The 57,412-nt window shown below is 64.1% G+C and carries 53 protein-coding genes, 1 tRNA gene and 1 pseudogene (1 of these 55 running past the window's edge); 45 read left to right on the top strand and 10 right to left on the bottom strand.

Translation table 11 applies throughout. From position 1 onward, the window contains the following. The 11 genes from HMPREF3113_RS12615 to HMPREF3113_RS18635 all read left to right on the top strand — a co-directional run. A protein-coding gene (locus HMPREF3113_RS12615) for an undecaprenyl-phosphate glucose phosphotransferase (protein WP_083298800.1) crosses the window boundary here: on the top strand, positions 1–384 show its 3' end. The gene continues 969 nt to the left of window position 1, outside the view; the window shows 384 of its 1,353 coding nt (coding positions 970–1,353); its start codon lies beyond the left edge, outside the window; the stop codon is at positions 382–384. Positions 385–539: 155 nt separating this feature from the next. Next, a complete protein-coding gene (locus HMPREF3113_RS12610; protein ID WP_070473052.1) occupies positions 540–974 on the top strand; it encodes a low molecular weight protein-tyrosine-phosphatase in 435 nt (144 codons plus the stop codon). Between the two features lie 58 nt (positions 975–1,032). Next, positions 1,033–3,246, top strand: a complete 2,214-nt coding sequence (locus tag HMPREF3113_RS12605; protein WP_070473049.1) for a polysaccharide biosynthesis tyrosine autokinase — start codon at positions 1,033–1,035, stop codon at positions 3,244–3,246. A gap of 189 nt (positions 3,247–3,435) precedes the next feature. After that, on the top strand, positions 3,436–4,884 hold the full coding sequence (locus tag HMPREF3113_RS12600) for a flippase (RefSeq protein WP_175440356.1): 1,449 nt from the start codon (positions 3,436–3,438) through the stop codon (positions 4,882–4,884). Between the two features lie 12 nt (positions 4,885–4,896). After that, a complete protein-coding gene (locus HMPREF3113_RS18415) occupies positions 4,897–5,949 on the top strand; it encodes a glycosyltransferase (protein WP_083298798.1) in 1,053 nt (350 codons plus the stop codon). Positions 5,950–5,983: 34 nt separating this feature from the next. Next, entirely contained in the window at positions 5,984–7,108 is a 1,125-nt protein-coding gene (locus HMPREF3113_RS12595) for a polysaccharide pyruvyl transferase family protein (protein ID WP_070473043.1), read from the top strand. Further along, positions 7,105–8,328 (top strand): glycosyltransferase family 4 protein, encoded by a 1,224-nt coding sequence (locus tag HMPREF3113_RS12590; RefSeq protein ID WP_070473040.1) that lies wholly within the window; start codon positions 7,105–7,107, stop codon positions 8,326–8,328. Before HMPREF3113_RS12595 ends, HMPREF3113_RS12590 begins: the two co-directional genes overlap by 4 nt. Before the next feature lie 34 nt (positions 8,329–8,362). Then, positions 8,363–9,619, top strand: a complete 1,257-nt coding sequence (locus HMPREF3113_RS12585) for a hypothetical protein (RefSeq protein WP_139146368.1) — start codon at positions 8,363–8,365, stop codon at positions 9,617–9,619. Then, positions 9,619–10,683 carry a glycosyltransferase family 4 protein gene (locus tag HMPREF3113_RS12580; protein ID WP_343124056.1) on the top strand — a complete coding sequence of 355 codons (1,065 nt, stop codon included), beginning with the start codon at positions 9,619–9,621 and terminating at the stop codon, positions 10,681–10,683. The genes HMPREF3113_RS12585 and HMPREF3113_RS12580 overlap by 1 nt, the downstream gene beginning before the upstream one ends. Beyond that, positions 10,680–11,804 (top strand): glycosyltransferase, encoded by a 1,125-nt coding sequence (locus HMPREF3113_RS18410; protein WP_175440355.1) that lies wholly within the window; start codon positions 10,680–10,682, stop codon positions 11,802–11,804. Before HMPREF3113_RS12580 ends, HMPREF3113_RS18410 begins: the two co-directional genes overlap by 4 nt. Before the next feature lie 71 nt (positions 11,805–11,875). Further along, positions 11,876–13,747: a right-handed parallel beta-helix repeat-containing protein gene (locus HMPREF3113_RS18635; RefSeq protein ID WP_139146367.1), complete on the top strand. Its 1,872-nt coding sequence runs from the start codon at positions 11,876–11,878 to the stop codon at positions 13,745–13,747. 308 nt (positions 13,748–14,055) lie between these two features. Here the strand turns inward: HMPREF3113_RS18635 and HMPREF3113_RS12570 are convergent, their stop codons facing one another. The 6 genes from HMPREF3113_RS12570 to HMPREF3113_RS12545 form a co-directional block, all read right to left on the bottom strand. Continuing rightward, complete coding sequence (locus HMPREF3113_RS12570) at positions 14,056–16,206, bottom strand: YjbH domain-containing protein (protein WP_070473031.1); 2,151 nt, start codon at positions 16,204–16,206, stop codon at positions 14,056–14,058. Then, on the bottom strand, positions 16,203–16,982 hold the full coding sequence (locus HMPREF3113_RS12565) for a capsule biosynthesis GfcC family protein (protein ID WP_019183035.1): 780 nt from the start codon (positions 16,980–16,982) through the stop codon (positions 16,203–16,205). The genes HMPREF3113_RS12570 and HMPREF3113_RS12565 overlap by 4 nt, the downstream gene beginning before the upstream one ends. Beyond that, a complete protein-coding gene (locus HMPREF3113_RS12560) occupies positions 16,979–17,626 on the bottom strand; it encodes a YjbF family lipoprotein (protein WP_254665290.1) in 648 nt (215 codons plus the stop codon). Before HMPREF3113_RS12560 ends, HMPREF3113_RS12565 begins: the two co-directional genes overlap by 4 nt. 55 nt (positions 17,627–17,681) lie before the next feature. Further along, positions 17,682–18,788 carry a polysaccharide biosynthesis/export family protein gene (locus tag HMPREF3113_RS12555; RefSeq protein ID WP_070473028.1) on the bottom strand — a complete coding sequence of 369 codons (1,107 nt, stop codon included), beginning with the start codon at positions 18,786–18,788 and terminating at the stop codon, positions 17,682–17,684. 92 nt (positions 18,789–18,880) lie between these two features. Continuing rightward, positions 18,881–19,216: a hypothetical protein gene (locus HMPREF3113_RS12550; RefSeq protein ID WP_070473026.1), complete on the bottom strand. Its 336-nt coding sequence runs from the start codon at positions 19,214–19,216 to the stop codon at positions 18,881–18,883. A 117-nt stretch (positions 19,217–19,333) separates the two neighbouring features. Next, the gene (locus HMPREF3113_RS12545) at positions 19,334–19,936 is read right to left on the bottom strand and encodes a phosphatase PAP2 family protein (protein ID WP_070473023.1); all 603 of its coding nucleotides are present in this window, start codon (positions 19,934–19,936) and stop codon (positions 19,334–19,336) included. Positions 19,937–20,060: 124 nt separating this feature from the next. On the opposite strand from HMPREF3113_RS12545, the gene HMPREF3113_RS12540 reads away from it, so the two are divergent. Then, positions 20,061–20,137, top strand: a tRNA-Arg gene (locus HMPREF3113_RS12540). Positions 20,138–20,403: 266 nt separating this feature from the next. Here HMPREF3113_RS12540 and HMPREF3113_RS12535 read toward each other — a convergent pair. Continuing rightward, the gene (locus tag HMPREF3113_RS12535; protein WP_070473020.1) at positions 20,404–20,775 is read right to left on the bottom strand and encodes a hypothetical protein; all 372 of its coding nucleotides are present in this window, start codon (positions 20,773–20,775) and stop codon (positions 20,404–20,406) included. Between the two features lie 156 nt (positions 20,776–20,931). On the opposite strand from HMPREF3113_RS12535, the gene HMPREF3113_RS12530 reads away from it, so the two are divergent. The 10 genes from HMPREF3113_RS12530 to HMPREF3113_RS12485 all read left to right on the top strand — a co-directional run bounded on the left by HMPREF3113_RS12530 (position 20,932) and on the right by HMPREF3113_RS12485 (position 27,519). Continuing rightward, the gene (locus tag HMPREF3113_RS12530) at positions 20,932–21,420 is read left to right on the top strand and encodes a DUF421 domain-containing protein (protein WP_070473017.1); all 489 of its coding nucleotides are present in this window, start codon (positions 20,932–20,934) and stop codon (positions 21,418–21,420) included. Positions 21,421–21,512: 92 nt separating this feature from the next. Beyond that, on the top strand, positions 21,513–21,752 hold the full coding sequence (locus HMPREF3113_RS12525) for a hypothetical protein (protein WP_019183027.1): 240 nt from the start codon (positions 21,513–21,515) through the stop codon (positions 21,750–21,752). 190 nt (positions 21,753–21,942) lie between these two features. After that, a complete protein-coding gene (locus HMPREF3113_RS12520) occupies positions 21,943–23,106 on the top strand; it encodes a zinc-dependent alcohol dehydrogenase (protein ID WP_019183026.1) in 1,164 nt (387 codons plus the stop codon). 1 nt (position 23,107) lies between these two features. Further along, entirely contained in the window at positions 23,108–24,100 is a 993-nt protein-coding gene (locus HMPREF3113_RS12515; RefSeq protein ID WP_083298795.1) for an acyl-CoA dehydrogenase middle domain-containing protein, read from the top strand. After that, positions 24,097–24,846, top strand: coding sequence for a PIG-L deacetylase family protein (locus tag HMPREF3113_RS12510; protein WP_083298794.1), 750 nt, complete (start codon positions 24,097–24,099; stop codon positions 24,844–24,846). The genes HMPREF3113_RS12515 and HMPREF3113_RS12510 overlap by 4 nt, the downstream gene beginning before the upstream one ends. Next, positions 24,843–25,430, top strand: a complete 588-nt coding sequence (locus HMPREF3113_RS12505) for a class I SAM-dependent DNA methyltransferase (protein ID WP_070473012.1) — start codon at positions 24,843–24,845, stop codon at positions 25,428–25,430. Before HMPREF3113_RS12510 ends, HMPREF3113_RS12505 begins: the two co-directional genes overlap by 4 nt. After that, positions 25,427–26,143 carry a glycosyltransferase family 2 protein gene (locus HMPREF3113_RS12500; protein WP_019183022.1) on the top strand — a complete coding sequence of 239 codons (717 nt, stop codon included), beginning with the start codon at positions 25,427–25,429 and terminating at the stop codon, positions 26,141–26,143. The genes HMPREF3113_RS12505 and HMPREF3113_RS12500 overlap by 4 nt, the downstream gene beginning before the upstream one ends. After that, entirely contained in the window at positions 26,143–26,412 is a 270-nt protein-coding gene (locus tag HMPREF3113_RS12495; protein ID WP_019183021.1) for a PQ-loop domain-containing transporter, read from the top strand. Before HMPREF3113_RS12500 ends, HMPREF3113_RS12495 begins: the two co-directional genes overlap by 1 nt. Before the next feature lie 169 nt (positions 26,413–26,581). Beyond that, complete coding sequence (locus HMPREF3113_RS12490) at positions 26,582–27,031, top strand: PA2169 family four-helix-bundle protein (RefSeq protein ID WP_070473009.1); 450 nt, start codon at positions 26,582–26,584, stop codon at positions 27,029–27,031. Between the two features lie 200 nt (positions 27,032–27,231). Next, positions 27,232–27,519 (top strand): hypothetical protein, encoded by a 288-nt coding sequence (locus HMPREF3113_RS12485; protein ID WP_046272599.1) that lies wholly within the window; start codon positions 27,232–27,234, stop codon positions 27,517–27,519. Positions 27,520–27,576: 57 nt separating this feature from the next. Here HMPREF3113_RS12485 and HMPREF3113_RS12480 read toward each other — a convergent pair whose 3' ends face one another. Then, positions 27,577–28,065, bottom strand: coding sequence for a GNAT family N-acetyltransferase (locus tag HMPREF3113_RS12480; RefSeq protein WP_070473006.1), 489 nt, complete (start codon positions 28,063–28,065; stop codon positions 27,577–27,579). A 90-nt stretch (positions 28,066–28,155) separates the two neighbouring features. On the opposite strand from HMPREF3113_RS12480, the gene HMPREF3113_RS12475 reads away from it, so the two are divergent. The 5 genes from HMPREF3113_RS12475 to thrC all read left to right on the top strand — a co-directional run bounded on the left by HMPREF3113_RS12475 (position 28,156) and on the right by thrC (position 34,982). Then, on the top strand, positions 28,156–28,845 hold the full coding sequence (locus HMPREF3113_RS12475) for a helix-turn-helix domain-containing protein (protein WP_019183017.1): 690 nt from the start codon (positions 28,156–28,158) through the stop codon (positions 28,843–28,845). Between the two features lie 66 nt (positions 28,846–28,911). Continuing rightward, the gene (locus tag HMPREF3113_RS12470; protein ID WP_070473003.1) at positions 28,912–29,859 is read left to right on the top strand and encodes a DMT family transporter; all 948 of its coding nucleotides are present in this window, start codon (positions 28,912–28,914) and stop codon (positions 29,857–29,859) included. A 347-nt stretch (positions 29,860–30,206) separates the two neighbouring features. Next, positions 30,207–32,729, top strand: coding sequence for a bifunctional aspartate kinase/homoserine dehydrogenase I (gene thrA / locus HMPREF3113_RS12465; RefSeq protein ID WP_070473000.1), 2,523 nt, complete (start codon positions 30,207–30,209; stop codon positions 32,727–32,729). After that, a complete protein-coding gene (locus tag HMPREF3113_RS12460) occupies positions 32,726–33,658 on the top strand; it encodes a homoserine kinase (protein WP_070472997.1) in 933 nt (310 codons plus the stop codon). The genes thrA and HMPREF3113_RS12460 overlap by 4 nt, the downstream gene beginning before the upstream one ends. 31 nt (positions 33,659–33,689) lie before the next feature. Continuing rightward, positions 33,690–34,982, top strand: coding sequence for a threonine synthase (gene thrC, locus HMPREF3113_RS12455; RefSeq protein WP_070472994.1), 1,293 nt, complete (start codon positions 33,690–33,692; stop codon positions 34,980–34,982). Between the two features lie 7 nt (positions 34,983–34,989). Here thrC and HMPREF3113_RS12450 read toward each other — a convergent pair whose 3' ends face one another. Continuing rightward, on the bottom strand, positions 34,990–35,751 hold the full coding sequence (locus tag HMPREF3113_RS12450; protein ID WP_070472989.1) for a Crp/Fnr family transcriptional regulator: 762 nt from the start codon (positions 35,749–35,751) through the stop codon (positions 34,990–34,992). 141 nt (positions 35,752–35,892) lie between these two features. Here HMPREF3113_RS12450 and hisS point away from each other — a divergent pair, with 141 nt between their 5' ends. The 15 genes from hisS to HMPREF3113_RS12375 all read left to right on the top strand — a co-directional run bounded on the left by hisS (position 35,893) and on the right by HMPREF3113_RS12375 (position 49,769). Further along, complete coding sequence (hisS, locus tag HMPREF3113_RS12445; RefSeq protein ID WP_070472985.1) at positions 35,893–37,290, top strand: histidine--tRNA ligase; 1,398 nt, start codon at positions 35,893–35,895, stop codon at positions 37,288–37,290. An 11-nt stretch (positions 37,291–37,301) separates the two neighbouring features. After that, positions 37,302–37,580, top strand: a complete 279-nt coding sequence (locus HMPREF3113_RS12440; protein ID WP_254427787.1) for a hypothetical protein — start codon at positions 37,302–37,304, stop codon at positions 37,578–37,580. A gap of 170 nt (positions 37,581–37,750) precedes the next feature. Next, positions 37,751–38,071: a YerC/YecD family TrpR-related protein gene (locus HMPREF3113_RS12435; RefSeq protein ID WP_070472979.1), complete on the top strand. Its 321-nt coding sequence runs from the start codon at positions 37,751–37,753 to the stop codon at positions 38,069–38,071. Between the two features lie 12 nt (positions 38,072–38,083). Beyond that, complete coding sequence (gene hisG / locus HMPREF3113_RS12430) at positions 38,084–38,995, top strand: ATP phosphoribosyltransferase (protein ID WP_070472973.1); 912 nt, start codon at positions 38,084–38,086, stop codon at positions 38,993–38,995. Beyond that, complete coding sequence (gene hisD, locus HMPREF3113_RS12425) at positions 38,992–40,287, top strand: histidinol dehydrogenase (RefSeq protein WP_070472970.1); 1,296 nt, start codon at positions 38,992–38,994, stop codon at positions 40,285–40,287. Before hisG ends, hisD begins: the two co-directional genes overlap by 4 nt. After that, positions 40,284–41,372: a histidinol-phosphate transaminase gene (hisC, locus tag HMPREF3113_RS12420; protein WP_070472967.1), complete on the top strand. Its 1,089-nt coding sequence runs from the start codon at positions 40,284–40,286 to the stop codon at positions 41,370–41,372. Before hisD ends, hisC begins: the two co-directional genes overlap by 4 nt. Continuing rightward, complete coding sequence (gene hisB / locus HMPREF3113_RS12415) at positions 41,369–42,442, top strand: bifunctional histidinol-phosphatase/imidazoleglycerol-phosphate dehydratase HisB (protein WP_070472965.1); 1,074 nt, start codon at positions 41,369–41,371, stop codon at positions 42,440–42,442. Before hisC ends, hisB begins: the two co-directional genes overlap by 4 nt. Continuing rightward, positions 42,439–43,041, top strand: coding sequence for an imidazole glycerol phosphate synthase subunit HisH (hisH, locus tag HMPREF3113_RS12410; protein ID WP_070472962.1), 603 nt, complete (start codon positions 42,439–42,441; stop codon positions 43,039–43,041). Before hisB ends, hisH begins: the two co-directional genes overlap by 4 nt. Further along, positions 43,038–43,772, top strand: coding sequence for a 1-(5-phosphoribosyl)-5-[(5-phosphoribosylamino)methylideneamino]imidazole-4-carboxamide isomerase (gene hisA, locus HMPREF3113_RS12405; protein ID WP_070472959.1), 735 nt, complete (start codon positions 43,038–43,040; stop codon positions 43,770–43,772). The genes hisH and hisA overlap by 4 nt, the downstream gene beginning before the upstream one ends. Then, on the top strand, positions 43,766–44,542 hold the full coding sequence (hisF, locus tag HMPREF3113_RS12400) for an imidazole glycerol phosphate synthase subunit HisF (RefSeq protein WP_070472955.1): 777 nt from the start codon (positions 43,766–43,768) through the stop codon (positions 44,540–44,542). Before hisA ends, hisF begins: the two co-directional genes overlap by 7 nt. 1 nt (position 44,543) lies before the next feature. Next, positions 44,544–45,170, top strand: coding sequence for a bifunctional phosphoribosyl-AMP cyclohydrolase/phosphoribosyl-ATP diphosphatase HisIE (gene hisIE, locus HMPREF3113_RS12395; RefSeq protein ID WP_172838084.1), 627 nt, complete (start codon positions 44,544–44,546; stop codon positions 45,168–45,170). A 93-nt stretch (positions 45,171–45,263) separates the two neighbouring features. Continuing rightward, entirely contained in the window at positions 45,264–46,862 is a 1,599-nt protein-coding gene (locus HMPREF3113_RS12390) for a calcineurin-like phosphoesterase C-terminal domain-containing protein (protein ID WP_070472953.1), read from the top strand. Between the two features lie 145 nt (positions 46,863–47,007). After that, positions 47,008–48,009, top strand: coding sequence for a glucokinase (locus tag HMPREF3113_RS12385; protein WP_070472950.1), 1,002 nt, complete (start codon positions 47,008–47,010; stop codon positions 48,007–48,009). Between the two features lie 33 nt (positions 48,010–48,042). Next, on the top strand, positions 48,043–49,041 hold the full coding sequence (locus tag HMPREF3113_RS12380) for a glycosylasparaginase (RefSeq protein WP_070472947.1): 999 nt from the start codon (positions 48,043–48,045) through the stop codon (positions 49,039–49,041). After that, entirely contained in the window at positions 49,038–49,769 is a 732-nt protein-coding gene (locus tag HMPREF3113_RS12375; RefSeq protein WP_070472944.1) for a copper homeostasis protein CutC, read from the top strand. Before HMPREF3113_RS12380 ends, HMPREF3113_RS12375 begins: the two co-directional genes overlap by 4 nt. Positions 49,770–49,847: 78 nt before the next feature. On the opposite strand, the gene HMPREF3113_RS12370 is transcribed toward HMPREF3113_RS12375, so the two are convergent. Beyond that, complete coding sequence (locus tag HMPREF3113_RS12370; protein WP_019182994.1) at positions 49,848–52,931, bottom strand: TonB-dependent receptor; 3,084 nt, start codon at positions 52,929–52,931, stop codon at positions 49,848–49,850. 683 nt (positions 52,932–53,614) lie between these two features. Here HMPREF3113_RS12370 and HMPREF3113_RS12365 point away from each other — a divergent pair. The 3 genes and pseudogenes from HMPREF3113_RS12365 to HMPREF3113_RS18995 all read left to right on the top strand — a co-directional run. Continuing rightward, on the top strand, positions 53,615–55,996 hold the full coding sequence (locus HMPREF3113_RS12365) for a GH92 family glycosyl hydrolase (protein ID WP_254665293.1): 2,382 nt from the start codon (positions 53,615–53,617) through the stop codon (positions 55,994–55,996). A gap of 119 nt (positions 55,997–56,115) precedes the next feature. Beyond that, positions 56,116–57,159, top strand: coding sequence for a LacI family DNA-binding transcriptional regulator (locus tag HMPREF3113_RS12360; RefSeq protein ID WP_019182992.1), 1,044 nt, complete (start codon positions 56,116–56,118; stop codon positions 57,157–57,159). Between the two features lie 44 nt (positions 57,160–57,203). Then, positions 57,204–57,412 (top strand): annotated as a pseudogene (locus HMPREF3113_RS18995) (glucose/galactose MFS transporter); the annotation flags it as partial.

The following is a 57,412-nucleotide window of genomic DNA, read 5'->3' as shown; positions in this document are numbered from 1 at the left end:
AGGATCACCCAGGCAAGCCGCAACGATCCTCGCGTTACGTGGTTTGGCGCATTCCTGCGCCGCAGCAGCCTGGATGAGCTTCCGCAGTTCTTCAATGTGCTGGGTGGCAGCATGTCGGTGGTTGGACCGCGCCCGCACGCGATTCAGCACAACAACCAGTACGAGAAGCTCATTGATCGCTACATGCATCGGCATTACGTGAAGCCAGGTATCACGGGCTGGGCACAGGTGCACGGCCTTCGCGGTGAGACCGCGGAGCTTCGCTCCATGAAGAAGCGTGTGCAGTACGATATCGACTACATCCGCCGCTGGAGCCCCATGCTGGACGTCCGCATCATCGGGCTCACGGCGTTCAAGGTGTTGGGGCAGAAGTCGGCGTACTGAGGAGCCTGCAATTAGCGACTTGGATCTCAGTTTTTCCGATAGTCGGCATCGAAAGCACTCGCGGGATCAATCGGTTATCCTGTTCGACTGGGTGCTTGGCTGCGGATGTCATCCGGTTGAGCTGGCAAAGTCGAAGGCAACGGGGTTGAATCGTAGTGTTCAAGAGTATTTTATTCGTCTGCATCGGAAACATCTGTCGCAGCCCGTCTGCCGAAGTCATGATGCGTGACGCCGTCGAAGGCAGGGGGATTCAAGTAGCTTCCGCTGGCCTGGGGGCGCTGGTTGATCATGGAATCGATGCCACAGCGCAGGAGCTGTTGTTGGAGCGAGGTCTAAGCGGTGAGGGTCATAGGGCAAGGCAAGTCAACAGCTCTATTCTTTCAGCTGCCGATCTGGTGCTGACCATGGAACTCAAGCACGTCCGCCGCATCGCTGAGATTGCGCCGCATGTCTCCGGCAAGACGTTTCTGCTAGGTAAGTGGCAGCAAGAGCGTGAGATTCCCGATCCGTATCGCCAGCAAAGACCTGCTTTTGAACACGTATACAAACTTATGGCTGAAGGCATCGAAAGTTGGTCGCGTCATCTGTGATGCGTCAATTGACAGATTCAGCACACACTTCTTTATATTGATTTGACGCTCCTTACTAATGACGACTGAATCGCGTGACCCCGTACGGGATGATAACGAAGAAATTGATCTGCGACAGTTGCTGGGTACCTTGTTTGACCACAAATGGTGGATCATGGGGATCACCGGTGCGTTCTTTGTCGCCTCTGTTTTCTATGCACTACTTGCGACGCCAATCTATCGCGCCGATGCAATTGTGCAGGTAGAGCCCAAGACGCCCTCGTTACCCGGATTGTCCGATTTGAGTCAGTCATTGGGCGTCAGCACGGGTTCGGCCGAGGCATCGACCGAGATCGCGCTTATCACATCCCGCTCAGTTGTTGGGAGCGCTGTAGACAGCCTCGGGCTTGACATTGAAATCGAACCAAATCGTTTGCCGTTGTTTGGTGATTTTTTGGCTCGTCGCGCGGAAGCTGCCAATCAGGACGCAGTTGCGTCGCCATGGCTCGGCATTTCCCGAATGGGTTGGGGCGGGGAGCGTGTTCAGGTGTTTCAGCTGGAGCTCCCCCCGTCTTTGATGGCCAAGCCACTGACGTTGATCGCCGGAAACGAAGGGGGAAGCTTCTCACTGTTTGATGAAGATGATAATGAGCTCGTTTCAGGCCGGGTGGGCCAGTCGCTGTCTGGCAATGGCGTAAAAATACAGGTCGAAGCGCTTCGGGCGAATCCAGGTACACGATTCACCATTACCCAGAAACGCCGTCTTTCCGTAGTCAGTGAACTTCAACGAGATATCTCCGTGGCGGAGATGGGTAAAGACTCCGGCATTCTGAAGCTGTCGTATGATAGTCAGGACCCCATCCTTGCTCGGCTGCTGTTGCAGCAGGTAGCACAAGCATATGTGCGACAGAACGTTGAAAGGAATTCGGCGGAGGCATCCGCCCAGTTGCTTTTCGTGAAAGAGGCGTTGCCTGGTATCCGGAATCAGGTCGACGCTGCTCAGAAGGCGCTCAGTGCGTATCAGACCAAAGCGAATTCTGTTGATCTGACCTTGCAGACCAAGGGTTTGTTGGACCAGGAAGTTGCGGTAGAAACCAGCATTCAGCAGCTGCGGCTGCAACAGGCGGAGATGGACAGGAAATTTACCCGCGACCATCCGGCCTATCAGGCGCTGATGCGCCAGATTGGCGATCTGTCCGCGAGAAAGTCTTCATTCCAGAGTGAGGTTCGCCGGTTGCCTGATGCGCAGCAAGAGCTGCTTGGATTGACGCGGGACCTGCAGGTTAGTAACGAAATGTACACGGCGATGCTTAATCAAGCTCAGCAGTTGGATGTTGCCCGCGCCGGCACGGTAGGCAATGTTCGCATTGTTGATCCTGCTGCAGTTGATGTTACTACGCCTGTAAAGCCGCGAAAATCCATGATTGTGCTCCTTGGCTTGTTGCTGGGTGGAACACTTTCGGTAGGCGCCGTGCTATTGCGTCATCTTCTCAATCGCGGCGTTGAGGATCCCTCACAAATCGAAGAGCTTGGCCTGCCTGTCTATGCTTCGATACCCGTAAGCGCTACGCAAGCCTCGGATTCGGTCCGTGGCAGTTTCAAGTCGGATGGTCAAATGCATCTGCTGGCCCTGAAGGATCCGGCAGACCTCGCAGTCGAAGCGGTGAGAAGCCTCAGAACCAGTCTTCATTTCGCCCGCTTGGAAGCGAAGAACAATATCGTGCTGATTTCCGGATCAAGCCCCAATGCCGGTAAGACGTTCGTCTCGTCCAATCTTGCCGCAGTCATCGCGCAGGCAGGGCAGCGCGTACTGATCATTGATGCCGATATGCGGAAGGGAACCTTGCACAGGGCTTTCGGCGCCTCTCAGATGCCTGGCCTGTCTGACGTACTGATTGGTAAGACCAGTCTTGATGATGCCATCCAGACACTTCCCGGCTTGGATTCATTGAGCTTTATCAGCAGAGGAGAGATTCCTCCGAATCCTTCGGAACTGTTGATGCATGAGAATTTTACACGCCTGCTGAATGAGGTGATGGTTCAGTACGATCTGGTAATCATCGACACGCCGCCGATCCTTGCAGTTACGGATGCTGCGGTCATTGCCCATCGAGCTGGAACATGCCTGCTCGTTGCTCGCTTTGGGCTTAACCAGCCCAAAGAGCTCGCGCTGGCCAAGAAGCGGTTTGAGCAGAATAACGTCCAGCTCAAGGGTGCAATTTTTAACGCGGTCGAGCGCAGAGCTACCGGCTACTATAGTTACGGCTATTACGAGTACAAATCGATGCGCTGAGCAGATATTGCGTTCAAGCCAGCCCCGTCGTGCAGCGCTGCATGCCTAGGAAAGCCAACGGTGTGGTGGGTTCGGAGGGCGCATTCGACAGTTCTCTGTCACAAGTGAAGTCGAGCCCATAGTCATGGGGAGCGACGCTGATGTGCATCAACTGGCATTGAGGGCGGCGCACCAGAAGGAAAGCAGCACGTGGCATCGAAACGCCGATCTTTTGCACATAGCATGGCCTGGAATCTGGCTGGTGCTGGTATTCCACTCATCTTGGCAATCTACGCTATCCCGCGCCTTCTGGCGGGATACGGGGATGCTCGCTTTGGATTCCTGACCATTGTCTGGACCTTGATCGGGTACTTCAGCATCTTCGATCTGGGGCTCGGCAGGGCATTGACCCGGCATGTTGCCGATAAAATCGGTCGGGACCTGCACGACGAGATACCCGCGGTCGCCGCGACTGCGCTGGTCTGCATTGGTGGCTTGGGGCTGGTCACCGCGCTGCTGCTCTTTGGTTTGGCGCCTTGGATTGTCGAGACCTTTCTGTCGCTCGACGCCAGATTGAAGCCTGAGAGCGTGCTCGCCATGCGGGTAATGGCGATCAGCATTCCCATGGTTGTGCTGTCCTCCGCCTTGATCGGTCTTCTCGAAGCATTTGGTCGCTTCAAGGAAATCAATATAGTCAGGCTGGTGATGGGCATCATGAACTTCGCCGCCCCCCTCGCCGTTCTGCACTGGTCGAACAGTTTGGTTCCGGCAACGCTGTCGTTGGTCGTGACCAGGATGGTTACAAGCTTCATATACTGGCGTCTGGCTTCTCGCTCGGCGGGTGGTTCGCTTTTGCTAATGCCGCTACGGGATCATGCCCGTTCTTTGTTGGGCTACGGCGGCTGGATTACAATCAGCAACCTGGTTAGCCCGATAATGGCCCAACTCGACAAGGTGCTCATCGGAGCTATTCTTGCGGTTGCCGTGCTGCCAATCTATTCCGTCCCTGGCGATATGATCAATCGGCTCAGCTTCTTGCCGGTTGCGATGGTGAGTGTCCTCTTTCCGGCATTTGCCAAGATATGGGCAGTCGATCCAAAAGCGGGAGGAGCCCTGTATTCGAGCGCCAGCCACGCGCTCCTTGGGGCCCTGTTGCCGATCACGCTCATGCTATCGGCCTTCGCCCCGGAAGGGATGAATGCTTGGATGGGTGCGGCATTCGGTGAGCAAAGTTCGCCGCTGCTTCGGTGGCTTGCGGTTGGCTTCCTTCTCAATGCGATTGCTAGAGTGCCCCACGCGCTCCTGCAGAGCATAGGTCGGCCGGATATTACAGCCAAACTTCACCTGATTGAGTTGCCAGTATTCCTTGCTGCTTTATGGGCTTGTCTGCAGCATTTTGGAATTCTCGGCGCTGCGATCGCTTGGACGCTTCGCATGGGTCTTGATATGTTGCTTCTGCAAACGGCGGTATGCCTTGTCGATCACGCCATGCGCGCGCGTGTTCTCCGTGTGCTGTGGCTTGTCGCGGGTGCTACCAGTATCACTGCCATCGCCACGTTCATCGGCCCGCTCTGGATTCGGATTCTGCTTTCACTTGTCGTTGCGGCGGTATGCCTGCCGGTTGCGCTGCGTACCATCCTTTCATTGAAGCATGCTTAGCCGGGTTCCCGAATGAAAAAGAATAGAGGTGGCCGCTTGCCCTTGGAGAGCCAAGGCGTCGGCGTCAGGACGTTTGTAGTGACGGTAACGTATGGTAGCCGGCGCGAACTGCTGCTGAAGGTTCTGGATAGCGCGCGCAGCCAAGGGATCCAAAGGGCCGTGGTGGTGGACAACGCGTCAGACTGGAACGTAGCAGGCGATCTTCGCGAGATTTTTGGCGACTGGGTCGACGTGACGACATCTCCTAGAAATCGCGGCTCGGCTGGCGGGTTTTCGTGCGGAATGAAGCGTGCCTTGGAGCTAGGTGCGGATTATCTCCTGCTCTTGGATGACGATAATGTGCTGCGCCCTTGCGCTCTGCAGAAGCTGCACTCCGCACTTGCGCGTACGGCTGGCGACGCGAGGGCAGATACGTCAGTGGTGCAGGCGTTTCGGCCAGGTCATCAGAGTGATCTCGTCAAGGGCGCTCCTGTGGGCCGTGCATATCCTCGTTCAGGTAGCTTCCGCGGCTTTCATTATCTTGACTTGCCGTATAAGGCCTTTCGGCGGATCAAGCGGATGATCGTGAGGCAGCAGCACGTTAAACCACTGTCGGAGGAGTTTGGAGTTCCTTCCGCTCCTTACAGTGGCCTATTGTTTCAACGTGCGGTCATCGAGCGTTTCGGCTTGCCTCGAGAAGATTTTCTTCTCTACACGGATGATACGGAGTTTACGGTCCGCATCACGCAGGGGGGAGGGAGTATTGTTCTGGTCCCGAGTGCTGTAGTAGAGGATATGGAGTCTTCTTGGAATATAGCCGCAGGCCCGTCAAAATCATCATTTGATGTGCTGCTTGATCAGGGTAGCGATTTTCGTGCTTATTACAGTACGCGGAATGGCGTATATTTTCAGAAGAATAGAGCTGCCGCATCGCGCGCACTTCTTCTCAATATCTGGATTTATATGTTCCTGCTGAGATGCAAAGTGCGTAGCTCTCAGCAAAGATCACGTTACGAGCTTGTGTGGCGGGCCGTACAAGATGGGCTGGCGGGGCGTCTGGGCGAGCATCCGCAGTTCCCCCTCTAATCAGACCAGCTCGAATCAATACAAGGCTAACAGTGTGAATATTTTTCTCGTCGGTTCCCCTGGCTATAACCTTGGCGACGATGCGATCTCGGCGATCGTGGCAGAGCGCTTGATGCTCGCCTTCCCCGAGGCGCACTTGGTGATAGCAACCAATGTTCTTGGGCGCGTGGCCGCACCTGGAGCCCGGGAGTTCCTGGTCGAGCGTCGGAAGGTTGGTGGATGGCTCCGCCTGCTACGGGAGATTCAAAGGGCGGATGTGGTCCTCATTGGCGGGGGTACGTTGATACAGGATGCACTGGGATGTGGCGTCATTCGTGGCATGATTCCCTTCATTTGGCAAGTGACACTGCTTGCGCGTGTCATGGGGAAGATGGTTGCAACGGTCCCAATCGGTGTTGATCGTTTGACGTCCTCACGGGGCGTGCGCTGGGGGGGGCAGATTCTTCGTAGATGCAATCCGGTACTTCTGCGCGATCCCCAAGCGATGCAATTGGCCAAGATGCTCGCGCCTGACCACGCCGCAAGCTACGTAGTATCAGCGGATCCCGTATTCAGTCTGGCAAGCGTTGAGGGCGCTGGGAGCAGTGGTCATTCTTATCTCGTCCTCTCCTACGTACGCGAGGCCCGCGATGCCAAGGTGGTAGAGAATGAGGTTTTTCAGCTTGTGATTATGCTGCGAGCCAAGTGGCCTGACCTCAACTTGGTATTGCTTGCGATGGAAGACAGAGAGGAGGATGAGCTGGGTGTATTCCGTAACGTCATGGAAAGAGTTGCGGACGAGCGAGTTAGGGTCGAGGTGCCCAGCGATTTTCGTCAAGCTGCAAACATCCTCCGCCATGCTCGCGCCGTTGTTGCAATGCGTCTGCATGCAATGATCATCACGCTTGGATATGCCCCATTGGTTGGGATCAGCCGAGCTACGAAGACAGAGACGCTGATGAGCCAAGCTTCCATTGTCGGATTGCGAATCGATCAGATTGATCCGCAGTTGGTGGAGGACAGCCTTGTGTCGGTCATTGATGATTCCGAGAGATTGCTCTGCCAGCGAAAGTTCGTCAGGGCGGCGGCTGATCGTTTTGATGATTCGCTAGTCCCACTGATCGCCGCAATCGCCGGGAATGCGGGCCAACAATCATCCTCACAGGAGCGCGGCGAGTGAAGATCTTAATGGTTGCTACCAATTTCGAGGCGCCGGTTGGCGGAGGTGGTCAAAAGTCGCTCCGCATCCTCGTGGATGCTCTTCGCAAGGAAGGGCATTCTGTAATCGTCGCTGCACTTTCCCATGGAGAAGTAGGTGAGGTCGATGTCGATGGGATTCCGGTGCGATATCTTCCAGTCCGGAACCTTTACCGTCCCATCGATACTGTCCGTGCCAGCGCCGCGTCTCGAATGGCGTGGCATGCCGCTGATATCTATAACCTCCCGTCCATGCATGACTTCCGTCGCCTCTGCGGGGAGGTTCAGCCGGATATCGTCCACTCTCACGTGATAAGTGGCCTATCGGTCTCGATATGGTCGGCGGCCCGCGCCGCACGACTGCCAATTGTACATACACTCCGTGACCAATACCTGTTTTGCCCCAAGACGACAATGTTCAAGAATGGGAGCGTGTGCGCAAGGCAATGCGCGGATTGTGCTCTCCTGCGCTTGCCCCATCGTAAAGTGTCAAGGCATGTCACCGGCGTCATTGGCTGTAGTCAGTATATCCTCGACAAACACCTGGCTGGCGGATTCTTTGCGGGCGTGGCGGTTAAGGACGTGATATACAACGCGCGAACACCTGCTGCCATCGGCCTGCCGTTGTCTCCGCAATGTTCTGCGTCCACCAGAAACAAGGTCCGAATCGGATACATTGGCACACTTGCCCCCAGCAAGGGCGTCGAGATTCTGTTGGAGGCGTTTCGCGACATCGATCCGGAGCAAGCGGAGCTTTGGCTTGCCGGTACCGGAGAGGGCGCGTATGTGCATGGCCTTAAGGAAGCGTTCTGCAAAGAGAACATTGTCTTCCTGGGCAGGGTCAAGCCTCGCGATTTCTACCCCGAGGTAGATGTGGTCGCTGTGCCTTCCATCTGGAACGATACTTTTCCGGGTGTGGTTTTTGAGTCATTGGCATATGGGAGGCCGGTAATCGGCTCCCGGCGTGGCGGCATTCCGGAAATGGTACAGCATGGAGTGAACGGCTTGCTGTTTGATCCAGCTTCTGCGGATGAGCTCCGGCAAAGTATTGAGAGACTGATCTTCGATGGCGCCCTTCGGACGCAGATGGCAGCGGCGGCAGTCTCGTCATCGGAGACCTTCCTGGACACCGAAAGGTTCGCGCGTGAGCATGTCAATTTCTACGAGCGCGCAATCGCTGCCCGCCTGGACGGTATAGGATGATCGGCCTGCCGTGGGAAAGCGCGGAGCGGAATCCATGAAGTCTCTGCGAATTATGTCGCCGGGCTCGCTGGTACTGATTGCCGGCGTGCTTATGGTGGCGTTCACATTTATGCCTCCCGCTACTTACGAGTATTATATGAGGGAGCCAAGTCTTATGCTTGGAAATCCTCTACTTTATCTTTTTATCATTGGATGCATGCTCGTCATCTGGATGGGTGCTCTAATTGCTCTCCGAATGCCGCATCCCAGGGTGCGTCTGCGTTCTGGGTGGGAAAGGGTTCCTTTGGTTCCAGTGATGTATTTTGCCATTCCCGTGCTTTTTTCGTGTGGACTACTTGTACTTACCGTTAAGACCGTCTTGGCTAATGATCCTTATATTTTGGTGTTAGCTCTTTCCGGCATGGGATCTGAAGTGAAACGCGCTGCCGGCGAGGCCAGTCAGGGTGCCTTCAGTGGCTCGCTCCCCTTGGCAATGGGCGTGGCCTGGTGGACCTTTGCACAGTATTTAAAAAACAGATATGTGCTTTCGAGGCGGCAGTCGTTTGTTGTCGCATCTATGCTCGCAGTGCTGACGGTCAGCCTGCTTTTGGCTGCGACACTTTTAATGGCGCGCTTTGTAATTATGCCGGCGCTTTTTGGCCTTGCGCTTATATATATTCGTCATAAGGTGGTGGACCAACGACAGAATATTGCGTCCATCGTTCCCAAGGCATTGATGGCTGTTGGTATTATTCTCGCGGTCTTTGGATTGTTCTCATATTTTCGCACCGGTGGGGATGGTTTTTACGTCGTCAGGAGTTACATCGGCTATGGTCCCGCTTCTGTGAATCATCTGGCAGCACTGCTTGAAGGGCGCTTTAACTTGGAGGCTCTCTATGGATATTTGAGCCAAGAGAATTTTGGTTTCGTTCTTCAATTCCCTCTTATCTCCCGATTCACTGAAGGATCTGCCGATTTTTCCGACAATTTCTATGCAAGCTTCAGTCAAACATGGGCGGCGGGATTGAATGGTGGCTTCAACTGGTTCACCGCCATTGGAGCAATATATGGCCAGCTGGGTGTTCTCGCAATTCCCTATCTCTTGATGGTGGGTTATCTGCTTGGTCGTCTTTGGAAGTCGTTTTGCGCTGGAGGCGCCATGGGTATTACGGTGTACCCCTGGTTTGCCTTCGCTCTGATTTTCTGCTTTGGTTCTCAGATGTTTGGGAAGAACTTCACATCCATGCTGCTGTTGCTCGGGATTATTATGGCTGGCTATTCTGCAGTAGCTTCGTTAAGGGTTACTCGCTAATGATGCGTGCAAGTGGGGTGTCTGTCGTTGTCAATGCCCGCTTCGTCACTCAGGCTACGACCGGTGTCCAGCGGTTTGCTGAGCGCGTCAGCTTGGAGTTGAAGGCGATGTTTCCCAACGCGGTGTTTGTCAGCCCTAAGGGTGTTATCAATCAGGAGGCCGCGGATGCTCTAGGTGTACTTCAGGTTGGCACGCGGGGCGGGCACGCTTGGGAGCAGCTTGATCTACCACGGTACCTGCGATCAAACGGGTCTCCGCTTCTCTTGAATCTGGGAAACACAGGTCCGATTACGTACTCCAACCAGATAGTGACACTGCACGACATCGCCTTCATACGGTACCCGGGGAGTTTCTCCTGGAGGTTCCGTGCGGCGTATAAGGTCATGTCTCGCATCCTACTGGCGAAGAGTCGTGCGCTTTTGACCGTGAGTGAGTTTTCTAAGGGGGAGATATCGTCATACTTCGGTACAGATAACTCCAAGATATTTGTCGTCCCCAATGCGGTGGATTCCAGATTCGCTCGGAGGATTCCTGTCGCGGCAGCGAAGCCCTACCTGTTGGCGGTGTCGTCTCCCAACGTGCATAAGAATTTTTCGCGCGTTATCGAGGCGTACTCACGATCGCTGGTTTGCGGTACGGTTGACCTGTTGATTGTAGGCGGGCAGGCGAGCAGTTTCGCCAAGCAGCAGTTTGATGAATTACCGAGTGGCGTTCGTTTTCTCGGCAGAGTATCCGACGATCAGCTCATTGACCTTTACTCAGGTGCCGTCGCATTCGTGTTTCCGTCGTTATATGAAGGATTTGGCATCCCTCCGCTGGAGGCGCAGGCGTGCGGTTGCGCTGTGATGGCCTCAAATGCGGCTTCTATTCCGGAGGTGCTTGGCGAATCTGCGTTCTATTTCGACCCACTTGACAGCAATGCAATAGCTCAGGCCATGGATACTGTTGTGGGTGATGCAGCGTTGCGAGGTGAGTTGATCAGGATGGGCCGGGTGAATGTGGAGCGTTTCTCATGGAGTGGCTCCGCCCAGGTTGTCGCTCGAGTGCTGCGGAGCTTGAAATGAGTTGCCAGGCGGTTGGTTTTGCACAAGTCAGTGTGGTCCATGCTGCTGAAACCATTCGTGGTGGTGTTGCGACTATCCTGAGGCAGCTTCTCGAGCATCAGCGATCTTCGGGTAGATATCGCGTGCATTGTGTTGTGCCACAGGATCAACGAGATGATCTGGAGAACCTGAGTGCTGACGTGTCGACGTTTAGGCGAACTGGCCGTAATGCCGTCTCACTTCTTTGCTTCGGTATCGCGTTTGTCGTAGCGGTGTGGCGCACGAATCCAGATATTGTTCACTTGCACAGCACCTTCGCGGGTTTTATTGGCAGGCTGATGCTGGTGCCGCTTTGGCCCTGGCGCCGTCCGTCGGTTGTGTATTGTCCTCACGCGTTCGCTTTCCTCATGCCATCAGGCATGTGGAAGACGCGCGCATACGCGCTCGCGGAAAGAGCGCTTCAGCTTCTGACCGACGCCGTTGTTTGCATCAGTCGCTACGAGCATGACACTGCTGTAGAGAAAGGGCTTGATCCCGCAACCTTGCACGTCATCCTCAACGGCGTGCAGGCGATGCAGGCCCCACCAGGTGGCACCACAGATCCATTCCCCCCAGATGCATTGAAGGTGCTATTCGTCGGTCGCTTCGACCGGCAGAAAGGGTTTGACGTTCTCATCGACGCCATGTCTCAGCTTGAGGGGTGTGGGGTACATTTGATCGCAGTCGGCGGCGGTGTGCTCGAGGCTGATGCAGTTCATCGGCCAGCCGCGGCAAACGTCGAGTTTGCTGGCTGGCATGATCGACAAGGTATCTCTCGATACCTTGCATACGCCGACGTACTAGTGGTTCCTAGTCGCTGGGAGGGATTTGGACTGGTTGTCGTCGAGGCGGCAAGCGTTGGCGTGCCTACGCTGGGAAGCCGAACGTGCTCGTTACCTGAGATCGTTCAGGATGGGATAGGGGGCCTCCTGTTTGAAGAAGGTAGCTCGTCGGAATTGGCGCGTCTGTTGCGGTCGACTCCACGTGAGCGCTGGGCACGAATGGGGCACAATGCGAGGGTGAACTATCAATCGGCATTCACCAGTCTTCGCATGAATACTGAGGTTGAGGTGATCTATGCGAAAATTATCCGATCGGCCTAGGTTATTTGAAGATGCGATTGCTCTTGGGCACGACGTAAACATATCGCGTAAGCTTTGCCTGGAAGGATTGTATGGACTTAGATAGGCGCAATTTTCTCCGGGTTTTGACGACTGCGGGAGTTGGAGTGCCGCTAACCGGCTTCGCGGCGGCAGTTGCCACTAAGGATGCAGAGAGCTTCGGTATTCGCCCTCAAGATCCGGGTTCTCTTCAGCGGGGCTTGACCGCAGCAGTAGAGGCTGGTGCACCTCGTGTGGTGGTTCCTCCAGGGGTCTATCTTCTGCCAGACCCAGGTAAATCCCCCTCGCATCTGAGGATAAGCGATGCCCGGGATCTGGTGATCGAGGCGCAGGGTGCCACCTTCATATGTTCTTCAAGAACTTCACGTGCTCTGATTTTTGAATATTGCTCGCGGGTGTCGCTTCGCGGTGCCAAGTTTACCCGGTCGATTCCGCCATTCTCACAGGGCCGGGTTGTTGCGATAGCTCCACAGGGAGATCAGGTTGATGTGGTAATCGATGAAGGTTACCCGACAGACATAGATGATCGAAAGTTTTTCCCTCATGTTCCTGTGCTTAGCGCCTTCGTGAATGGCACGCGTCAATTGAAGCCGCATGTCCCTGATATTTATATCGGACAGATCGAGCGACTTTCCCCACGTCGAATTCGGTTTCATTTGAGGACCCTGATTGATTCCAGAATTCCGTTGCGCGCTGGGGATCCTGTGGCGTGGCGGGGTGGCCTACAGAGCGCCGAAATTACGCTGTCGGTTTGTGCGGGGATGACGCTTGACGGTGTAACGGTGACCAACAGTGTTGGGATGGCCTTTTTCGAGTTTCACGGGGAAGGTGGAAACACATACCGGAACTGTTCAGTGACCTGGGCAGAAATGCCCGAAGGTGCCTCATCCAAGACGCTGTTGTCCTCTGCGGCGGATGGGCTGCACAGCAGCTGCATGAGAACTGGGCCGAGAATAGAAGGGTGCGTGTTTGAAGGAATGAACGACGATGGTGTCAACATTCATGGAACATGGGCGATGTTGGCCGCGTCTACTACCACGTCGTCAGTTGTACTGGATGCGCGACGTTCGCATTTAGGCTCCCGTAGCCCCATCCCGTTCGCTAAAGTCGGCGACCGGTTGCGCTTCTATAGTATCGAAGGCCAGCTGCTCGGCGAGCGGCGAGTCCTCGGCTTCGCACCGAAGGAGGAATTCAGGCCATCCCGGCTTTTGCGTCCAACGTCCAGCAGATTCAGTGATCGATCTGAAGGGCTCTATTGGGATGTCATCCTGGAAAAGCCGATAGAAGCGCCTGCAGGCGGCTTGGTTTCCAATACAGACATGTGCGGGCGCGAGTTCCTCATTCGCAAGAGTATTTTCCGACATCTTCGTTCACGTGGAATTCTCATCCGGTCAAGTGTCGGGGTGGTCAGCAACAATTTGATCGAGGGGACGTCAAATGCCGGGATCCTGGTGTGGCCAGAGGTGACGCGGTTTGCTGAGCCTGACTACAGCCATAATGTGAAGATTGTTGGCAACACATTACGGCGCGTGGGGATAGCTTCTCGTTCATGGAACAGCGGTCTGACGATCGCCGGCTACTTCAATGGTCGCTATGTGCCGCCCCCGGGCGGCCACCGAGATATCATCATCAGCGGCAATACCTTTGAAGACGTCCCGGGGGCCAATCTCGTTGTGACGTCTGCCAAACGGGTGACGATCTCTGGAAATAAATTCATTTCACCCATGAGGGTTTCTGCCTATCGGGCCGCTGATGCCAAAGGGGGTATTGACAATCCGGGTGCTCTGATATGGATCCGATTTTCTACACTCGTTTCTATTAACCACAACATCGTCTCCAATCCAGGTAAATACGTAAGTGGCTTGGTAGACGGAGATGATGAAAGCATGCTTGCGCAGTGGCGAGCCGGAATCAATAGTCTGTAAGACGTTTCATAGGTCACATGCCATTAATTGCAGGGGTTGTTCGGTCTGGAAGATGGTCGATCAATTTGATTGCAGATATCTGAGGTGTACGCTGGGCGGCAACGTGACGCGGCGCGTCTGCTGCCATCGCTTCGAGAGCCAAACCTACGCACTGCGGCGGATTAATGACTGGCTTGGCATATGCAACCCAAGGTGCGCTCACCAGACGCTGAAAAGGATGACTACCGGACGCGGCCTGTGTCGCGATACAAACCGCGTGACCTGAGCGGGAGCTGGTGGGTCATTACATTCGTGCCATAGCTGGGAATTTATTTCGTCAGCGGCGCCAGATTGTCAAAGAAGAACTCGGGGTCTCGTTCGGAGGTGGTCTGGTAAAGACCGTACGCGCGACCCAAGCGGGCACCGCCATCGCGATAGAGAGGATTCCATAGGAAATTGGCTCGGGCACGCGTGGAGCGGGGCAGCAGGAAATCGAAAGGTACCGAGAGATATATTCCTTTATCGAAACTGCCTTCACCAAATTGGTAGGACGAGACGTCAGTCTTCGTCGCGTAGGCACCCATGGTCACACCGTTATCAAACGCGCGTGAGATTGCCATCGTGGCGCCCCAGTCCTTTGCAAGATAGCGCCCAGCGCTCACTGCCGTGACTATGCGTCGCTCATCCCCCCACATGTAGTAGAAGCTGACATGGCCGGTGGCGACGCTATAATCACGAAAGCTGAAGCGCTGGTCGAAATCGCGTTGCTTGACCCAGTTGGCCTCCACGCCTACCGCCCACCGCTCGTTCAACGGGCGGTACAACACTTCGCCGCCCGCACCTGCGTACATGGACTCCAGCAGGCCAGCGTAAACCATGCCATACCAGTCCCGGCTGAGCCGACGCGTTCCCGTCAGCTGAAGGTTGGGCATGGTCAGATCTTCAGTAGTCATGTATCGCCGGACGTTGGTCCGAACGCGCGGCAGGCGACTGGGCGCGTCGTAGCGGAACTTGTCGTAGTTGTTGTACGCGTTGTAGCTGGCAGTGCCGCTTAGCCAGAGATTGCGGGTGAAATACACATTTGCGCTGTAGGTGCCCGCAACCTGAAACAGCACGAATCCGTCCGGTCCGCCAAGTGATTGTTGGTAGCTGATATTGAAGCCGCCATCGAAGCGACGAAGCGGAGCCTTATAAAGGGTTTGGCTGCGCTGAATGGCCGGAGGGGCCATCTCGATATGCCCGGCGAGTGCAGGCAGGTCGATGTTGTGCTCGACGTAATCCACGAAGGGCTTGCGCTCGATACTGGTCTCCACAATCGGAACGCCAAGGCGTGTGTTCTGCACAGTGAACCACTTAACGTCGTCTGGAAGCTCCACGTCGAGGATGCGCGCCATGCGGCCAACACCCTGCGCTGGATAATAGAAGCGCCGTTGCTCCCCGGTGACGATGACCTCCGCCCCGCGTTGGCTGATGCGCTGCACGCGCAATCCTGCATTCTGCTCCAGTTGGCTGGCCAGTCCGGACCAGTCGAACGGCTCGTCCACACGGCTTGGGCTGTCTGCTACGTTCAGTTCGGATGCGGCGGAGTGCTGCCTTAGTGGCACCGGCATCGGGTCCAATACCTTCGCCATGGAGCTGGCCTGGGCGAGATTCGTTCGCAGCGTTATGCCGAACATGGCGAGATCGCCCCGTTCCCAGCCCAAGTGCAGGTGCACATTCTTGCTGACTACGTACGACGCGCCCACATTGAAAGGGCTGCGCTGACGCTGGTTGTTCCCCTGCGGCTCGTGCTTGTAGTCGTTACCGTCATACTCAAGCTTCAACTGCAGCGGCTGCCAAGGCGTCTGGTAAGCGACCCCACCAAAGATTCCGACTGGGCCGCGGAACATCCCGTCGCTGTTGAGGGTGCCAGTACCCTGTGCGCGAGGACGGGTCTCGAAGCGATCATCGATGGCCGCAAGCGGGTTTCTGAAATCACCACGATTACCGATGTAGCCGGTTGCCAGGCCTGCGCTTGCATCAAAGGGGCCCATGCGCTTGCTGGCGACCAGGTACTCACTGGAAAAAAGCCCGGTACCACCCAGATCGCGGAATCCTACTGCCAGCTCGGGAATCCAGTGGCTCTCCTCAAGCAAGCGGACTTTCACGTCGATGGACTTGTCCTTGTAGTTCTGCGTTCCGCTTAGCCATTCCGGACCATAGCGCCGATTGGCCACCGAAACGTAGCGAAACGCGCCCTCCAGCCAGGGCAGCGGCTGCAGCACCATGTTGTAGCGGCTGTAAGGCGAGGTATGACTGGCCGTGAAGGCGAGTTCGCCCTCATCGGCCATGCGCGCGGTGGGGGTCTGTAACAGGCCAATGCCGCCCCAATCGCTTGCAGTGGGAGCGGGGGCACTCTGGGCATGGAGGGCGGTGCTGATGCTCAAGGTGAGCAGCGCAAGGCTCAGGCGAGCGGCCTGTGATCTGGCAAAACGAGTCACTTCGGTGCTCCGGGCGCATCCAGCACCTGGGTGGCGAGGAAGCGTGCGGCGTCCTCGTTGAAATCGGGGTTTACGTCGCGCGTTGTTCGTGCGTTGAGAGGAACAAAAATGAGGGCGCCGGGAGCGAGGGTGGACTCACCGCTGCGGTTCCAGAGTGCAACGCCAATTTTCTGTATCTCGCCGTCAGGCTGAATGACAAACACATCATCCTTGCTGGCGGCGAGCAGGGCAGGGCACTGCCGCACATAGTCCAACGGACGCTGCAAGGCGTGGTGCGGTATCGAGCAGGGCTGCTCCACCGTCCCAAGGACGGTCACTGTGCTTGGACGTGTCGGGTAGTACAGCCTGTCACCATCGGCCAATGGCCGATTGGCGCTGAGGTCCATCTCCAGTACACGCGGGGCGAGTCTTTGGCGAATGCGGCCGGTCACCGGCATCGCAGACACTTCCCGGGCGATGCGTGTTGCGGCCGCGGCACCTTCCGGGTCGCTGCTCTGCCGGCTTTCAATGGCCGCAAGGTCGAACAGGAGGCCTGTTTTCAGGCGAGTCTGCGCAACGAGCTCGCTGCGCTTGAGCAGGGCCGCTCCCAGCATGTAGCTGCGATCATCCGGCACGCCAGCGAGCGCTGCATCAGACAAGCGACTGGTTGCAGGGAGCGTGAGCATGCCCGGATTTCGGACGCTGCCGATGACCTCGACGGTGATGGCTGGTGCGGCGTGCAGGGAGATAGAGGCGGCCACGCCCAGGGCAAGGGCGGCCAGACGCAAAGTGATCAACGGTTCAGATCCGGCAAATAGGGTTTGAGCTGGATGATTTCCAGACTGGCATCGGGTGCGATGGCCTGCACGCTCTTCCAGATGAACCCGTTGGCCGGGTCTACCCAATAATGGTTGTCGCGCTTCCAGTCCTGGCCTTCCAACCGTTCGCGCACATGCAGCAATGAACGGGTTCTATTGAGTATCTCGACATTCTCGGTGCCAAGGCGTTCGAGGGTGCCGCTCACCGTCATGCCGAAGCGATAGCCAGGCATGACGTCATACTGGCGCTGGATGGTAATGGGCCCTTCGATCTGGTGCAGGGCCTGGAAAGGATTTTGACCCTCGATCCGCATGCCCTGGAGCTCAGGGATGCCACCATGCGTGCCTACCACCAGCCCATCTTCAAGGAAGACGACGCTGCGATCGTTGCTGTACCAGGCTTGGCGATCACCATCGAGGTTGCCCAGAACCAGAACTGCCCCGCCACGCGGGCCGGTAACCTTGATCTGGGGGTAGCGGTTCGCTGCCACGTCAGCGGCTGTGGGCTGAACGTCTGGTTTGCCCTGCATTGCCAGTTGTACGGTCTTGACGCTGGTACGGCCCACCACGCCGCAGCCCGACAGCGCAAAGCCCATCAATAAGAGCGCGGCCAGGCCTCGCAATCCATGGTTCCGTTGCGGCGCAACGAGAGCGGTCCTGCTCATCATTGGCCGGCCGTCAATTGTCGAGATCGTTACGCGCGCTTGCCGCGTTGCTGATGATCGAGGTGAACGGCAGCAGTTGGTTCACGAAGCGGCTCCAGCGCGTCACACCTGCTGCGCCAACGAAAACCACGTCACCGGGCAGAAGTTCGAACTGGCTGGCAACGGCGAAGGCGGCTGGGGATTTTGCTTCCAGCTGGAATACGCTGGAGGGTGCGCTCTGCAGATCACTCGAGCCCCGGATCACATAGACGGCGTTTCCGTTGGACGTGGACTGCTGCAGGCCGCGTGCACGGCCAAGCGCCTGACTTAACGAAATGTCGCTGGTCTTGAAGCTCATTGCACCCGGCTGGTTCACTTCACCGACGACAAAAATCTCCTTCCGGTCCAGATACGGGACGTAGAGATGATCATTTGCTTTGAGGAAGACGTTGGTAGCGCCGCCGCCCTGACGGCCGAGCCGGTCGAGGTCGATGGTGTACGTCACGCCCTCGCGGGTAAGACGCACGCCCGACAGATCCGCCTGCGCCGGATCAAGCCCGGACTGGCTGATGGCATCGCCCAAGGTCAGTGGCGTCACGGTCAGTGGTACGGTGGCAGCTTGGCGGGATGCACCAGTTACCCAGACCCGCTGGCTGGCGTATGTGAGCATCGACACATCGACCTGCGGTGCTTCGATGACCCGTGCCAACTTGGAGGTGATCTCGTCCCGAAGCTCGCCCGGTGTTTTGCCAGCGGCGGGGATCTTGCCAATATAGGGGTAGAACAGCGTGCCATCCGATTGAACCAGGCGGCCGGCTGCGTTGAGTTGCTGCTGCGGGCCGGCAGGAACCGTCAGTTCTGGATGATCCCAGACTGTGATGTACAGAATGTCGCCCACGCCGATTTGGTACTGGCCGGGGTGGTAGCTGGTGAGCGCGCGCGGCAGCGCCGGCACGTCGCGCGAGGCTCGGTCCATGGCAATCAGCTTCGGTGTGATCTGGATCAGCTCGATCTGGTCGTTGCCGACCGGCTGATCATCACGGGCCAGGGCGCTGGAGCGCAGGTGCTGACCGGGCGCCCAGACACAGCCGGACAGGGTAAGGGCGAACGCCAGAGTGGCGCCGAGACGCTTGCAGTCCATCGATGATTCTTCCTGGCCCTGTCGGGCAAAACAAAAACCCCCGCCGGACCTGCGCCCGGCGAGGGCGTAATGACCTGACTCCGACTAGCGGATCAGTTGGTGCCGGTGGTGCCGGTGGTACCCGTCGTGCCGGTGGTGCCGGTCGGCGGCGGGGTGGTGCCACCACCATTGTTGTTGCCAGCGTCGTCGCTACTGCTGTCGGACGCAACGCTGTATGCGACTGCAGCGACAGCGATGCCGGCGCCGATCACGGCCGCAGTGGTGAGGGCGCCGGTGGCGGCACCGGTGGCGGCGCCGGTGCCGGCGACTTCTGCGCTGGTGGCAGCGGTGGTGCCTTCAGCACCAGCAGCCTGCTCAACCTGGGCTTCCTGAGCCAGAGCCATCGGGGAGAAAGCCACGAGGGCGAGAGCGGCAAAGATCTTCTTCATAACGGGGTTTCCTACTCCGTGAGGTAAATTTTCGCTGTCATCTTCGCGCTGAAGGCTATTCAGTGTCAAGTCGGTTTGAGCACCCGGGCTGGCTTCGTTGCGTCCAATATTTGACGCCTATCGCACAAAATGGTGTCGATTGAAGACTTGGTCGCGGCCTGACAGCTCGGTCGCAAGGCGTATGACCACATCGTGGGTGCGGACCGTGGGCATCAGCATTGGGACCGCCAGTCCCACTATGACTGAGGCGGCAAGAGTGGGTAGGGGTGTTGTCCAGCCTGTGGCGCGCGCCGACAGGGCGAAAACCGTCGCCGCCGTGCCCAGCAGCCACCCACTCACCACCTCAGATGGGGAATGGGCGTTAAGGGGTAAGCGCGAATAGGCGACCATGGCGGCAAGCAGCGACCCGAGCAGTGCCCAAAGGAGAGGTTTCGGGAGCCGACCAGACGTGGCGAGATACACGGCGACCGGATATACCGCCGCCGTCATGGTCGCGTGGCCACTGAAGCCAGTGAAGTCCAGCCGGGCCCAACCAATACCCCAGCCCAGGAAGGCCAGCTTGGAGGCCAGGGTTAGGCCACCGGCGATAGCCAGGCCGGCCGCCCAGCGAATGCGAAGGGCGCGGCTCTCTTTGGGGCCGAAGAGGATCAGCACCAGGCTCAGGGGCAAAAGCCAGCGGCTGTCGCCGAGTTGGGAAAGGGTGGCCCAAAGAGGATGCATCCATGTCACTCATCACAGGGGACGGAGGAGCATAGGGCAGTTGCCGCTGTCGGGGATGAGTGGCGGGCAACCGGCCGGGCGTGGATGAGGCCCCTGGTTTGCCTGTATCCTTTACGCCCTCCGTGGCCCCGTAGCTCAGCTGGATAGAGCGTCCCCCTCCTAAGGGGAAGGTCGCCCGTTCGAATCGGGCCGGGGTCACCATCCACCTCCGTTGAGACACGCGATGCCGGCGGCGGATTGCTCCACAGCCGTGCGAATCCGGTGGAGCCGATAGGCCACTGGCGCTCAGCCCTTCCCCGGCCGCTCATAATCCTCAGGCGTCGCCCCATGCTCGGCCTCCGGCATGTCCTTGTCCTTCCACCGGGCGTCATCGTTCCTCAGCTTGTCCGGCGTGTGGCTCTTCTGCTGGTCGTCTTCTTTCGTAGCGGGCGCTCGCGGTGCAGTAGTCATGACAGGTCCTCGTTCGGTCAGCGATCCAACGTCTGCTTGCCAGACGTACCACCCTGACCAAAGTTCGGCTGGGTGATGCCGTCATCCTCGCGGACGCCATCCGGTTCCCCTTCACCGGCCTTGCCACCCTTGCCGTGGCCGCGCTGGTTGTAGCCCTCGTTCTCCGTCTTCAGCCGCGCTGCATCCGGATCTTTCTCGTCCTTGTCATCCTTCGGCGGCTTGGCCGCAACGAACGGAGAAATCGGGTCACTGGCCGGGAACGTCTCTTCCAGCGCCTCATCATGGTTCTCCGAGGTGCGCTGCTTGTCGACCGTGCCTTCCGCCGGCGGGCAGTTGTGCGCGGCATGGGCGTCTTCGGTGGAGGCGGGCGGCATTTTTTCGTGCTGCATGGCATATCTCCTGCGCAATCGGGTAGGGCGGTGATGCCCCGACGCTAGCCCTGCCGCTGTTACGAAGCGGCAGGTGTCCTGTGAAGGGCGGGTGCTCCCATGGGCTTCACCCGGGAGTTCCTATCGTCCAGACCTCGCCACACGGAGGCTGCAGCCATGCATGCGATGTTCGAGCTGGGAATGGAATGGTGGGAGTTCGTCGTCCGCGCGGTTGCGGTGTACGTGGTGGTGCTGTTGCTGACCCGCATGAGCGGAAAGCGCTCAATGGGGCAATCCACCCCGTTCGACATCCTGGTGATCGTGCTGCTGGGCACGGCCGTGCAGAACTCGTTGATCGGTGAGGACACCTCGCTGCCCGGCGGGCTCATCCTGGCTGCCACCCTGATCGGGCTGAACTGGTTCGTCGGCTTTCTGGGCGCGCGCAGCAAGCGTCTCAACGAGATTGTGGAAGGGGTCCCGGTGGTGCTGGCGCGGCACGGCACGATCTATTGGGACCAGGTGAAACGCTGCAATGTCAGCCCGGCCGATCTGGAGGTGGCGATGCGCGCGAACGGCTGCGAGGGCTTCGGGCAGGTGGACCTGGCGGTGCTGGAAACCTCCGGCGAGATCACGGTGAACAAGCGCCGTTCCGAAGGCGATGACTGAGCCGAGGCGTTCGCCCGGCAGCGGCGCCGTCGCTGGATGTTGACGGCACGCCGCGTAGCGTCGAGCTCAGCCCTTCAGAAGGAACATGCGCGATGGACACGACAGCACGCAGTGGATCCACCTCTTCACTCGAGAGCGTGATCGCCCAGGTGCCCGACCCCACGCCGGACCCGATGCCACCCACGCCGCCGGTGGAAGCGCCCGGCCGTGGCGATCCGCCCGCCCAGGAACCGCCGCAGGAAATTCCACCGGAGGGTGATCCAGCGCCTGCCGCGCCGCCGCAGGAGTTGCCGCCGGATCCGGAAACACCGTCCGCGCCGCCGGCGGAATAACGACCAGCGCGAGCGGCGCCCGCCGCCGCAGCAGAATGAATGATTCAGTCCTCGCGCACTGGCGAGCGCTATGCGTGCCGGACCAGCAGCGCGGCGCCTCTGCCGGGGTAGACACGCCGCACACGGGGCGGTCACGACGCTGCCACGCCGTACCACGTACCACATAGGTACTTGGACAACGGAGTTTGCTATGCGCGCACTGACTTACCACGGCAGCAAGGATGTACGGGTCGATACCGTCCCGGATCCGGCGCTGGCCGCCCCCGACGACATCATCCTGCGCGTGACCGCCACGGCGATCTGCGGCTCGGACCTGCATCTGTACCGCGGCAAGATCCCGGATCTGCACACCGGCGACGTGCTGGGCCATGAGTTCATGGGCGTGGTGGAGGAGGTGGGCGCCGGGGTGATGGACCTGCGCCCGGGCGATCGCGTGGTGATCCCGTTCGTGATCGCCTGTGGTGAATGCTTCCATTGCCGTCTCGCCGAGTTCGCAGCCTGCGAGACGACCAACACCGGCAAGGGCGCGGCGGTGAACCAGAAGGGCATCCGCCCCCCGGCGGCGCTGTTCGGCTACAGCCATCTGTATGGCGGCGTGTCGGGCGGGCAGGCGGAGTTCGTGCGTGTGCCCAAGGCCAATGTCGGTCCGCTGCGCATTCCGGATGCGCTCGCCGATGAGCAGGTGCTGTTCCTCTCCGACATCCTGCCGACGGGCTACCAGGCCGCCATCAACGCCGGGGTGAAGCCCGGTTCCACGGTGGCGATCTTCGGTGCGGGCCCCGTCGGGCTGATGAGTGCGGCGTGCTGCCGCCTGCTGGGGGCGGAAACGATTTTCATGGTCGACCATCTGCCGTATCGCCTGGCCTTCGCGCAGCAGACGTACGGCGTGACCCCGATCGACTTCACCCAGGTTGAGGACCCGGCGGAGTACATCATCACCCAGACCAATGGCCGCGGCGTGGATGCCACGATCGAGGCGGTCGGCTTTGAAGCCGAGGGCAGTGCGCTGGAATCGGCATTGACCACCCTCAAGGTGGAAGGCAGCAGCGGCGTGGCGATCCGTCAGTGCATTGCGGCGACGCGTCGCGGTGGCACGGTGAGCATCCCGGGTGTGTATGCCGGCTTCATTCACGGCTTCCTGCTTGGCGATGCGTTCGACAAGGGCCTCACCTTCAAGATGGGCCAGACCCATGTGCAGAAGTTGATGCCCGAGCTGCTCGACCATATCGGCGAAGGCCGCCTGGACCCGGGCGTGATCGTGACCCACCGCCTGTCGCTCGAAGACGCCGTGCGTGGCTACGAGATCTTCGACCGCAAAGAGGAGGATTGCCGCAAGGTGATCCTGACGCCCTGATATGAATGCTGTGGCTTCTCTTGTGCCGCTGGAGCATCCGCAACCGGTGACCGATGGCGATGACCTGCAGGCCCAGGCCCGCGCGTGGATCGAGCACCAGCCGTCGCTGCCGCGTCCCGGCAGCGGCGATACGTTGGTGCGCTGGCAGGCGCTGGCGCATATCGCCGCCCGCGATATTTGTCTGGCCAAAGTGCTTGAAGCGCACTATGACGCGCAGGCGATCCTGGAAGAACTGGGCGCCGCGATGCCGGACCACGATCGGCTGGGCGCGGTATGGGCGGCCGAAGGGCCGGCCGCGACCCTGCGCTTTGATCGCGCCAGCGGCACGCTGTCCGGTGACAAGCCGTGGTGCTCCGGCGCCGGCTGGGTCGACCATGCCCTTGTGACGGTGCGCGATGACGGTCGCTCGCGTCTGTTCCTGGTGCCCGTGCGCCGCGCCAATGTGAGCTTCCTGCCACAGACGTGGCAGGCCACGGGCATGGGGCGCGTTCCCAGTGGCACGGCGCGCTTTGACCACGTGCCAGCCGTGGAGGTCGGGGCGGCGGATGCCTATCTGCAGCGACCAGGTTTCTGGCACGGCGGCGCAGGCATCGCGGCGTGCTGGTTCGGTGGCGCCAGTGCGTTGGCCGAGCCATTGCTGCGCAGCGCACGGGCCGATGAGCCGGGTACGGCATCCGGCCTGCTCGGCGAAATCGATCTGGCGCTCTCGCCCTGTGCTTCATTGCTGCGCGAGCTGGCCGCGTTGATCGATGCACAACCCGGGCTGCCGCATCAGCGCGAGATCGTGCGGGCACGCAGCGCGGTGGAGCGGGCTGCCTCGCTGACTCTGGACCGTGTAGGCAGGGCGCTGGGGCCAGGGCCGATGTGCATGGACCCGGCACACGCCCGGCGCTGGGCCGACCTGACGGTCTTCATCCGCCAGAGCCACGCCGACCGCGATTGGCAGCACCTCGGCAACCTGATGCATCGCGAGGGACGCACGTGGACGCTGTGAATCGACAGATTGAAGGCGGCGGCGTCACCGAAGCCCAATGGGCGGCATCGTCCTGGCTGCAGACGCTGCCGCGTGCATCCGCTACCGCGCTGTTCGGCGATGCGCAGCGCCTGGTGGTGGTGTCCCCGCACCCGGACGATGAAGTGCTCGCCTGCGGCGGCCTGATGGCGCTGGCACACCAGTCCGGGCTGCGGGTCATGGTGGTCTCGGTGACCGATGGCGAGGCCTGCTATCCCGACCAACCGGCATGGTCGCCCGAGCGGTTGCGAACCGCCCGTGCGGCAGAGCTGGATGACGCGCTCCATTGCCTGGGCTTGTCCGGCGCAGAGCGTATCTCCTGGCACATCGGCGATGGCGAGGTGACGGCCAATGAGGCGTGGATCGCCGCGCAGTTGGCGGCCGTGCTGCAGCGGGACGATCTGGTGCTGGCGCCGTGGCGTTTCGATGGCCATCCGGACCACGAAGCCGTGGCGCGTGCGTGCCTCCAGGCATGCAGTGAGCGCGGTGCCGACCTGAAGGAATATCCCGTGTGGGGCTGGCACTGGCTGGACCCGCAGGCGGCGCCGACGGCCTGGGCGTCGGCCGCGCGTGTTGCGCTGGATGACGCCCTGCTGGACCGCAAGCGCGATGCCATCCAGCAATTCGTGACCCAGACCGGTGCGGTGGCGGGGCTGGACTGCGACCCCATCCTGCCGGCCGCCGTGCTGCAGCGCTTCGAACGGAACTACGAGGTACTGATCGGATGAGTGATATCGCCTACTTCAATGCGCTGTACGAGAAGGACGATCCCTTCCAGTACCGCACTCGCTGGTATGAGCAGCGCAAGCGCGCGCTCACCCTGGCCAGCCTGCCGCGGGAGCGCTTCGCCCGTGGCTGGGAGCTGGGCTGTTCCAACGGAGTGCTTACCGCCGCCCTGGCCGAGCGCTGCGATCAACTGCTCGCGACCGACCTGAGCGACGGCGCGGTCCTGGCCGCGCGCGCGATGACGCGGCGCCATGCGCATGTCAGCATCGAGCAGGCGCGTCATCCGCAGGACTGGCCGGCGGGGTGCTTCGATCTGATAGTGCTTGGTGAGATGGGCTACTACCTGTCGCCTGAGGACATGCAGCGAACGGCCGCGCAGGTGGTGCGGTCACTCACGCCGCAGGGCGTGGTGATCGCCTGTCATTGGCGTGTGCCGTTCGAGCAGGCACGCTGCAGCGCCAGCTTCGTGCATGCCCAGCTGGATGACGGCCTGCCACGGCTGTTTTCCTATCGTGACGAGGACATGCTGCTGGAAGGCTGGTCGGCCGATACCACCTCGGTGGCGGAGCGGGAGGGCCTGCGATGATCGCGGTGACCCTTCCTGCGCACAACGAAGAACAATTGATCGCAGCCTGCCTGCAGTCGCTCAAGGTGGCTGCGCTGCATCCCGCCCTGCGCGACGAGCAGGTGGTGATCGTGGTGGCGCTGGATCGTTGCAGCGACGCCACCGGGTGGATCTGCGAGCGCTTTGGAGTAGAGGTGATCACGGTGGATGCCGGCTGTGTCGGCGTCGCGCGCGCGGCGGCGAGCGAGCGCGCCCTGGCCTTGGGCGCCCGCTGGATCGGCTGCACCGATGCCGACAGCGTGGTCCCGCCGGACTGGCTTGCACGCCAGCTGCAATGCGGTGCGAGCGCGTTCTGTGGCGTGGTGGCCGTGGGTGACTGGCTGGACTATCCGCAGGCCGTGCGCGAGCAGTTCCTGCAGGGCGAGCATGCGGTGGACGGGCATCCGCACGTCCACGGCGCGAACATGGGCTTCAGCGCGGTGGCGTATCGGCAATGCGGCGGTTTTGCGCCACTGGCGACCGGTGAGGACGTCGCGCTGATCCAGGCGATGCACGGTGCAGGCATGCAGGTGGCGCGGCTGGCCAGCCCACGGGTGATGACCAGCGCACGTCGGCACGCCCGTGCACCGCATGGTTTCAGCGAGTTCCTGCGTCGGCTGGAACAGCGTGTGGGCCTGGCGACGGACGAGGTTGCGGTGGGCGACGCGGCGCCGCTGTCGTTGCTGGCGCGTTGATGGAAACCATTGACCTGCTCGGCTGGGCGGCGACGGCCGTGCTGATCGCCACGTTGTGGCGGCAGATCTGGAAGCAGTGGACGGCCGACGATCCCGAAGCGGTATCGACGTGGTTGTTCGTCGGTCAGATCACGGCCTCGGTGTTGTTCATCGCCTACAGCGCGGCAACCGGATCGGTCGTCTTCGTCGTGACCAATTCCCTGATTCTGCTCACCGCCATTGCCGGGCAATGTCTGTCCTGGATCAAGCGCAGGCGGGCAGGGAAGTAACACGCATTTCGCGCCTCGACGACGCGCCGTGCACATTCATCGCGCAGTGCGTTGAGCTCGCTGAACACTCGCATTTCAGTGTCACGCCGACTTCATGGCCAATGCGGAAAAGTCGACTCACCCCGACAACAACACACGGGTCAAACCGGACCAACAGGAGTAGATCGCAGTGAATACCGAATCGAAGACCGCGCATAACTTGAACGACCTGATCGAAATCGCCCGCGATGGCCAGGAGTTCTACACCGAGGCCGCAGGCAAGGTCGAAGATGCCGAGTTGGCGGCGCTCTTCACCCGTATCGCCGGTGTCAAGAATGAGATCGTCCGCTCGCTGAGCGCCACCGTTGTCGCCGCCGGCGGCAAGCCGGCCGACCATGGCACCTTCGTCGGTTCCATGCAGCAGTTCTACGGCAAGGTGCGCGCCACCCTGGGCGACAAGCAGTACGGCTACGTGGCCGAGCTGGAAGAGTCCGAAGATCGCCTGCTGAAGGCGTTCAAGGACACCCTGACCGACGCCGACACCTCGCCGGCCGCGCGCCAGGAAGTCCAGCGCCTGCTGCCGCAGGTGCAGGAATGCCATGCCGTGATGCGCGACCGCAAGCACGCCATGAAGCGCTGAGTTTCAGACAGGCGGTGCGCTGGCGATGCCCCACGGTCGCCAGTGGCCCGCTTCCTGAAGCGGTACCCGAACAGCCCCGGCCCTGCCGGGGCTGTTCGTTTTTGCCCGACACCGCCGGTGGCCGCCAGCGCACCGGACGGCCCCGAACGGTAGCAGGGGAATTGGTGCATACTCGGGACAAAGAGCCGCTTGGATTTGTCATGGAACACATGCGTTGGCTGACGCTTCGTCTCAGCAACAATCAATCCATCGGCCCGAAGGTGCTGATGGACCTGTGGGCCAACGCGTGCGAGACCAATCAGTCTTCGGTGACCCGCGAAACGCTGCCCGGGAAATCGACCTCCTACGCGCTGCATGCCCCCACCTCGCTCGCCTACCCAAAGCGTGCCGAGCTGCGCATGCGCAAGCTGCTGGAGGAGGCCGGGTACACGTTCACGCTCGGCTCGCTGGCCGACCGTCCGGCGCCGCAGCCGGTGCGCTTCCGCTGACGCGTTCATCGGCCACGCATTGATTCACTACCCCACCGGGATGCCGCAGCCGCGCGTTCAGTCGATGCGGTCGGCGGCGACGCTGCGCACCATGATCCGGACCGGCATGCCGGCGGCATGCTGCAGCGATTCCAGCGGTGCCCAGCCCAAGCGGCGATACAGCCCGCCATCATCGGCTTCGGTCTGCAGGTAGACATCTCGTACCCCGAGCGCACGGCCGCGTGCCAGCAATTCCCTGATGACCTTCTCGGCGAGGCCGCGCCCGCGGTGCGCCGGATGCACGTAGACGCCCCCCAGCCAGTGCAGGCGTTCGGGGCGTTCGGTACGTTCATGGAACTTGAGCTGCGCCGCGGCGACCGGAACCCGGTCGTCCAACGCGATCAGCAGCAGGGGCAACTCGTCGTCCTGCAGGAAGACTTCCAGCCGCTGCTGTTCATCGAGCAGGGTCAGGCCCGGTACGTGGCTTCCCCACTCCTGGAAATACCACTGGGCCAGCACGGGCAGCAGGTCGGGGTGGTCACTCAGGGGAACGATGCTGCAGGCCACGGTGAACGCTCCATGTTGTACGGGTCGGCCGCCATGGTACGCGGATGCGGTGGCTTGCAGCGCCCTTCGCCCTGCGCGCAGACTATCGCCATGCTTGCCAGCGCCTGCCACCTGCGGTGTTACGGAACGTCCAGCGATGTGGACCGGCATGACTTTGCGCAATGGGTGCTGCCGCTGCGCGGTGATCTGGATTTTGAAGTCGACGCCTTCGGCGGCCGGCTGGATGTGCTGCAGGGGGCCTTCGTGGCGCCCGGCGAGGGGCATGCGCAGACCGGTGATGGCGAGCATCTGATGCTGATCGTGGATTGCCCGGCCGGGCTGATCGATGACGACACCCTGGAACATCTGCGCCGGCAGCGCTGGCTGGCCCTGCCGAAGCGATTGCGGCAGGGGCTGTCCGGCACGCTTCCGCAGGGCAGCGATGCGCTGCTGGCCACACTGCTGGAGCAGTACGCCCCCGCCGGCAGCGCGGCGCGTCTGCATGCCTTGTGCACGCGTTTGTCCGCCAACCCTGGCGCGGACTGGAACGTGGCCCGCATGGCCGCGCTGGTCGGCATCAGTGGCAGCCGCCTGCATGCAGCGTTCGTGCAGGAGTTCGGCGTGCCGCCGCACGCCTGGCTCAGTGCCTGCCGGCTGCGCTGGGCCAAGCACCGCTTGCTGACCAGTGCCGACAGCATCGCCACGATCGCGCTCGATGCCGGCTACTCCGAGCACAGCGCGCTGACCCGCGCCCTGCGGCGGGAGACCGGGCTGACCCCGCAGGCCTTCCGGCGGCAGTAGCCTGGGTCAAGACGCCGCCGGGCGCGGCTTCTACACTGCGCGGCCAATGCACATGCGTGAGCCGTAATGAATCGATCGATGGGAGTGGGCATCGCCAACGGCATCGCCGCCGGCGCGCTGTGGGGCGTGGTGTTCCTGGCCCCGGCGATGCTGCACAGCTTCAATGCGGTGCAGCTCTCGGCCGGCCGCTACCTGGTGTACGGCCTGATTGCCGTGGTGCTGCTGGCACCGCGTTGGCGGCAGCTCAAGGACCGGCTGGCCTGGCCCGAGTGGCGCGGCCTGCTGTGGCTGAGCCTGGCCGGCAACCTGGTGTACTTCCTGCTGCTGGCCAACGCTGTGCAGTGGGCCGGCGGCGCGGCCGCATCACTGATCGTGGGGTTGATCCCGGTGGTGGTGACCCTCGCCGGCGTGCGCGAGGAGGGCGCCGTGCCACTGCGGCGGTTGGCGCCGGCGCTGCTGCTGTGCCTGCTTGGCGTGGCGCTGGTGGGCTATGAGGCCTTGATGGCCGAGCATGCACAGGGCTCTGCCGGGCGCCGCCTGCTTGGCCTGCTGTGCGCGATCGGCGCGCTGCTGTCCTGGGCGGTGTACTCGATCGGCAACAGCCGCTGGCTGGCCCGCCGGCCGGACCTGTCCGGGCACGATTGGTCGCTGCTGACCGGCATCACCACCGGCGGCCTCGCCCTGGTGCTGGTGCCCAGCGCCTTCCTGACCAGCACCGCGGTGCATGCGCCCGGCGCGTGGCTGAACTTCTGGCTGATCAGTGCGAGCGTGGCGGTGGTCGCTTCGGTGCTCGGCAACGCTTGCTGGAACCGTGCCAGCCGCCACCTGCCGCTGACCCTGACCGGCCAGATGATCGTGTTCGAAACGCTGTTCGCGCTGCTGTACGGGTTTGCCTGGCAGCAGCGCTGGCCGACCCTGATGGAAACCGTGGCCATCGTCTGCCTGATCACCGGCGTGCTGATGTGCGCGCATGCACATCGTCCGCCTGCCGCGGTCGCCGAGCATGTGGGATAGGGCAGCCCTTGCTGTATCTGGATGGTCACAATCGCAACTGTTTGGCCGACGATCGCGGCGGTTTACGTGCCGCGATCTTTTGCAGCGCAGCACTTGACAAACAGGGCGGCGGCGTAGTTTTCTTGGCCCATGGTCATCACCGCCGCCCACGTCCAGCTGCTCCTCTCCGCCTCCGCGGGCGGGCAGACCGTGTCGACCGGTACCACCATCATTACCACCGCCACCACTCGCCCGGTGCGGCCCGTCGTCTTCGCGTAATTTCCGAAAACCACGGCCCCGCACCCAGATCAGGTGGCGGGGGAAACTCTCAAGCCTGATATGCCGCGGGGCCTCGCATCGAGGTCAGCATGTCTTCTGTCGCCGCTTCCGCTCCACCCTCCGCCCAGCCTGCCGTCTCCGTCGCCTCACGTGCCGGGGTGGCGACCGTCGTCCACAAGTTCGGCGGCACCTCGGTCGCTGATGCCGAGCGCTATCGTCACGTGGCGCAGCTGCTGCTGGCGCGTGACGAGGCGATGCAGGTCACCGTGGTGTCGGCGATGAAGGGTGTCACCGATGCGTTGATCGGCGTGGCCACGCTGGCGGCCGAAGACGGGTCGGCCTGGCGCGAGCATTGGCATGCGCTGCGGGCCCGCCACCGTGGCGCCGCAGTGGCGTTGCTGGGCGAACACGCCGGGGCAACGGTGGAATGGCTGGACCAGCGCTTCGATCAGCTGGCCGAGGTGCTGGGCGCGCTGGCGGTGATCGGTGGCCTGCCCACCGAAGTGCTGGACCGTGTGCAGGGCATGGGCGAGGTGTACTCGGCTCAGTTGCTGGGCAAGTACCTGCAGACGCTTGGCGAAGACTGCGCCGTGCTGGATGCGCGCGATGTGCTGGTGATCGAGCGCGGCGAACTGGGGGTGGACGTGGATTGGGTGCGCAGCGCTGAACGCCTTGCGCAATGGCGGCTGCAGCACCCGCAATCGCGCATCGTGGCTACCGGCTTCGTCGCCCGCGACCGCCAGGACCGCATCACCACGCTGGGCCGCAACGGCAGCGACTATTCCGGCGCGATCTTCGCCGCCTTGTTCAATGCCGATGAGCTGCATATCTGGACGGATGTGGACGGCGTGCTCTCGGCCGACCCGCGCGTGGTGCCCGAGGCGGTCCAGCTGGAGGCGCTGAGTTACGACGAAGCCTGCGAGCTGGCCTATTTCGGCGCCAAGGTGGTGCACCCGCAGACGATGTCGCCGGCGATCGAGCGCGGCCTGCCGATCATCATCCGCAACACCTTCCACCCGGACCATCCAGGAACACGCATCACCGCCGAGCGCACCGCCTCCGGCCCGATCAAGGGCTTGACCCTGAGTCCGGACCTGGCGGTCATCAACCTGGAAGGCACCGGCCTGATCGGCGTGCCTGGCACGGCCGAGCGTGTGTTCGCGGCGCTGCGCAATGCGCATGTGTCGGTGGTGATGATCTCGCAGGGGTCTTCCGAGCATTCGATCTGCTGCGTGGTGAAACAGGCCGAGGCGGTACGTGCGCGTGAGTCGCTGCTGCAGGCGTTCGCGCATGAGTTGAGCCTGGGCCAGGTGCAGCGCGTGCAGCTGACCGACAACGTAAGCGTGCTGGCGGCGGTGGGTGACGGCATGGCCGGGCAGCCCGGCGTGGCCGCGCGGCTGTTCGAGTCGCTGGGCCGCGCGCAGGTGAACATCCTGGCGATCGCGCAGGGCTCGTCCGAGCGCAACATTTCCGTGGCGGTGGACAGCCGCCATGCGACCAAGGCCCTGCGCGCGGCGCATGCCGGCTTCTGGCTGTCGCCGCAGACGTTCTCGGTCGGTGTGATCGGCCCGGGCAACGTGGGGGCGGCCCTGCTGGATCAGTTGCAGGCCGCCCAGGTGCAGCTGTTGGGCCGCGCGAATGTGGATCTGCGCCTGCGTGCGGTGGCCTCGCGCAGCCGCATGGTGCTGGACGAACGGGGCTTGAAGGGCGACTGGCGCGCGGCGCTGTCCGGCCCGGCGCAGCCGAGTGACCTGGAGGCGTTCACCGAGCATCTGCTCTCTGCCCACCTGCCGCACGCGCTGATCATCGATTGCAGTGGCAGCGCCGATGTAGCCGACCGCTATGCCGGCTGGCTGGCCGCGGGCATCCACGTGGTCACCCCGAACAAACAGGCCGGCGCCGGTCCGCTGGAGCGCTATCACGCGATCCGCGAGGCGGCCGCCGGCAGTGGCGCGCGCTTCCGTTACGAGGCCACGGTGGGGGCAGGGCTGCCGGTCATCACCACGCTGCGCGACCTGGTCGATACCGGCGATGAGGTGCTGGCGATCGACGGCATCTTCTCCGGCACGCTGGCGTGGCTGTTCAACAAGTACGACGGCCAGGTGCCGTTCTCCGATCTGGTCAGCCAGGCGCGTGGCATGGGCTACACCGAGCCGGACCCGCGCGATGATCTCTCCGGCGTGGATGTCGCGCGCAAGCTGGTGATCCTGGCGCGTGAGGCGGGCCGTGAACTCAGCCTGGAGCAGGTGCGCGTGGAGAGCCTGGTGCCCGAAGCGCTGCGCCAGGCCAGCGTGGAGGATTTCATGGCCGGCCTGCCACAGATCGATGCGGTGTTTGCCGAGCGGCTGGCCGTCGCCAGGACCGAGGGTGCGGTGCTGCGTTACGTGGCACGCCTGACCCCCGACGGCGCTGAAGTAGGACTCGTCGCGCTGCCGGCGGCGCATGCCTTCGCCAACCTGCGCCTGACCGACAACGTGGTGCAGTTCACCACGCGCCGCTACTGCGATAACCCGCTGGTGGTGCAGGGTCCGGGTGCCGGGCCGGAGGTGACCGCCGCGGGCGTGTTCGCCGATGTGCTGCGCGTGGCGGTGGGCGAAGGAGCACGCCTGTGAGTCAGGGCAGCAGCGTTGAAGCACGCGCGTTCGCGCCGGCCTCGGTCGGCAACGTGGGGGTAGGGTTCGATATTCTTGGCCACGCGATCGAAGGCGTTGGCGATACGGTCACGGTCCGCCGGATCGACGAGCCCGTGGTTCGCATCCACGCGATCCGCGGTACCACGGTAAACCTGCCGCTGGTGGCCGAGGACAACACCGCCGGTGCTGCGCTGATCGCGCTGCGTGCCGCCCTGGATCTGCCCTTCGGCTTTGAGGTGGAGATCGACAAGGGCATCGCCCTGGGCTCGGGCATGGGCGGTTCGGCCGCCTCCTGCGTGGCGGCGCTGGTGGCCGCCAATGCGCTGTTGCCGCAGCCGTTGTCGCGCGAAGCGTTGTATCCGTTCGCGTTGACTGGCGAGGCGGTGGCCAGTGGCGGCCGCCACGGCGACAACCTCGGGCCGATGCTGCTGGGCGGGCTGGTACTGAGCACGGCCGACCGCCTGGTGCCGGTGCCGGTCCCGGCGGCGTGGCACAGCCTGCTGGTGCATCCGAACGCGGTGCTGGAGACGCGCCGCGCGCGCGCCGCGCTGCAGGGGCATTACGCGTTGGGCGAGTTCGTCGCGCAGAGCGCGAATCTGGCGCTGGTGCTCAGTGGCTGCTTCACCTCCGATGCCGCACTGGTCCGTGCCGGCCTGCGTGACGTGCTGGTCGAGCCGCGTCGGGCCGGTCTGATCGCCGGGTTTGCGGCGGCCCGCGATGCTGCGTTGAATGCCGGGGCGATGGGCGCCAGCATCTCCGGTGCGGGGCCGAGCGTGTTTGCCTGGTTCGAGCAGCGCGATGCCGCGCTTGCCGCGCAGGCGGCAGTCCAGCAGGCGTTCGCGGACGCGGGCTTCGACAGCCAAGGCTGGGTGTCACCCTTGAATGCGCCCGCCGCGCGCGTGCTGTGACACGTCCACTCTTTCTACTTTGGGATATCCGATGAAGTTCGTTTCCACGCGTCACGCCGCGCCCGCCGCCTCGCTCAGCCAGGCGCTCGCCGCCGGCCTTGCCCCGGATGGTGGTCTGTACGTTCCCGAACACCGCCCGCAACTGCAGAGCTGGTCAGCGCAGGGTTCCTTCGCACAGACCGCTGCGGCGGTACTGGCCCCGTATTTCCATGACGATGCCCTGGAGAGAGCACTGCCCGAACTGTGCGAGCAGGCCTTCGATTTCGATGCGCCACTGCGCCCCCTGGCGACCGCTGATGATCATGTGCTGGAGTTGTTCCATGGCCCGACGGCGGCGTTCAAGGATTTCGGTGCGCGCTTCCTCGCGGCGTGTCTTGCCCGCCTGCAGCAGGGCCGTGAGCGTCCGCTGACGATCGTGGTGGCGACCTCGGGCGATACCGGGGCGGCCGTTGCCGCGGCCTTTCATCGGCAGCCGGGGATCCGCGTCGTGGTGCTGTACCCGGATGGCCGCGTCTCGCCGCGCCAGGCGCATCAGCTGGGGTGCTTCGGCGACAACATCCACACACTGCGCGTCGCCGGGTCGTTCGACGATTGCCAGGCGATGGTGAAACAGGCGCTGGGCGATCGCGAGCTGCAGAACGCAGTGCCGTTGAGCTCGGCCAACAGCATCAGCCTGGGTCGCTGGCTGCCGCAGATGAGCTATTACGCCCATGCGGCCCTGGTGCATCAGGCGCAGACCGGCCACGTGCTCAATCTGGTGATTCCGACCGGCAACCTGGGCAATGCGATGGCGGCGATCCTGGCGCGGGCGATGGGCCTGCCGCTGGGGCAGATCGCGCTGGCGACCAATGCCAATGAGGTGTTGCCGCGCTATTTCCATGGCGAGGCCTACCAGGCACAAACCAGCGTGGCGACGATTGCCAACGCGATGGACGTGGGGGCGCCCAGCAATTTCGAGCGGCTGCGCTGGCTCTACAACGACGATGACGTGGCACTGCGGGGCGCGTTCACGGCCGAGGCCGTGGATGATGCGGCGATCCGCGAAGTGATCAAGCGGCGCCATGACCTGCATGGCGAGGTGTTCTGCCCGCATACGGCGACGGCGGTGGCGCGCCTGGAGCACCTGCGGGCCGCGGGCGCACAGGGGCATTGGGCGGTGGCGGCGACTGCGCACCCGGCCAAGTTCGAATCGGTGGTGGAGCCGTTGATCGGGCAGGTGCTGGACGTGCCGCCGGCCTTGGCCGCGCTGCTGGAGCGGCCCGCGCAGGCCGAAGCGTGCGCACCGGAGCATGGGGCGCTGCGTGAGGTGCTGTTACGCGGGTGAGGCGGGGTCAGTACGACTCGTCGGCCGACAGCTTCTGCAGGCCGGCTTCGTCCAGGATCTCGACGGTGTTCAGATGGGGCAGGGCGATCAGGCCCTGCTGGCGCAGCTTGGTGAAGGTGCGGCTGACGGTTTCCATGGTCAGGCCGAGATGGTCGGCGATGTCGCCGCGGCCCATCGGCAGGGTCACGCGCAGGCCCGGCTCACCGAGCAGCGCTTCGCGCGCGGCCAGGCGCAGCAGGAAATCGGCGACCTTCTCGGCCGGCTGCAGCCGGCCCAGCGCCATGGCGGCATCCTGCGCGGCATCCAGCTCCTGGCAGGCGCGTTGCAGCAGCTTGCGCTCCAGGTGCGGGAAGCGCGAGCGCAGGTCCTTCATCTGCGGCAGGGCCACGCGGCAGACCCGGCTGTCGGCGATGGCCTCGATGTCATAGCGGTGGTGATCGCTGCCGCTCAAGCCCAGGAAGTCGCCGGGCAGCACGAAACCGCTGATCTGGCGGCGGCCATCGGCCAGCGTGCGGACCAGGCGCAGCGCACCGGCCGTAATCGTATAGACATGTTGGCGTGGCTCACCCGCACGGGCCAGGGTGGACCCCAGCGGCAGTGCCTGGGACACGGTGACCCGCTCCAGCGCCTGCACTTCATCCGGCGACAGCGCCGAGCAGACCGCCAGGTGCCGTACCGAGCAATGCAGGCAGTCGCGCAGCGGCGAGCAACCGGGGGCGGCGGTGTCTTCAACAGCGGAAAGCGCGGTACCGGAGTGGGGCCGGGTCATGTCAGGTCAGCAAGCGGGACCTGCCTATGATACGTCATGCCGCCATTGGCCCGGTCCCGATGCCCGGATGCGGCTCGTTGCGCTGGCTGCGGCTAGAATATGCCGCTCGCTCATCCCCCCGTTTCCGCAGGAGTCCCGCAAGTGATCAAGCCCCGTACGCCGCCCGGCATCATGGAATTGCTGCCGCGCGAGCAGATCGCGTTCCAGCGCATGCTGGACGTCATCCGCCGCAACTACGAGCGGTTCGGGTTCCTGCCGGTGGAAACCCCGGTGTTCGAGCTGTCCGATGTGCTGTTGACCAAGTCCGGCGGTGAAACCGAGCGCCAGGTGTATTTCGTGCAGTCCACCGGCGCATTGGCAAACGCGGCCGAAGCCGGCGACAAAACGCTGCCCGAGCTGGCCCTGCGCTTCGACCTGACCGTGCCGCTGGCCCGCTACGTGGCCGAGCACGAGCACGACCTGACCTTCCCGTTCCGTCGTTACCAGATGCAGCGCGTGTACCGCGGCGAGCGTGCCCAGCGCGGTCGCTTCCGCGAGTTCTACCAGTGCGACATCGATGTGATCGGCAAGGACGCGCTGAGCATCCGCTATGACGCCGAAGTCCTGGCGGTGATCCATGCGGTCTTCGCCGAGCTCAGCATCGGCGCCTTTAGTATCCAGCTCAACAACCGCAAGCTGCTGCGCGGCTTCTTTGAAAGCCTGGGCGTGGCTGATGGCGAGCGCCAGCTGGCGGTGCTGCGCGAAGTGGACAAGCTGGACAAGCGCGGCCCCGACTACGTGCGCGAGACGCTGGTGGGCGAAGGCTTTGAGATCCCGGCCGAGCAGGTCGAGCGGATCCTGGCCTTCGTGGCGGTCCGCTCCAGCGGCCACGCCGACGCGTTGGCCCAGCTGGACGCGCTGCTGGCCGATCCGGCTGCCAGCGAGACGCTGAAGGTGGGCGTGGCCGAACTGCGCGAAGTGCTGGAGCTGGTCAAGGCGCTGGGCGTGCCGGAAACCGCGTACTGCCTGAATTTCTCCATCGCGCGCGGCCTGGATTACTACACCGGCACCGTGTACGAAACCACCCTGACCGACCACCCGCAGATCGGCTCGATCTGCTCCGGTGGCCGTTACGAAGACCTGGCCAGCCACTACAGCAAGTCCAAGCTGCCGGGCGTGGGCATCTCCATCGGCCTGACCCGTCTGTTCTGGCAGCTGCGCGAAGCCGGCCTGATCGCCGGGATTGAAGACAGCAGCGTGCATGCGCTGGTGGCGCTGATGGACGACGCCAGCCTGCCGCAGTCGCTGGATATCGCCCGCCGCCTGCGCGCCGGTGGCATCAACGCCGAAGTGCAGATGGAGCCGAAGAAGATCGGCAAGCAGTTCCAGTACGCGGCCAAGGCCGGTATTCGTTTCGTCGTGCTGGCCGGTGACGACGAGCTGGCGCGTGGCGTGGTCGCGGTCAAGGATCTGCTGCGCGAGCAGCAGTTCGAGGTCTCGCGCGAGGAACTGGCCAGCACCCTGCAGGTGGAACTGGAGCAGGCCAAGGTCATGCCGTGAGGCGGCTGGGGGTGGCGGCAACGCTGCTGCTCCTGCTGACCGCGTGCCGGACCGATCCTGCGCTGCATGGCCAGCGGATCGGTCCGGGCCAGTACCGGCTGACGGTCGACCGCTGCCACGTGATCGACCGGGAGCAGCTGCAGCGTGACCTGCGCGGATTGGCCGGGAAAAAGTGCCCGGACGGGGCAGGGGAGCTGGAAACCATCCATTCCATCCCGAGCCGCCAGGGCAGCCTGTTCGGCGAGTGCCTGCGCAGCGGCGCCCTCCGCGCCGAGGTAACGTGCCGGTAGGTACCGACCGTTGGTCGGTACGCCGTTGAACGCCCGATACCCAAAACAAACGCCCGCTCCGCGGGCGTTTTTCGTTCCCGCCCCTGAACCAACCTGATCCGAGCAGCCACCCGGTTTGACCCTGGAGCTTCGTTTGCGCTAATGTAATAGCACGCTATTACATTGATACGATGAAACTACGCCCCGCCCCCCGAGAAAAAGATGCCCAGGCCGATCTGGCCTGCCTGGCTGCGGCCTTCGCCGCGCTGTCCAGCGCCGAACAGGTCACCGCATTCCTGCGCGACCTGTGCACCCCGGCCGAGCTGGAGGCGCTGTCGGACCGCTGGAAGGTGGTGCCGCTGCTGCAGCAGGGCGTGCCGTATCGCGAAATCCACGAACTGACCGGCGTCAGCGTGACCACCACCGGGCGCGTGGCGCGTTCGCTGGAGCATGGCCACGGCGGCTATGCCGCCGCCATTGCCGCCACGCCGTCCTCCCCCGAATCCGAGTAAGTGAGCCTCCCCATGAGTGCAACCCAGACCGCCCCGGCACGTGACCGGCTGCGTATCGCCATCCAGAAGAACGGGCGGCTGGCCGAGCCCGCCCGCAGCCTGCTGACCGCCTGCGGGCTGAGCTGGCGGCAGAGCCGCGACAAGCTGTTCTGCTACGGCGAGTCGCTGCCGGTGGACCTGCTGCTGGTCCGCGATGACGACATCCCCGGCCTGATCGCCGATGGCGTTTGCGATTTCGGCATCGTCGGCCGCAACGAGCTGGACGAGCAGGGCGCCGCCCGCCGCCGGACCGGCCTGCCGGATGCCTACCAGGCGCTGCGCGGGCTGAACTTCGGCCAGTGCCGGTTGATGCTGGCGGTGCCGGAGGAATGGGAATGGACCGGCGTCGAACAGCTGGCCGGCAAGCGCATCGCCACCAGTTACCCCGCGATCCTGGCCGACTGGCTGGCCGAGCGTGGCGTGGATGCGCAGGTGGTCGAGCTGTCCGGATCGGTCGAAATCGCCCCGCGCCTGGGCACCGCCGACCTGATCTGCGATCTGGTCTCCAGCGGCGCCACCCTGGCCGCCAACCAGCTCAAGCCGGTCGAAACCCTGCTGGAAAGCGAGGCGGTGCTGGCCGGCCCGGTCCGCACGCCCGATGACGCCCGCGCCGGTCTGATGGCGATGCTGCTGCGTCGCCTTGATGGCGTGGTGAACGTGCAGGACAGCAAGCTGCTGATGTTCCGCGCCGCGCTGGACCGGGTCTCCGAGTTGACCCGCCTGCTGCCCGACGCCGATCCGCTGGTGCAGTTGCCCGATGACGGCGGCCACCTGCGTTTGCAGACCATGTGCCACGGTGCGTTGACCTGGCAGCGGTTGGAGGACCTGGAGCGCGCGGGTGCGCAGGGCTTGATGGTATTGAGTGTGGAGCGGTCGCTGGCATGAATCGTTTGACGTGGTCCCAATTGGATGCCGGCGCCCAGGCGCAGGCGCTGCAACGCCCGGTCCAGGCCGTTGCGGCGCGCACCCGTGAGTCGGTCGCGGCCCTGATCGCCGCGGTACGCGAAGGCGGCGATGCCGCGCTGCGCGAGATCACCCTGCGCTTTGACGGGGTGGCGCCGGATACCTTCGAGGTGAGCGAGGCGGAATTCGCTGCCGCCGAGCAGGCCGTCTCGGCCGAGCTGCGCCAGGCGATGATCGATGCGGCCGCGCGCATCCGTACCTTCCACCAGGCCGGAATGACCCAGGGCTATGCGGTCGAGACCGCGCCCGGCGTGCGTTGCGAACGCGTGGTGCGGCCGATCGGTCGGGTGGGTCTGTATGTGCCGGCCGGCAGCGCGCCGTTGCCGTCCACCGCGCTGATGCTGGGGGTGCCCGCACAGCTGGCCGGCTGCCGGGAAGTCGTGTTGTGCACGCCGCCACGCAAGGACGGCAGTGCCGATCCGGCCGTGCTGGTGGCCGCACGCCTGACCGGCGTGCACCGCGTGTTCAAGCTGGGCGGTGCCCAGGCGATCGCGGCGATGGCGTATGGCACTGACAGCGTGCCGGCGTGCGACAAGCTCTATGGCCCGGGCAATAGTTACGTGACCGAAGCCAAGCAGCAGGTCGCCCAGGACGGTGCCGCGGCGATCGACATGCCGGCCGGGCCGTCCGAAGTGCTGGTGATTGCCGATGCGGGTGCCACGCCGGCGTTCGTCGCCGCCGATCTGCTATCGCAGGCCGAGCACGGCCCGGATTCGCAGGTGCTGCTGCTGACCGACGACGCGGCGATGGTGGACCGGGTCGAGGCGGCGGTTGAAGCGCAGCTGGCGCAGCTGTCGCGTGCGGAAATCGCCGCGCAGGCGCTGGCGTCCTCGCGCCTGATCCTGGTCGATTCGCTGGACGACGCCTTCGCGATCAGCAACCGGTATGCGCCGGAGCACCTGATCCTGGCGCTGCGCGAGCCGCGCGCGTGGTTGGACAAGGTGGAAGCGGCCGGGTCTGTGTTCCTGGGCGACTACACCCCCGAAGCGCTGGGCGACTACTGCAGTGGCACCAACCACGTGCTGCCGACCGCCGGCGCTGCCCGCGCTTACAGCGGGGTCAGCGTGGCCAGCTTCCAGAACCTGATCAGCGTGCAGTCGGCCACGGCCGCTGGCATCGCAGCGATCGGCGAGTGTGCCCGCGTGCTGGCACGCGCCGAAGGCCTGGACGCCCACGAAAACGCGGTGACGCTGCGCATGGAGGCGGCCGCATGAGCACTGCCTCCATCCTGTCCCTGGTGCGTGCCGACCTGCAGGCGTTTGCGGGGTATTCCTCGGCGCGCAGCAGTGCGCTGGTCGGCGATGTCTGGCTCAACGCGAATGAATCGGCTTGGGCCAATCCGGCCGACGCCGCCGGTGGGGCGCGCCGCTATCCCGACCCGCAGCCAGCGGCGCTGCGTGATCGCCTGGCCGAGCTGTACGGCTGCTCGTCCGAACAACTGCTGATCGGCCGCGGCAGCGACGAGGCCATCGATCTGCTGGTACGCGCGCTGTGCGAGCCGGGCCGCGATGCGGTGGTGACCACGCCGCCGGTGTTCGGCATGTATGCCGTCTGCGCGCGCCTGCAGAACGCGCCGTTGATCGAGGTGCCGCTGGTCGATCAGGGCGATGCGCTGGTCGCCGATATCGATGCCGTCATTGCCGCGGCGCTGTCGGGCAACGCCAAGCTGGTGTTCCTGTGCTCGCCGTCCAATCCCGCGGGCAGCGTGATCACCTTGGCCGAGATCGAGCGGGTGGCCACGGCATTGCAGGGCAGGGCGCTGGTGGTGGTGGATGAGGCCTACGGGGAGTACGCCGAGCAACCGACCGCAACTACGCTGTTGAGCCGTTACGAGAACATCGCCGTGCTGCGCACGCTGTCCAAGGCGCATGCGCTGGCGGCCGCCCGCATTGGCAGCCTGATCGCCGATGCCGCGCTGATCCAGCTGCTGCGCCGCTGCCAGGCGCCATACCCGGTGCCCGCGCCCTGTGCCGAGTTGGCATTGGCCGGTCTCGGCGCCGAGAGCCTGGCCGTGACTACCCGGCGCATCGCGCAGATCAAAGCCGAACGTACCCGCCTGCAGTCCGGCCTGGCCGCGCTGCCCGGTGTGGTGCGTGTCTATCCCTCGCAGGGCAACTACCTGCTGGTCCGCTTTGCCGATGCACAGGGTGCCTTCGACGCGTTGCTCGCCGCCGGTGTGGTGGTGCGTGACCAGCGGGCTGCACCCCAGCTTGGCGATGCGCTGCGCATCACCATCGGCAGCCCCGAGCAGAATGACCGTGTACTTGCCGCCCTGATGGCCCGGAGGGCTGCCGCATGACCCCGATTCTGTTCGTCGACCGCGACGGCACCCTGATCGAAGAGCCCGCCGATTTCCAGATCGACGCCTACGAGAAGCTGCGCTTCGTGCGCGATGTGATCCCGGCGATGCTCAAGCTGCGCGATGCGGGCTATCAGTTCGTGATCGTCAGCAACCAGGATGGCCTGGGCAGCGAAGGCTATCCGCAGGCCAGCTTCGATGGCCCCAACGACCTGATGCTGCAGATCTTCGCCAGCCAGGGCATCACCTTCCGTGACGTACTGATCGACGGCACCTGGCCGCAGGACAACGCACCGACCCGCAAGCCGGGCATCGGCCTGATGCTGCCGTATCTGCAGGACCGCAGCATCGACTGGGCACGCTCGGCGATGGTGGGCGACCGCCTGACCGATATCCAGTTCGCCGAGAACATGAAGATCCGCGGTTTCCAGCTGCGCACCGAGCAGTTTGGCGGCGACTGGGACTGGACCTCGATCGCGCATGAGCTGGCCGATGCGCCGCGCCGCGCCACCGTGCAGCGCAATACCAAAGAAACGAAGATCCGGGTTGACGTCGATCTGGACCGCACCGCCGAGCCGCAGACCCACACCGGGCTGCCGTTCTTCGATCACATGCTGGAGCAGATCGGCAAGCACGGCGGCTTCGCACTGAGTGTGCAGGCCGAGGGCGACCTGCACATCGATGAGCACCACACCATTGAAGACACCGGCCTGGCGCTGGGCCAGGCCCTGCGCGAGGCACTCGGCGACAAGCGTGGCATCGGCCGTTACGGCTTCACCCTGCCGATGGACGAGACCCTGGCCAGTGCCGCGCTGGATTTCAGCGGCCGCCCGTATTTCGTGTTCGAAGGCGAGTTCAAGCGCGAGCGCGTGGGTGACATGCCGACCGAGCTGGTGCCGCACTTCTTCCGCTCGCTGTGTGATGCGGCTGGGTTGAATCTGCACCTGAGCGTGCGCGGCGACAACGACCACCACAAGGTCGAGGCCTGCTTCAAGGCGCTGGCGCGCGCGCTGCGCCAGGCCTTGCCGCGGCAGGGCACCGCGCTGCCGAGCACCAAGGGGGCACTGTGACCGAGGTTGCGCTGATCGATGCGGGTGGAGCCAACCTCGGTTCGGTCCGCTATGCGCTGGAACGGCTGGGCGTGCAGGTGCGGCTGGTGCGCGATGCGCAGGGGCTCGAAGGTGTCTCGCGGGTGATCCTGCCCGGCGTCGGCGCGGCCCCGCACGGCATGGCGCGTCTGCATGCGCAGGGTCTGGTGCAGCCGCTGCGCGAGCTGCAGGTACCGCTGCTTGGGATCTGCCTGGGCATGCAACTGCTGTTCGATGGCTCTGAAGAGGGCCATGTCGAATGCCTGGGCCTGTTGCCCGGGGTCGTTCGCCACCTGCGTCCTGCCACCGGCATCCGTGTGCCGCACATGGGCTGGAACCGGCTGCTGCCCCTGCGCGAGTCGCCGTTGCTGGCCGGTGTGCCGGCACGCGCCAGTGCCTACTTCGTGCACAGCTATGCGGCACCCTTGGGCGAAGACACCGTGGCGGCCTGCGATCACGGCGGGCTGTTCGCGGCGGTCGTGCAGCGCGGCCGGCACAGTGGCGCCCAGTTCCACCCGGAGCGCTCGGCCGATACGGGCGCGCGCATCCTGCGCAACTTCATCGAGAACGAACCCACATGAGTTTCATCGTCTATCCCGCCCTGGACATCCGCGAAGGCCGTGTAGTGCGGCTGCTGCAGGGCGATTACGCGCGGCAGACCACCTACGGCGATGACCCGCTGCCGCGCGCGCAGGCCTTTGCCGCGGCCGGCGCAAGCTGGATGCACCTGGTGGACCTGGATGCGGCCCGGGCAGGCGGTTACACGCTGGCGCCGCTGCTGGCTGCGATCGCGGCGCAGACCGGCCTGAAGGTGCAGACCGGCGGCGGCGTGCGCTCGCGCGATGATGTCGCCCGGATTCTTGATGCCGGTGCGGCCCGGGTGGTCGTCGGCTCGGTCTCGGTGCGCGAGCCGGACACGGTGATCGGCTGGCTGCGCGAGTTCGGTCCGGACCGGCTGACCATCGCACTCGATGCCCGCCAGGCCGAGGACGGCCGCTGGCTGTTGCCGGTGCATGGCTGGACCGAGACCGCCGAGGACACGCTGGAGGCGCTGGCCCAGCGCTACGCCGAGGCCGGCATGCAGCACCTGCTGTGTACGGATATCGCGCGCGACGGCATGCTGTCCGGGCCGAACATCGAGCTTTACCAGCACTTGGCGCGGCTGTTGCCCGGCGTGGCGGTGCAGGCCTCCGGCGGTGTGCGCGATGCCCAGGACGTGGCCCAGGCCAAGGCCGTCGGCTGTGGCGGCGCGATCCTCGGCAAGGCGCTGCTGGAAGGGCGCATGACCCTGGAAGGAGCGCTGGCATGCTGAGCCGCCGCCTGATTCCGTGCCTGGACGTGCGCGATGGCCGCGTGGTCAAGGGCGTGCGCTTCCGCGACCACGTGGACATGGGCGATATCGCCGAGCTGGCGATGCGTTACCGCGACCAGGGCGCCGATGAACTCGTGTTCTACGACATCGGCGCCAGCCCGGAAGGGCGCGCGGTGGACGTGGCCTGGATCGAGCGCATCGCGCGCCTGATCGACATTCCGTTCTGCGTGGCTGGCGGCATCAGCGATGTGGAGACCGCGCGGCGCGTGCTGCATGCCGGTGCCGACAAGATCTCGATCAACTCCCCGGCGCTGGGCCGGCCGGAACTGATTGAGGAACTGGCCGATGCGTTCGGTGTGCAGTGCGTCGTCGTTGGTATCGATTCGGTACGTGAGCCGGATGGCGAATGGCGGGTGCGCCGGTTCAGTGGCGACCCGGACAAGACCCAGGCGGTGGCCGTACGCACGCTGGACTGGCTGGTGGAGGCGCAGCGCCGCGGCGCCGGCGAGATCGTGCTGAACTGCATGGACAGTGACGGCGTGCGCCGCGGCTACGACGTGGCCCAGCTGCGCCAGGCGCGTGCGCTGTGCCAGGTGCCGCTGATCGCCTCCGGCGGTGCTGGCGAGATGCAGCACTTCGCCGATGTGTTCGACCAGGCCGACGTCGATGGTGCGCTGGCTGCCAGCGTCTTCCACAGTGGCGCCATCGCCATTCCCGCGCTCAAGCAGTTCCTGCGCGAGCAGCAGATCGAGGTTCGAGATGTCTATTGAGGTGAATTCCATCGACGTGCGGCCGTCGCGCGAGGCGTTGGCGCAGCTGGACTGGGGCAAGGGCGATGGCCTGCTGCCGGTGGTGGTGCAGGACACGGATACGCTGCGCGTGTTGATGCTGGGCTATGCCAATGCGGCCTCCCTGGAGCAGACCCTCGCCACGGGCCAGATGACCTTCTTCAGCCGCAGCAAGCAGCGGCTGTGGACCAAGGGCGAGTCCTCCGGCAACGTGCTGGCGGTGACCGCCATACGGATCGACTGCGACAACGACACTGTGCTGGTCAGTGCGCGCCCGGCCGGCCCCACCTGTCATACCGGCAGCGAGAGCTGCTTCCCGCAGGCGCCGGGCAACTTCCTGGGCCGGCTGGATACCGTGGTGCGCGAGCGCGAGCAGCAGCGCCCGGCTGGCAGCTACACCACCTCGCTATTCGATGGCGGTACCCGCCGCATCGCGCAGAAAGTGGGGGAGGAGGGGGTGGAGACGGCGCTGGCCGGCGTGGCGCAGGATGACGAGGCGCTGCTCGGCGAGTCGGCCGACCTGCTGTTCCACCTCACCGTGCTGCTGCGGGCGCGCGGCCTGTCGCTGGACGACGCGGTCGCGGTGCTGGCGGCGCGCCACGCCGGGTAGGGCAGGGCTGCACATCGTTTAACGTCGGTGAAACGCGGTGCAGGCGATGATGTGCGGCTCTACAATTCCCCACCCCCGACCGGACCACCCCCGATGACCCGTACTGCCGCCTGGCTGGCTTGCCTGCTGTTGATGACTTCGCCTGCCTGGGCTGCTGAAACGACCGTTACCGGAAAGGTGTATCAGGAGCGCGACGGCAAGCCGGGCCGCGGCCCGACCGATCCCGGCCTGGCCGGTGTGCAGGTTTCCAACGGTGAAACGATCGTGCGCACCGCCGCCGATGGCAGCTACAGCCTGCCGGTGCGCGAGGGCCAGACGGTGTTCGTGATCAAGCCGGACGAGTACCGTTTCCCGGCCGCTGCCAACGGACTGCCGTCCTACTGGCGCCACTATGCGCCGCAGGGCTCGCCGAAGCTGAAGTACGACGGCATCCGTGCCACCGGCGGTGCCACCCGCAACTGGGATTTCGCGCTGGAGCCGGCCAAGGGCACCGATGCCGCGCGCAACGGCTTCGAGATGCTGGTGTTCACCGATTCGCAGACCGCCAGCCGCCAGGACATCGGCTACTACCAGCGCGCCATCGTCGAGCCGATCATCGGCAAACACCCGGCGCGACTGGGCACGACCCTGGGCGACATCGTCAATGACGACCTGAGCCTGTACCCGGACATCAACAAGGTCACCGCGCAGCTGCAGGTGCCGTGGTTCCACGTGCCGGGCAACCATGACCTGGACATGGACGCCGGCAACGATGCGCACTCGCTGGACAGCTGGCGCGCCGTGTACGGCCCGGATACCTATGCGGTCGAAGAGGGGGGCGCGAGTTTCGTGTTCCTCGATGACGTGGTCTACGACCCCAAGGCCAAGCCGAGCTACGTGGGCGGCCTGCGCGCGGACCAGTTCACCTTCCTCGGCAATTACCTCAAGGGCCTGCCGCGTGATCGGCTGATCGTGCTCGGCATGCACATCCCGCTGTTCGATGCGGCACCCGGCCGGGAGACGTTCCGCCATGCCGATCGCACGCGCCTGTTCGCGCTGCTGAAGGACTTCCCGAACGTGCTGGTGCTCAGCGGCCACAGCCACACCCAGCAGCACTACTACCACGGCGCGGCCGAAGGCTGGCAGGGCAGCAAGCCGCTGCACGAGTACAACGTGGGCGCGGCCTGCGGGGCATTCTGGTCGGGCGTGAAGGACAGCAGCGGCATCCCCGACGCAACCATGAGCGATGGCACCCCGAACGGCTATGCGGTGCTGTCGGTCAAGCCCGGTGGCGACTACGGCCTGCGCTATTACGTGGCGCGTGCACCGGACGATTACCAGATCGCACTGCATGCGCCGAAGGTGCTGCGCCACGGCGCGTATCCGGCGTGGGGCGTGTACGCCAACGTGTTCATGGGCCAGGCCGATTCGCTGGTGGAGTACCGCGTGGACGATGGCGCCTGGCAGCCGATGAAGCGTGTCGAGCAGCCCGATCCGCGGCTGCTGCAGGAGAACGTCGCCGACGATACCGCCGAGCGCCTGCGCGGTTTCGACCGCTCGCCGGAAGCCACGCCGTCGCCGCACCTGTGGCGCGGCGCGCTGCCGACCAACCTGCCGGTAGGCGAGCACAAGGTGGAGGTGCGTGCCGTGCAGGGCGATGGCCCGACGGCCACGGCCAGCACCAGCTACCGCCTGCAGACCGCCAAGCCCTGATCACGGCGCCGTGGGTTCAGTACGGCGCTGTATGGCGCAGGCGGCTTTGCATTCCCCCGGCGATGCCTGAGAATCGCCGGGATTCAATCGATTCAACCAAGGCAAGCGAGTGAGCGCAGCGGTACCGGTTCCGGCTCAACCTGATGTGGCGCGGACGGCGGCCCCGCGGGATTCCCTCCCTGACACGCTGATCGTGGCCGATGTCGGCGGTACCTTCGCCCGCGTCGCGTTGGCCAGCGTGCGCGCTGGTGCAGCGCCACAGCTGAGCGGTCTTCAGCGCTATGCCTGTGCCGAGCACCCCAGCCTGGCCGCGATCCTGACCGATTTCATCGCGACGCTGCCCGCCGCGCCGGACAATGCGGTGGTGGCGATTGCCGGCCTGCTGGACGGCGATCACCTGGTCAACACCAATCTGCCGTGGCCGGTCTCGGTCGCGCAGACCCGTCATGATTCGGGGCTGGCTTCGCTGGCGCTGATCAACGATTTCGAAGCAGTGGCCTACGCGATTCCGCACGTAGCGCCGGAGTCCATGGTGGCCCTAAATGGCGATCCCGGCGCGGCACCGCGCTTCCCGGCATTGGTGCTGGGGCCGGGCACCGGGCTGGGCGCGGCACTGCGCTTTGAAGGCGGCGAGCGGCCGGTGCTGGCCAGTGAAGCCGGCCATGCCGCGTTGAATGCCTGCAATCCGTTGGAGCTGGAGGTGCTCTCGCGCCTGCTGCAGCGCTGGGACCACGTGGACAACGAGCGCGTGCTGTCCGGTGGCGGGCTGATGAACCTGTATCCCTGCCTGTGCGATATCCGTGGCGTCACACCGCACTGGACCAGCACCGAGGCACTGATCGCCGCCGCGCACGAGGGCGTGGATCCGGTGGCGGTGGAAACGCTGGAGGTGTTCTGCGCCTGGCTTGGCAGCCTGGCCGGCGACCTGGCCACCACCTTTGGTGCGCGCTCGGTCTATCTGGCGGGCGGCATCTCCACGCGGGTGGATCGCTTCCTGCGTGATGGCCGTTTCCGCGCGCGTTTCCTGGCCAAGGGCGTGATGCACGAGGTGCTGCGCCAGGTGCCGATCTGGCGGGTGGACCACGGCGAGCTGGGCGTTCTTGGCGCGGCGGTCTGGCACGCGGAACATCGCTGTATCGTCGTGTAATTCTTTCCTTGCCCGTTCGCTGGAGACCTACCCATGACTGACCGCAGGCGATTTCTCCAGGCCGGTGCCCTGGCCGCTGGCGCCCTCGCACTGCCGACGCTGCAGGCGCGTTCCGCCGCCGGTGCGCGGGTGGTGTCCACCTGGGATTTCGGCGTAGGGGCCAACCAGGTCGCCTGGAAAACGCTGTCGGCCGGTGGTTCGGCGCTCGATGCCGTGGAAGCCGGTGCGCGCTGGGCCGAGATTGATCTGTGCAATCCCACGGTCGGGCGCTGCGGCAATCCCGATCGTGATGGCGTGCTGAGCCTGGATGCCAGCATCATGGATGGCGATGGTCGCTGTGGTTCGGTGGCGGCGCTGAGTGATATCGCGCACCCGGTATCGGTGGCACGGCGGGTGATGGAGCAGACCCCGCACGTGATGCTGGTCGGCGAGGGCGCGCAGCAGTTCGCCGTGCAGCAGGGCTTTGAGCGGAAGAAGCTGCTCACCCCGGAAGCCGAGAAGGCCTGGCGCGAGTGGCTCAAGACCGCGCAGTACACCCCCGAGATCAATGCCGAGCGGCGCAGCCGCCCCGGTGACAGCAGCAACCACGACACGCTGGGCATGCTCGCCATCGATGCCCAGGGGCGTCTGGCCGGTGCCTGCACCACCAGTGGCATGGCCTGGAAGATGCACGGCCGCGTGGGCGACAGCCCGATCATCGGGGCGGGCCTGTACGTGGACAACGAGGTCGGTGCCGCCACCGCTTCGGGCGTGGGTGAGGAAATGATCCGCAATGCGGCCTCGTTCCTGGTGGTCGAGTTGATGCGCCAGGGTCGCTCGCCGGCCGAGGCCTGCCGCGAGGCGATCGCGCGGGTGGTGCGCAAGCGCCCCGAGGCGAGCAGGACCCTGCAGGTCTGCTTCCTCGCCTTGAACAAGCACGGCGAAGTGGGTGCCTACGCACTGCACCGCGGTTTCGTCTACGCGGTCTGCGACAAGGACCGGCAGGACGATCTGCGTGATTCCGCTTCGGTGTACACGAGCGAGCAGACGTGAGCGCGCCGCGCCGGCTGCTGGAGATCGCCTCGAATTCGGTGGCCTCCGCCCTGGCGGCCCAGCACGGCGGGGCGGATCGGGTCGAACTGTTCGACAACCTCGCCGAGGGCGGCACGACCCCGTCGCAGGGCAGCATCGCGGTCGCCCGTGAGCGCCTGCAGATTCCCCTGTTCGTGCTGATCCGGCCGCGTCCCGGCGATTTCCTCTACACCGCGCTGGAGGCCGAGATCATGCTGCGCGATATCGCGTACTGCCGTGCGCTCGGCTGCGACGGTGTGGTGATCGGCGCTCTGGATGCCGACGGTGGCATCGACATGGCGTTGTGCCGGGAACTGGTGTCCGCAGCAGGCCCACTCGGCATCACCTTCCACCGTGCCTTCGATGCGGCGCGTGATCTGCCGGCGGCACTGGAGCAGATCGTGACGCTGGGCTGCCAGCGCATCCTGAGTTCGGGCGGGCAGGCCAGTGCGCTGGCCGGTGCCGATGTGCTGGCCGCCCTGGTGGCGCAGGCAGGCGACCGCATCTCACTGATGGCTGGTGCGGGAATCACGGCGGCCAACGCCGTGGAGGTCGCCGAGCGCAGTGGGTGCACCGAACTTCACGCCTCTGCGAAGACGACGCAGCCCTCGGCGATGCGTCACCACAATCCCGCCCTGATGGGACTGTCACCGGACTGGACCGCCACCGACGTGGCGCAGGTCAACGCACTGCGCGCGGCGCTGGATTAAAAAAAACGGCAGCCGCCTGTACAAGCGCAGCTGCCGTGGAGGACCGTTGCCCCGCCCGGAGGCGGGGGCGGGTAACGCTTAGAACTTCCAGTTCACGCCGAAGTACAGCTGGCGGCCGGTGTAGGTGTTGGACACCAGGCGGGCTTTGGTGTCGTTGCCCAGATGGATGCGCTGCTCGGACTTGGTCGCGTTCAGCACCGAGGCGGTGAAGGTCAGCGCTTCGGTGAAGTTGTAGGCCACGTTGAGATCCAGCTGGTCGTACGGTTCGGAGTACTGGCTCATGCCGTTGACCGGACCGCCCACGACTTCACCGCGGCGGTTGTACGACGCGCGTGCCAGGAACTTCTCGTTCTCGTAGAAGAGGGTCACGTTGGCCTGGTTCTTGGCGCTGCCCACCAGCGGCGAGGAACCGATCTCTTCGCCATCGAGCACGATGGCGGCCAGGTTGGTGTCGTTGTAGGTGTAGTTGGCCTGGATGCCGAAGCCCGTGTCGAAGGTGTACTGACCGTACAGCTCCACGCCCTGCGAGACGCCATCGCGGCCGTTGGCCTGGGTCTCGTACTTCTGCACCGTGACCGTTTCGCCACCGACATTCATCTGCTGGTCGCGGACCACCGGCACCGTGAAGTTGTCCACGTTCTTGCGGAACAGGCCCAGGCCCGCTACCGCGCCGGGCTTGAAGTACCACTCCAGGCCGACGTCGAACTGGGTCGCTTCGAACGGTTCCAGGTTCTTGTTGCTGCCATAGCCGTACCAGCCGGGCGTGTCGGTACCACCGGCGACACGACGGTCGTTGCTGTACTCCTCGCTGATGTAGTTCAGCGCACCCGGCGCAGCGATGCTGGTGTAGCTCGGGCGTGCGATGACCTTGGAGGCCGCACCGCGCAGCACCAGCGTATCGGTGATGTCCCAGGCGATGTTGAAGCTCGGCAGGAAGTCCGTGTAGGTCTTGTCCATCGAGGTGAAGGCGTACGTTTTCTCGCGGGCCAGGCCATCCGGGAGGCGCACGAAGCCGCTCTGGCAGACATAGCCGGTATTGGAGGCGATCAGCGGCGCGGCAGCAGGATCGTTGCAGCCCATCGGCGAGCCGGCGGCGTTGTCCTGGAAGTAGTCGTTGAACTTCTCGACCGAGTCACTGGATTCGGCGAACTGCTTGGTCCGGACCACGCGCACGCCGACGTTGCCGCGCACGCGCTCGGTACGGAAGTTGGCCTGGAAGTAGCCCGAGTAGATCTTCTCGTTGACGTTGTAAACGAAGTCCTCTTCCTTGCGGCTGTGCGATCCGCCGTACTTTTCGTTGAGGTAGTTGATGTAGGCCGGGTAGTTGATGCCCGGGAACACGTTGGCGTTGAAGCCGCCGGCGATGTTGCTGATCGGGTTGGACAGGAAGAAGCCCGGCTGGGCGACACCGGCGGTGGCATCGCAACCGGCCTGGTAACGGTTGTTGTCGTAGTCGGCCGGATCCTTGCCCTGGCACACCCAGTAGGTGTTGCCGGTATTGCGGTGCACATCGCCGTCGCGGTACTTGGCACCGAACTGGATGGAGTCCAGCCAGCCGCTTTCAAACAGCTTGGTGAAGTCGGCCTGGAAGTAGTTCTGCTTGACCTCGGTCTGCATCCACGACGAGCCGGTCGAACCGGTGTCGATCTCGGCGATGCCGGCCATCAACTGGTCCTGCAGGTTCGGCGAGAAGGTGGCGCTCGGCGTACCGGTCAGATCCCATGCGCTGTAGGTGTTGCCGGACTGCCACACACCGTCGACCTGGCGGCGCGGCTTGGCGGACATGCCGAAGTTCATCGACGGGCCACCTTCGGACCAGGTGCGGCCACCGGTGAAGGAGGCCTTCCACAGCGGGCTGATATCCCACTCGACGGTCAGGTCGCCGGTCTGCGAGAGCGCCTTTTCCTTGCTGTAGGTACCGGTCAGCTGCGGGGTGGGGATGGTGCAGTCGTCCGGACCCCAGCCGCCCGGCGCCATGCCGGCGGCAGCAGCCTGTTCTTCGCTGCAGTAATACGTCTTGCCGGCCAGCTTTTCGTACTGCGCGCCGGTCACGATGCTGCCGGAGGGGTCGAAGTTCAGCCCGTTGAGCAGGCGGCCGCCGTCCCAGTTGCCGTCGCCGTTGAAGCGGGCGAGGTTCCATTCCGGGATCTTCAACATGTTCTGGGTGTAATTGCCTTCCAGCTCGAAGCGGAAGTAATTGGCGGTCAGCGTCAGGTTGTCGGTCGGCTTGAACTGGAAGGTCAACTGGCCACCGGTGCGCTCGCGCTTTTCTTCCTTGACGGCGAAGTTCACCGAGGTCGGCATGAAGAATTCGCTGTAGTTGCGCCCGCTCTGGTCATTGAAGCCGGACTGGCCCCACCAGTAGTGGATACCGTCCTGCAGCTGCGGATTGCCGTAGGCATCCACCGCGTCGGTACCGTTGCCGTACCACTGGTAGTCCTCGGTGCTCGCCTGCATGGTACGGCTGGTGCGGGTCTGCTTGGTCGCGCCGACCAGCACGCCGAAGCGCTCATCCTTGCTGTGCCAGGAGTACAGCGCCGACGTCTGCGGATCCACGTCGTGGCTGGTGTCCGAGGAGGTGCCCTCCAGGTTCACGTAGCCGGAGTTGGCTTCCATGTCGAGCGGGCGACGCGTGTGCAGGATCACGGTGCCGCCGATGCCGCCTTCATCCAGGCGGGCCTCTGGCGATTTGAACAGCTCGGCGCTGGAGAGCATGTTGGCCGGCAGCAGCGTGTAGTTGAACGAACGGGTGGCCTCGTTGTTGGTTTCCGAGGTCGCCACGTAGTTGCCGTTCAACTGGGTCAGGGTCAGGTCCGGAGCGAGGCCGCGCACACTGACGGTCTTGCCTTCGCCACCGCTGCGCTCGATGACCACGCCAGGCACGCGCTGCAGCGCGTCGGCGACGTTCTTGTCGGGGAACTTGCCCACGTCCTCGGCGGTGATGACTTCCACCACGGCGTTGGCGTCGCGCTTCTGCTGCAGACTCTTTTCGATGGCGTAGCGGTAGCCGGTGACGGTCACGCTGTCGAGCGTGGTGGCATCGGGTGTACCCGTGGCCGGGGTGGCTTGCTGCGCGAGCGCGGCCGGCACGACGGCCGTGGCCAACGCGCTGGCAATGGCCGCGGACAACGCAACGCGGCGGTGCATGCGTGACATCTTCATTCCACTCTCTCCCTCTCCTGGATTGAAACGGTGGCGATACGAATTCTTTGAATCGATCTAATGGGTGGAGCCAAATTATCTCGAGCGTCGAGTTGCCTGGCGCGTCCCGCATGCATCGCGTGGGGCAGTCCCCCGGCTCCCCACTTCCGGCAATCGTGACCGTTTTAAGTTGGATCGATCTAAACGATTGGCGGGGGATTTTTAGCACGACCGCGCGAGGGAAGCATGCTGCTCCGCAATATGGACGCGGGGCGTGCTTTCGCTTGACCCCGGCCGATCCCGCGATGTTGCTGGGTCCGGGGCTTCAGCCCGCTATATCGGCCGATGGGACGGAATGTCGGCCCCCGGCACCGGGCACTGCCAGGCACTGCGCAGGCTCGGGCAGGGCGGGGTGCTGGCGATCGGTCCTCGATGTTGCAGCGCAGAATGCATCGATTGAAATTCCCGTGCTTTACTTAAATCGATCTAAATTCACCGGGGTGTGGATTGGGTCGCCCAGTCCAGGGAATTAGAGGCGCCCGCCGCCACTGGTTCGCGCTGCCGCCACGTCCGCCAAGGAGTCCGTGTCCGTGACCCGTCTTTCTCACCGTCCTTCCGTCGTTTCCGCCGCCGGCGCCATCCCGGCCCGCCGCCGCCCGCTCGCCGGCCTGGCCTGCCTGCTGGCGCTGAGCTGCGCGCCGCTGATGCTGCAGGCCGCGCCCGCCGCGCCCGCCGCGCTGGAGCGCGAGGTCAACACCTTCATCGGCAGCAAGGACGATGGCAATACGTTCCCGGGTGCCTCGGCGCCGTTCGGCCTGATCCAGGTCAGCCCGATCGGTGAGCACTACGCCGGGTGGCGCTACGACGATCCGAAGATCCGGGGTTTCGGGCATTCCTTCCTCTCCGGTGCGGGCTGCTGGGAGCAGGGCGGCCAGGTCTCGGTCCTGCCGGTGACCGGCAGCATCGGCCCGGGCGGCGACTTCAATACCGACGACGCCAAGAGCTTCGATCACAAGCGCTACGCCTCCAGCTATACCCACGACGGGGAAGTCGGGCAGGCGGGCTACTACAAGGTGCGCCTGACCAACTACGGCGGCATCGATGCCGAAGCCACCGCACGCACCCGTGCCGCGGCCGAGCGTTACACCTTCGCCGCCGATGCAGGCACCGGCCACGTGCTGGTGAACCTCGGCCAGGCCAACGAGCGCCATTCGGTGATCGGCAGCGTGGTCGATGTGGTCGGCGACCGCGCCGTGGAAGGCAAGCTGGTCACCAAGAGCTTCTGCGGTGGCCATCAGTACACCACCTGGTTCCGCATCGAGTTCGACCGCCCGTTCAAGTCGTTCGGCACCTGGGGCGAGGGCGGTGGCCTGCCCGGCGCCCGCCATGGCATGGAAGGCGAGCTCAAGCCGAGTGGCGCCTGGCTCAGCTTCGACCTGGGCAAGGGCCGCGCGGTGACCGCGGTCAGCGCGATCTCCCACGTGGATGCCGAAGGCGCGCGCGCCAACCTGCGCAGCGATGGCATGCAGGGCGACCGCCTGCTTGCTTTCGACCAGATGCGGCAGATGGCACAGCAGCAGTGGCGCAAGGAACTGGCGGCCGTGCGTGTGCAGGGCGGCAGCAACGATGACCGTACCGTGCTCTACACCGCGCTGTACCACGCGCTGCTGCAGCCACTGACCGGCAGCGATGCCGACGGCCGTTACCGTGGCTACGACGACAACATCCATCGCGCTGACGGCTGGACCTACTACGAGTACTTCTCGCTGTGGGATACCTACCGCGCGCAGAACCAGTGGCTGGCCCTGACCAAGCCGGAGGTCGCGCGCGACATCGGCCGCACGCTGCTGGCCATCGAGGCGCAGGGCGGTTGGCTGCCGCGCTGGGGCTATGCCAACTTCGAAACCAACGTGATGACCGGTGATCCGGTGACGCCGTTCCTGGTCGACCTGTGGCGTTTCGGCGCGCTGGCCGGCCGCGAGGGCGAGGCCTACACCGCGCTGCGCAAGAACGCGTTCGAAGTGCCGCCGATGAACTCGCGTCATGCGGGCCGTTCGGGCAACCCCAGCTACCTGGCCAACGGCTACGTGCAGTACGACCGCGCCTTCCCCTCCAAGAGCATGGACGTGGACCCGCACCACGGTGGCTCGGCAACGCTGGAGTACGCACTGGCCGACTGCGCGCTGGCACAGATGGCCGATGGCCTCGGCCATGCCGCCGATGCCGGCGTGCTGCGTGAGCGCGGCCGCAACTGGCGCAAGGTGTGGGACCCGTCGGTGCGTGACGAGGAGGGCGATTTCAACGGCTTCCCGCGGCCGCGCATGGAGGATGGCGCGTGGTACCTGCCGGCCGATGGCAAGTACAGCCCGCGCTCGCACCATGGCTTCCATGAAGGCACTGCGTGGCAGTACCAGTGGCTGGCGCAGCAGGACGTGCCGGGCCTGGTCCAGGCCATGCATGGCCGCGAGCAGGCCGCTCGCCGCCTGGACACGTTCTTCGCCTACGACGCGCTGGTGACCTCGCCGCTGACCGCCGCACGCAAGGAATGGGTGGTTGGCCCGTACAGCTACTACAACCAGTACCGCTACAACCCGAACAACGAGCCGGACCTGCATGCGCCGTGGATGTACACGCTGATCGGCCAGCCGTGGAAGACCGCCACCGTGGTGCGCGCCGCGCAGCAGCTGTTCACCAACGCGCCCAACGGGGTCACCGGCAACGATGACCTGGGCACGATGTCGGCCTGGTACCTGTTCAGCGCGCTCGGCCTGTACCCGGCCGTGCCGGGCAGCGGCGAGTTCCTGCTGCATACCCCGCGCTTCGCCCGCGCCGAGATCGATCTGGGCCAGGGCAGGACGCTCACCCTGAAGGCACCGGGCGCCGACGGCCGCAAGCTGCAGTACGTCCAGAATGTCCAGGTCGATGGCCGCGCGCATGCGCCGGTGTGGCTGGACTGGGCGCAGCTGCAGCGCGGTGGCACCATCGCCTTCGCGCTGGGCGGCACCGCGCCGGAGAACGGCTGGGGCACCCAGGCCGAGGCGCTGCCGGCCTCGTTCTGCGCCACCCCGGGCGCGGTGCTCGAATGAGCCACGCACCGGCCCGTGCCGTGGCCAGCCCATCGGGGCTGACCGCCGGCACGGGGCACGGACCGCTGGTCAATGCGATCGTTTAGGCTTGCACCTTGCTTGAGGAACCCGACTACCCGATGAAAGACAAGGCCACCCCCGCCGGCAAAGGCACGCGCGCGGTCACCGTGACCGACATCGCCGAAGCGATCGGCGTGTCGCGCGCGACCGTCTCGCTGGTGTTGCGTGGCAGCCCGCTGGTGAATGTCGACACCCGTGCCAAGGTGGAGGCCGAACTGCGGCGCCAGCGCTATGTCTACAACCGTGGCGCGGCCAATCTGCGCCGGCGTACCTCGTCCAGCGTGGCGCTGGTCATCAACGACCTGTCCAACCCGTTCTTCGCCGAGTTCGCCTCCGGGGTGGACGAAGCGCTGGGCGGCAAGGGCTTCGTGACCCTGCTTGGCAGCACCGGTGAATCGCCGGAGCGGCAGCAGGCAGTGCTGACCACGTTGATGGAGCACATGCCGGCCGGGCTGATCCTGTCGCCCGCCGAAGGCAGCGATGCCGGGCAGCTGCGCCAGGTGCTCGGGCACGCCAACGTGCTGCTGTTCAACCGCGAGCTGCCCGGTGCCGACTGGGACTTCCTGACCCTGGACAACCAGCAGGGTGCCTATCTGGCCACGCGGCATCTGATCGAGCAGGGCCACCGCCGCATCGCGTTCTATGGCGGTCATGCGGTGTCCAGTTCCTGCCATCAGCGCCGCACCGGCTATGCGCAGGCCCTGGTGGAAGCCGGCATGCCGGTGCAGCCGGAGTGGCTGATCGAAACCTCGCCCAGCCGCCTGGATGCGGCCGCGCGCACCGGCGAGCTGTTCGCGCTGGATGCCGTGCCGACCGCAGCGGTCTGCTACAACGACAGCGTCGCGCTGGGTCTGATGCTGGGCCTGGCATCGCGTGGCGTGCAGCCGGGCCGCGATTTCGCGGTGACCGGTTTCGATGATATTTCCGAGGCCTCGGTGGCATCGCCGCCGCTGACCACGCTGACCGTCAACCCGCGCGAACGCGGGCGACAGGCAGCCGAACTGCTGCTGCTGCGTCTGGATCATCCCGACGCCGCACCGGCCCGTACCGTTGCACCGGTCCAGCTCCGCGTTCGCGAGAGCAGCGGCGCGATGACTGTCTGATGGCTCCCCCAATCACCTGCTCGCGCACTGAGGCGCGTACCTGAATGCCCATCTCTCCAACGCCCCGCCTCCCATCCTCATCCTCCGCCGCGCCCGTGGTGAACACGCGCGTTGCGCTGGCCGTGGCGACCACGATCTTCTTCATGTGGGGCTTCCTCACCTGCCTCAATGACATCCTGATCCCGCATCTGAAGGCCGTGTTCGATCTGACCTACGCCCGCGCGATGCTGGTGCAGTTCACCTTCTTCGGCGC

This window comes from Stenotrophomonas sp. HMSC10F06 (genome assembly GCF_001807865.1).
Classification (GTDB): domain Bacteria; phylum Pseudomonadota; class Gammaproteobacteria; order Xanthomonadales; family Xanthomonadaceae; genus Stenotrophomonas; species Stenotrophomonas bentonitica_A.
The sequence above is the reverse complement of the archived record's forward strand: the minus strand, read 5'-3'. Positions and strand labels throughout refer to the sequence as shown.

Bases quoted from the DNA above. Each gene is read 5' to 3' on its own strand.
- HMPREF3113_RS12505 (WP_070473012.1), top strand. From the start codon at position 24,843: ATGAGTGATATCGCCTACTTCAATGCGCTGTACGAGAAGGACGATCCC.
- HMPREF3113_RS12475 (WP_019183017.1), top strand. From the start codon at position 28,156: ATGCTTGCCAGCGCCTGCCACCTGCGGTGTTACGGAACGTCCAGCGAT.
- HMPREF3113_RS12360 (WP_019182992.1), top strand. From the start codon at position 56,116: ATGAAAGACAAGGCCACCCCCGCCGGCAAAGGCACGCGCGCGGTCACC.
- hisB (WP_070472965.1), top strand. From the start codon at position 41,369: ATGACCCCGATTCTGTTCGTCGACCGCGACGGCACCCTGATCGAAGAG.
- HMPREF3113_RS12370 (WP_019182994.1), bottom strand. From the start codon at position 52,931: ATGAAGATGTCACGCATGCACCGCCGCGTTGCGTTGTCCGCGGCCATT.
- HMPREF3113_RS12435 (WP_070472979.1), top strand. From the start codon at position 37,751: ATGAAACTACGCCCCGCCCCCCGAGAAAAAGATGCCCAGGCCGATCTG.
- HMPREF3113_RS12500 (WP_019183022.1), top strand. From the start codon at position 25,427: ATGATCGCGGTGACCCTTCCTGCGCACAACGAAGAACAATTGATCGCA.
- HMPREF3113_RS12535 (WP_070473020.1), bottom strand. From the start codon at position 20,775: ATGCAGCACGAAAAAATGCCGCCCGCCTCCACCGAAGACGCCCATGCC.
- HMPREF3113_RS12450 (WP_070472989.1), bottom strand. From the start codon at position 35,751: ATGACCCGGCCCCACTCCGGTACCGCGCTTTCCGCTGTTGAAGACACC.
- HMPREF3113_RS12555 (WP_070473028.1), bottom strand. From the start codon at position 18,788: ATGGACTGCAAGCGTCTCGGCGCCACTCTGGCGTTCGCCCTTACCCTG.
- hisA (WP_070472959.1), top strand. From the start codon at position 43,038: ATGAGTTTCATCGTCTATCCCGCCCTGGACATCCGCGAAGGCCGTGTA.
- HMPREF3113_RS12605 (WP_070473049.1), top strand. From the start codon at position 1,033: ATGACGACTGAATCGCGTGACCCCGTACGGGATGATAACGAAGAAATT.
- HMPREF3113_RS12580 (WP_343124056.1), top strand. From the start codon at position 9,619: ATGATGCGTGCAAGTGGGGTGTCTGTCGTTGTCAATGCCCGCTTCGTC.
- HMPREF3113_RS12515 (WP_083298795.1), top strand. From the start codon at position 23,108: ATGAATGCTGTGGCTTCTCTTGTGCCGCTGGAGCATCCGCAACCGGTG.
- hisC (WP_070472967.1), top strand. From the start codon at position 40,284: ATGAGCACTGCCTCCATCCTGTCCCTGGTGCGTGCCGACCTGCAGGCG.
- HMPREF3113_RS12380 (WP_070472947.1), top strand. From the start codon at position 48,043: ATGACTGACCGCAGGCGATTTCTCCAGGCCGGTGCCCTGGCCGCTGGC.
- HMPREF3113_RS12390 (WP_070472953.1), top strand. From the start codon at position 45,264: ATGACCCGTACTGCCGCCTGGCTGGCTTGCCTGCTGTTGATGACTTCG.
- HMPREF3113_RS18415 (WP_083298798.1), top strand. From the start codon at position 4,897: ATGAAAAAGAATAGAGGTGGCCGCTTGCCCTTGGAGAGCCAAGGCGTC.
- HMPREF3113_RS12585 (WP_139146368.1), top strand. From the start codon at position 8,363: ATGAAGTCTCTGCGAATTATGTCGCCGGGCTCGCTGGTACTGATTGCC.
- HMPREF3113_RS12495 (WP_019183021.1), top strand. From the start codon at position 26,143: ATGGAAACCATTGACCTGCTCGGCTGGGCGGCGACGGCCGTGCTGATC.
- HMPREF3113_RS12470 (WP_070473003.1), top strand. From the start codon at position 28,912: ATGAATCGATCGATGGGAGTGGGCATCGCCAACGGCATCGCCGCCGGC.
- HMPREF3113_RS18635 (WP_139146367.1), top strand. From the start codon at position 11,876: ATGGACTTAGATAGGCGCAATTTTCTCCGGGTTTTGACGACTGCGGGA.
- thrC (WP_070472994.1), top strand. From the start codon at position 33,690: ATGAAGTTCGTTTCCACGCGTCACGCCGCGCCCGCCGCCTCGCTCAGC.
- hisF (WP_070472955.1), top strand. From the start codon at position 43,766: ATGCTGAGCCGCCGCCTGATTCCGTGCCTGGACGTGCGCGATGGCCGC.
- HMPREF3113_RS12545 (WP_070473023.1), bottom strand. From the start codon at position 19,936: ATGCATCCTCTTTGGGCCACCCTTTCCCAACTCGGCGACAGCCGCTGG.
- HMPREF3113_RS12530 (WP_070473017.1), top strand. From the start codon at position 20,932: ATGCATGCGATGTTCGAGCTGGGAATGGAATGGTGGGAGTTCGTCGTC.
- hisD (WP_070472970.1), top strand. From the start codon at position 38,992: ATGAATCGTTTGACGTGGTCCCAATTGGATGCCGGCGCCCAGGCGCAG.
- HMPREF3113_RS12525 (WP_019183027.1), top strand. From the start codon at position 21,513: ATGGACACGACAGCACGCAGTGGATCCACCTCTTCACTCGAGAGCGTG.
- HMPREF3113_RS12365 (WP_254665293.1), top strand. From the start codon at position 53,615: ATGCTGCAGGCCGCGCCCGCCGCGCCCGCCGCGCTGGAGCGCGAGGTC.
- HMPREF3113_RS18410 (WP_175440355.1), top strand. From the start codon at position 10,680: ATGAGTTGCCAGGCGGTTGGTTTTGCACAAGTCAGTGTGGTCCATGCT.
- HMPREF3113_RS12485 (WP_046272599.1), top strand. From the start codon at position 27,232: ATGGAACACATGCGTTGGCTGACGCTTCGTCTCAGCAACAATCAATCC.
- HMPREF3113_RS12550 (WP_070473026.1), bottom strand. From the start codon at position 19,216: ATGAAGAAGATCTTTGCCGCTCTCGCCCTCGTGGCTTTCTCCCCGATG.
- thrA (WP_070473000.1), top strand. From the start codon at position 30,207: ATGTCTTCTGTCGCCGCTTCCGCTCCACCCTCCGCCCAGCCTGCCGTC.
- hisG (WP_070472973.1), top strand. From the start codon at position 38,084: ATGAGTGCAACCCAGACCGCCCCGGCACGTGACCGGCTGCGTATCGCC.
- HMPREF3113_RS12520 (WP_019183026.1), top strand. From the start codon at position 21,943: ATGCGCGCACTGACTTACCACGGCAGCAAGGATGTACGGGTCGATACC.